The 56616-nt window shown below is 70.1% G+C and carries 55 protein-coding genes and 1 tRNA gene (2 of these 56 cut by a window edge); 30 read left to right on the top strand and 26 right to left on the bottom strand.

Going from position 1 to position 56616, the window contains the following annotated elements; genetic code table 11:
• Positions 1 to 983, bottom strand: partial view of a hypothetical protein gene (locus AB0I98_RS20365; RefSeq protein ID WP_362943571.1) — the 5' portion only. 292 nt of this gene lie to the left of the window's left edge; only the first 983 of its 1275 coding nucleotides appear in the window; the start codon lies at positions 981 to 983; the stop codon falls past the left edge of the window.
• 337 nt (positions 984 to 1320) lie between these two features.
• Here AB0I98_RS20365 and AB0I98_RS20360 point away from each other — a divergent pair, with 337 nt between their 5' ends.
• From AB0I98_RS20360 to AB0I98_RS20335, 6 genes are all read left to right on the top strand, one after another.
• Complete coding sequence (locus tag AB0I98_RS20360) at positions 1321 to 3678, top strand: SulP family inorganic anion transporter (protein ID WP_362943568.1); 2358 nt, start codon at positions 1321 to 1323, stop codon at positions 3676 to 3678.
• A 203-nt stretch (positions 3679 to 3881) separates the two neighbouring features.
• On the top strand, positions 3882 to 5837 hold the full coding sequence (gene acs / locus AB0I98_RS20355; RefSeq protein ID WP_362943565.1) for an acetate--CoA ligase: 1956 nt from the start codon (positions 3882 to 3884) through the stop codon (positions 5835 to 5837).
• A gap of 194 nt (positions 5838 to 6031) precedes the next feature.
• The gene (gene nhaA / locus AB0I98_RS20350; RefSeq protein ID WP_362943562.1) at positions 6032 to 7444 is read left to right on the top strand and encodes a Na+/H+ antiporter NhaA; all 1413 of its coding nucleotides are present in this window, start codon (positions 6032 to 6034) and stop codon (positions 7442 to 7444) included.
• 98 nt (positions 7445 to 7542) lie between these two features.
• Positions 7543 to 8031, top strand: coding sequence for a phage holin family protein (locus tag AB0I98_RS20345; protein WP_328359776.1), 489 nt, complete (start codon positions 7543 to 7545; stop codon positions 8029 to 8031).
• Entirely contained in the window at positions 8028 to 8957 is a 930-nt protein-coding gene (locus AB0I98_RS20340; RefSeq protein WP_362943559.1) for an alpha/beta hydrolase, read from the top strand. The genes AB0I98_RS20345 and AB0I98_RS20340 overlap by 4 nt, the downstream gene beginning before the upstream one ends.
• A gap of 129 nt (positions 8958 to 9086) precedes the next feature.
• On the top strand, positions 9087 to 9266 hold the full coding sequence (locus AB0I98_RS20335; protein WP_301982934.1) for a hypothetical protein: 180 nt from the start codon (positions 9087 to 9089) through the stop codon (positions 9264 to 9266).
• Between the two features lie 12 nt (positions 9267 to 9278).
• Here the strand turns inward: AB0I98_RS20335 and AB0I98_RS20330 are convergent, their stop codons facing one another.
• The 3 genes from AB0I98_RS20330 to nth form a co-directional block, all read right to left on the bottom strand.
• Complete coding sequence (locus tag AB0I98_RS20330) at positions 9279 to 10478, bottom strand: MarP family serine protease (protein WP_362943556.1); 1200 nt, start codon at positions 10476 to 10478, stop codon at positions 9279 to 9281.
• A 123-nt stretch (positions 10479 to 10601) separates the two neighbouring features.
• Positions 10602 to 11297 carry a CoA pyrophosphatase gene (locus tag AB0I98_RS20325; RefSeq protein ID WP_328359789.1) on the bottom strand — a complete coding sequence of 232 codons (696 nt, stop codon included), beginning with the start codon at positions 11295 to 11297 and terminating at the stop codon, positions 10602 to 10604.
• Between the two features lie 61 nt (positions 11298 to 11358).
• Entirely contained in the window at positions 11359 to 12255 is an 897-nt protein-coding gene (gene nth / locus AB0I98_RS20320; RefSeq protein WP_362943655.1) for an endonuclease III, read from the bottom strand.
• Positions 12256 to 12540: 285 nt separating this feature from the next.
• On the opposite strand from nth, the gene AB0I98_RS20315 reads away from it, so the two are divergent.
• Together AB0I98_RS20315 and AB0I98_RS20310 are read left to right on the top strand one after the other, a co-directional pair.
• Entirely contained in the window at positions 12541 to 13215 is a 675-nt protein-coding gene (locus AB0I98_RS20315) for a Crp/Fnr family transcriptional regulator (protein ID WP_155056914.1), read from the top strand.
• An 8-nt stretch (positions 13216 to 13223) separates the two neighbouring features.
• On the top strand, positions 13224 to 14039 hold the full coding sequence (locus AB0I98_RS20310; protein ID WP_362943553.1) for a nucleotidyltransferase domain-containing protein: 816 nt from the start codon (positions 13224 to 13226) through the stop codon (positions 14037 to 14039).
• Here AB0I98_RS20310 and AB0I98_RS20305 read toward each other — a convergent pair.
• The 4 genes from AB0I98_RS20305 to AB0I98_RS20290 form a co-directional block, all read right to left on the bottom strand.
• Positions 14036 to 14866: an MBL fold metallo-hydrolase gene (locus tag AB0I98_RS20305; RefSeq protein WP_362943550.1), complete on the bottom strand. Its 831-nt coding sequence runs from the start codon at positions 14864 to 14866 to the stop codon at positions 14036 to 14038. The two genes, AB0I98_RS20310 and AB0I98_RS20305, sit on opposite strands and share 4 nt — an antisense overlap.
• A 211-nt stretch (positions 14867 to 15077) precedes the next feature.
• A complete protein-coding gene (locus AB0I98_RS20300) occupies positions 15078 to 15944 on the bottom strand; it encodes an NUDIX hydrolase (RefSeq protein ID WP_362943547.1) in 867 nt (288 codons plus the stop codon).
• Between the two features lie 51 nt (positions 15945 to 15995).
• A complete protein-coding gene (locus AB0I98_RS20295) occupies positions 15996 to 16460 on the bottom strand; it encodes a RidA family protein (RefSeq protein WP_362943545.1) in 465 nt (154 codons plus the stop codon).
• Entirely contained in the window at positions 16457 to 16615 is a 159-nt protein-coding gene (locus AB0I98_RS20290; protein WP_003991873.1) for a DUF4177 domain-containing protein, read from the bottom strand. The genes AB0I98_RS20295 and AB0I98_RS20290 overlap by 4 nt, the downstream gene beginning before the upstream one ends.
• Before the next feature lie 95 nt (positions 16616 to 16710).
• On the opposite strand from AB0I98_RS20290, the gene AB0I98_RS20285 reads away from it, so the two are divergent.
• Together AB0I98_RS20285 and AB0I98_RS20280 are read left to right on the top strand one after the other, a co-directional pair.
• Positions 16711 to 17688, top strand: coding sequence for an ArsA-related P-loop ATPase (locus tag AB0I98_RS20285; RefSeq protein WP_362943542.1), 978 nt, complete (start codon positions 16711 to 16713; stop codon positions 17686 to 17688).
• A complete protein-coding gene (locus AB0I98_RS20280; protein WP_362943539.1) occupies positions 17685 to 19058 on the top strand; it encodes an ArsA family ATPase in 1374 nt (457 codons plus the stop codon). Before AB0I98_RS20285 ends, AB0I98_RS20280 begins: the two co-directional genes overlap by 4 nt.
• Before the next feature lie 23 nt (positions 19059 to 19081).
• Here AB0I98_RS20280 and wblA read toward each other — a convergent pair whose 3' ends face one another.
• The gene (wblA, locus tag AB0I98_RS20275) at positions 19082 to 19420 is read right to left on the bottom strand and encodes a transcriptional regulator WblA (protein WP_362943536.1); all 339 of its coding nucleotides are present in this window, start codon (positions 19418 to 19420) and stop codon (positions 19082 to 19084) included.
• Between the two features lie 531 nt (positions 19421 to 19951).
• On the opposite strand from wblA, the gene AB0I98_RS20270 reads away from it, so the two are divergent.
• Complete coding sequence (locus AB0I98_RS20270) at positions 19952 to 22243, top strand: transglycosylase domain-containing protein (protein WP_362943533.1); 2292 nt, start codon at positions 19952 to 19954, stop codon at positions 22241 to 22243.
• 139 nt (positions 22244 to 22382) lie between these two features.
• Here the strand turns inward: AB0I98_RS20270 and AB0I98_RS20265 are convergent, their stop codons facing one another.
• Positions 22383 to 22847 carry a GatB/YqeY domain-containing protein gene (locus AB0I98_RS20265; protein WP_362943529.1) on the bottom strand — a complete coding sequence of 155 codons (465 nt, stop codon included), beginning with the start codon at positions 22845 to 22847 and terminating at the stop codon, positions 22383 to 22385.
• 115 nt (positions 22848 to 22962) lie between these two features.
• On the opposite strand from AB0I98_RS20265, the gene AB0I98_RS20260 reads away from it, so the two are divergent.
• The 3 genes from AB0I98_RS20260 (at position 22963) to AB0I98_RS20250 (ending at position 24945) form a co-directional block, all read left to right on the top strand.
• A complete protein-coding gene (locus tag AB0I98_RS20260; protein WP_362943526.1) occupies positions 22963 to 23889 on the top strand; it encodes a metallophosphoesterase in 927 nt (308 codons plus the stop codon).
• 150 nt (positions 23890 to 24039) lie between these two features.
• Positions 24040 to 24837, top strand: coding sequence for a Pr6Pr family membrane protein (locus AB0I98_RS20255; RefSeq protein WP_362943524.1), 798 nt, complete (start codon positions 24040 to 24042; stop codon positions 24835 to 24837).
• Between the two features lie 34 nt (positions 24838 to 24871).
• A tRNA-Pro gene (locus AB0I98_RS20250) sits at positions 24872 to 24945 on the top strand.
• A 344-nt stretch (positions 24946 to 25289) separates the two neighbouring features.
• On the opposite strand, the gene AB0I98_RS20245 is transcribed toward AB0I98_RS20250, so the two are convergent.
• Both AB0I98_RS20245 and AB0I98_RS20240 read right to left on the bottom strand, forming a co-directional pair.
• Positions 25290 to 26537: an acyltransferase gene (locus AB0I98_RS20245; RefSeq protein WP_362943521.1), complete on the bottom strand. Its 1248-nt coding sequence runs from the start codon at positions 26535 to 26537 to the stop codon at positions 25290 to 25292.
• Positions 26538 to 26710: 173 nt separating this feature from the next.
• A complete protein-coding gene (locus tag AB0I98_RS20240; RefSeq protein WP_362943518.1) occupies positions 26711 to 27547 on the bottom strand; it encodes an SGNH/GDSL hydrolase family protein in 837 nt (278 codons plus the stop codon).
• Between the two features lie 134 nt (positions 27548 to 27681).
• Between AB0I98_RS20240 and AB0I98_RS20235 the strand changes: the two genes are divergently transcribed.
• From AB0I98_RS20235 to AB0I98_RS20225, 3 genes are read left to right on the top strand one after another with little or no spacing between them, the layout of a single operon-like run.
• Positions 27682 to 28383, top strand: a complete 702-nt coding sequence (locus AB0I98_RS20235) for a response regulator transcription factor (protein ID WP_362943515.1) — start codon at positions 27682 to 27684, stop codon at positions 28381 to 28383.
• Entirely contained in the window at positions 28383 to 29867 is a 1485-nt protein-coding gene (locus tag AB0I98_RS20230) for a HAMP domain-containing sensor histidine kinase (protein ID WP_362943513.1), read from the top strand. The genes AB0I98_RS20235 and AB0I98_RS20230 overlap by 1 nt, the downstream gene beginning before the upstream one ends.
• Positions 29864 to 30454: a hypothetical protein gene (locus tag AB0I98_RS20225; RefSeq protein ID WP_362943510.1), complete on the top strand. Its 591-nt coding sequence runs from the start codon at positions 29864 to 29866 to the stop codon at positions 30452 to 30454. Before AB0I98_RS20230 ends, AB0I98_RS20225 begins: the two co-directional genes overlap by 4 nt.
• 78 nt (positions 30455 to 30532) lie before the next feature.
• Here the strand turns inward: AB0I98_RS20225 and AB0I98_RS20220 are convergent, their stop codons facing one another.
• Together AB0I98_RS20220 and AB0I98_RS20215 are read right to left on the bottom strand one after the other, a co-directional pair.
• Positions 30533 to 30811, bottom strand: a complete 279-nt coding sequence (locus AB0I98_RS20220) for a hypothetical protein (RefSeq protein WP_362943507.1) — start codon at positions 30809 to 30811, stop codon at positions 30533 to 30535.
• Between the two features lie 279 nt (positions 30812 to 31090).
• Complete coding sequence (locus tag AB0I98_RS20215; protein ID WP_362943653.1) at positions 31091 to 31486, bottom strand: RidA family protein; 396 nt, start codon at positions 31484 to 31486, stop codon at positions 31091 to 31093.
• 170 nt (positions 31487 to 31656) lie between these two features.
• Here AB0I98_RS20215 and AB0I98_RS20210 point away from each other — a divergent pair, with 170 nt between their 5' ends.
• From AB0I98_RS20210 to AB0I98_RS20195, 4 genes are all read left to right on the top strand, one after another.
• Positions 31657 to 32631 (top strand): WYL domain-containing protein, encoded by a 975-nt coding sequence (locus tag AB0I98_RS20210; protein ID WP_362943504.1) that lies wholly within the window; start codon positions 31657 to 31659, stop codon positions 32629 to 32631.
• A 452-nt stretch (positions 32632 to 33083) separates the two neighbouring features.
• On the top strand, positions 33084 to 37046 hold the full coding sequence (locus AB0I98_RS20205; protein ID WP_362943501.1) for a WD40 repeat domain-containing protein: 3963 nt from the start codon (positions 33084 to 33086) through the stop codon (positions 37044 to 37046).
• Positions 37047 to 37184: 138 nt separating this feature from the next.
• Positions 37185 to 37808, top strand: a complete 624-nt coding sequence (locus AB0I98_RS20200) for a UTRA domain-containing protein (RefSeq protein WP_362943498.1) — start codon at positions 37185 to 37187, stop codon at positions 37806 to 37808.
• 8 nt (positions 37809 to 37816) lie between these two features.
• Positions 37817 to 38581 (top strand): glycosyltransferase, encoded by a 765-nt coding sequence (locus AB0I98_RS20195; RefSeq protein WP_362943495.1) that lies wholly within the window; start codon positions 37817 to 37819, stop codon positions 38579 to 38581.
• A 56-nt stretch (positions 38582 to 38637) separates the two neighbouring features.
• Here AB0I98_RS20195 and AB0I98_RS20190 read toward each other — a convergent pair whose 3' ends face one another.
• Both AB0I98_RS20190 and AB0I98_RS20185 read right to left on the bottom strand, forming a co-directional pair.
• Complete coding sequence (locus tag AB0I98_RS20190; protein WP_362943492.1) at positions 38638 to 39507, bottom strand: hypothetical protein; 870 nt, start codon at positions 39505 to 39507, stop codon at positions 38638 to 38640.
• A gap of 128 nt (positions 39508 to 39635) precedes the next feature.
• Positions 39636 to 40292, bottom strand: coding sequence for a TetR/AcrR family transcriptional regulator (locus tag AB0I98_RS20185; protein WP_362943489.1), 657 nt, complete (start codon positions 40290 to 40292; stop codon positions 39636 to 39638).
• 222 nt (positions 40293 to 40514) lie between these two features.
• Here AB0I98_RS20185 and AB0I98_RS20180 point away from each other — a divergent pair, with 222 nt between their 5' ends.
• The 4 genes from AB0I98_RS20180 to AB0I98_RS20165 all read left to right on the top strand — a co-directional run bounded on the left by AB0I98_RS20180 (position 40515) and on the right by AB0I98_RS20165 (position 44063).
• Entirely contained in the window at positions 40515 to 41648 is a 1134-nt protein-coding gene (locus AB0I98_RS20180; protein WP_362943486.1) for an amidohydrolase family protein, read from the top strand.
• A 7-nt stretch (positions 41649 to 41655) separates the two neighbouring features.
• Positions 41656 to 41856 (top strand): hypothetical protein, encoded by a 201-nt coding sequence (locus AB0I98_RS20175; RefSeq protein ID WP_210580684.1) that lies wholly within the window; start codon positions 41656 to 41658, stop codon positions 41854 to 41856.
• A 39-nt stretch (positions 41857 to 41895) separates the two neighbouring features.
• Positions 41896 to 43077, top strand: a complete 1182-nt coding sequence (locus AB0I98_RS20170) for an amidohydrolase family protein (RefSeq protein WP_362943483.1) — start codon at positions 41896 to 41898, stop codon at positions 43075 to 43077.
• Between the two features lie 62 nt (positions 43078 to 43139).
• Positions 43140 to 44063, top strand: coding sequence for an FkbM family methyltransferase (locus tag AB0I98_RS20165; RefSeq protein WP_362943480.1), 924 nt, complete (start codon positions 43140 to 43142; stop codon positions 44061 to 44063).
• Here AB0I98_RS20165 and AB0I98_RS20160 read toward each other — a convergent pair.
• Together AB0I98_RS20160 and AB0I98_RS20155 are read right to left on the bottom strand one after the other, a co-directional pair.
• Positions 44060 to 44248 (bottom strand): ferredoxin, encoded by a 189-nt coding sequence (locus AB0I98_RS20160; RefSeq protein WP_362943477.1) that lies wholly within the window; start codon positions 44246 to 44248, stop codon positions 44060 to 44062. The genes AB0I98_RS20165 and AB0I98_RS20160 overlap by 4 nt on opposite strands.
• A gap of 46 nt (positions 44249 to 44294) precedes the next feature.
• Entirely contained in the window at positions 44295 to 45497 is a 1203-nt protein-coding gene (locus AB0I98_RS20155; protein WP_362943474.1) for an amidohydrolase family protein, read from the bottom strand.
• 110 nt (positions 45498 to 45607) lie between these two features.
• Here AB0I98_RS20155 and AB0I98_RS20150 point away from each other — a divergent pair, with 110 nt between their 5' ends.
• Complete coding sequence (locus AB0I98_RS20150; protein ID WP_362943471.1) at positions 45608 to 46057, top strand: DoxX family protein; 450 nt, start codon at positions 45608 to 45610, stop codon at positions 46055 to 46057.
• Between the two features lie 23 nt (positions 46058 to 46080).
• On the opposite strand, the gene AB0I98_RS20145 is transcribed toward AB0I98_RS20150, so the two are convergent.
• The 3 genes from AB0I98_RS20145 to AB0I98_RS20135 form a co-directional block, all read right to left on the bottom strand.
• A complete protein-coding gene (locus tag AB0I98_RS20145) occupies positions 46081 to 46557 on the bottom strand; it encodes a DUF3592 domain-containing protein (protein ID WP_362943468.1) in 477 nt (158 codons plus the stop codon).
• Positions 46558 to 46614: 57 nt separating this feature from the next.
• Positions 46615 to 46761 carry a hypothetical protein gene (locus AB0I98_RS20140; protein ID WP_362943465.1) on the bottom strand — a complete coding sequence of 49 codons (147 nt, stop codon included), beginning with the start codon at positions 46759 to 46761 and terminating at the stop codon, positions 46615 to 46617.
• A gap of 73 nt (positions 46762 to 46834) precedes the next feature.
• Complete coding sequence (locus AB0I98_RS20135) at positions 46835 to 47464, bottom strand: dihydrofolate reductase family protein (RefSeq protein ID WP_362943462.1); 630 nt, start codon at positions 47462 to 47464, stop codon at positions 46835 to 46837.
• A gap of 152 nt (positions 47465 to 47616) precedes the next feature.
• Between AB0I98_RS20135 and AB0I98_RS20130 the strand changes: the two genes are divergently transcribed.
• Both AB0I98_RS20130 and AB0I98_RS20125 read left to right on the top strand, forming a co-directional pair.
• Positions 47617 to 48195: a TetR/AcrR family transcriptional regulator gene (locus AB0I98_RS20130; protein WP_362943459.1), complete on the top strand. Its 579-nt coding sequence runs from the start codon at positions 47617 to 47619 to the stop codon at positions 48193 to 48195.
• A 78-nt stretch (positions 48196 to 48273) separates the two neighbouring features.
• Positions 48274 to 49146: an alpha/beta fold hydrolase gene (locus AB0I98_RS20125; protein WP_362943456.1), complete on the top strand. Its 873-nt coding sequence runs from the start codon at positions 48274 to 48276 to the stop codon at positions 49144 to 49146.
• A gap of 4 nt (positions 49147 to 49150) precedes the next feature.
• Here the strand turns inward: AB0I98_RS20125 and AB0I98_RS20120 are convergent, their stop codons facing one another.
• Both AB0I98_RS20120 and AB0I98_RS20115 read right to left on the bottom strand, forming a co-directional pair.
• Positions 49151 to 49699, bottom strand: coding sequence for a YciI family protein (locus AB0I98_RS20120; protein ID WP_362943453.1), 549 nt, complete (start codon positions 49697 to 49699; stop codon positions 49151 to 49153).
• Between the two features lie 61 nt (positions 49700 to 49760).
• Positions 49761 to 50678, bottom strand: coding sequence for a hypothetical protein (locus AB0I98_RS20115; RefSeq protein ID WP_362943450.1), 918 nt, complete (start codon positions 50676 to 50678; stop codon positions 49761 to 49763).
• 81 nt (positions 50679 to 50759) lie between these two features.
• On the opposite strand from AB0I98_RS20115, the gene AB0I98_RS20110 reads away from it, so the two are divergent.
• Positions 50760 to 51557 (top strand): DUF2071 domain-containing protein, encoded by a 798-nt coding sequence (locus AB0I98_RS20110; protein WP_362943447.1) that lies wholly within the window; start codon positions 50760 to 50762, stop codon positions 51555 to 51557.
• Here the strand turns inward: AB0I98_RS20110 and AB0I98_RS20105 are convergent.
• The gene (locus AB0I98_RS20105; protein ID WP_362943444.1) at positions 51496 to 52200 is read right to left on the bottom strand and encodes a TIGR03943 family protein; all 705 of its coding nucleotides are present in this window, start codon (positions 52198 to 52200) and stop codon (positions 51496 to 51498) included. The two genes, AB0I98_RS20110 and AB0I98_RS20105, sit on opposite strands and share 62 nt — an antisense overlap.
• Positions 52197 to 53210, bottom strand: coding sequence for a permease (locus AB0I98_RS20100; RefSeq protein ID WP_362943441.1), 1014 nt, complete (start codon positions 53208 to 53210; stop codon positions 52197 to 52199). Before AB0I98_RS20100 ends, AB0I98_RS20105 begins: the two co-directional genes overlap by 4 nt.
• A 221-nt stretch (positions 53211 to 53431) precedes the next feature.
• On the opposite strand from AB0I98_RS20100, the gene AB0I98_RS20095 reads away from it, so the two are divergent.
• A complete protein-coding gene (locus tag AB0I98_RS20095; RefSeq protein WP_362943650.1) occupies positions 53432 to 55303 on the top strand; it encodes an NAD-binding protein in 1872 nt (623 codons plus the stop codon).
• Between the two features lie 138 nt (positions 55304 to 55441).
• Here AB0I98_RS20095 and AB0I98_RS20090 read toward each other — a convergent pair whose 3' ends face one another.
• Positions 55442 to 56616, bottom strand: partial view of a prolyl oligopeptidase family serine peptidase gene (locus tag AB0I98_RS20090; protein ID WP_362943438.1) — the 3' portion only. 643 nt of this gene lie beyond the right edge of the window; 1175 of the gene's 1818 nt are visible here — the last part of the coding sequence; the start codon falls outside the window, past its right edge; its stop codon occupies positions 55442 to 55444.

The raw sequence follows: 56616 nt of genomic DNA, 5'->3' as shown, positions 1-56616 counted from the left end.
TCGTAGGCCCGGTAGAAGCCCTTGAGCAGGCCGTCCCGCATCTGGTCGCCCCAGTAGTCGTACTTGTCCGGGTCGCCCTGGGTGGTGGTGCCGGATTGGTTGACCATGAAGTTGTAGTCCATGGTGAGCTGTTCGTAGGTGTGCCCGGGGAACGGCACGAGCTGCATCGACAGATCCCACAGGCCCAGCTTCTTCTTCGGCCAGACCTGGTCGTTGACGCCACTGGTGTCATAGCGGAAGCCCAGGTCGCGGGCCGCCTTCATGAAGTTCTCCTGGCCTTCCAGACAGGGCGTGCGGGCGCCGATGAGTTCCTTGTCGTAGTCGAAGGGCAGCGGGGCCGCCTTTCTCATGCCGGTGTTGGTCTTCCAGGACTTCACGAATCGTTTCGCCTGGGCGATCTCGTCCTTCCATTCCTCGACCGACCACTCGCCGACCCCGCCGCCGCTGCCGCAGAAATGGCCGTTGAAGTGGGTGCCGATCTCATTGCCCTCCAGCCATGCCAGGCGCAGCTGCTTGGCGGTGTCGGCGATGCCGCGGTCGTCGTTGAAGCCGATGTCGGAGCGGCCGGGCGCGTGCTGCGGCGGTCTGTAGAGGTCGCGCTTCCCCTCGGGCAGCATGTACACGCCGCTGAGGAAGTACGTCATCGTCGCGTCGTTCCTCTTGGCGACCTGGCGGAAGTGGGAGAACAACTTCTGGCTGTCCTCGCCGGCGCCGTCCCAGGAGAACACCACGAACTGCGGGGGCTTCTGACCGGGCTTCAGGCGTTCGGGTCTGGGCAGATGCGGCTGGGCTCCGGTGTACGAGGTGGAGCCGTCACCGATCAGACGGACCACGCTCTTGGGCGCCGCCGCCGGCTTCTGCGGGCCGGGGGCTCCTTGTTCTGGGCCCTGGGAACCGGTGTCCTCCGCCGTGCAACCGGCGAGGGACGCGGCACAGGCCGCGGCGGCCACGGCGCCGGCGGCGATCCTCTGGGTGGCGGCCATACTCCGCCCACCTTTCCTTCTCTCAGGCCAACGCTGATGAGTCGAACTCGGGTGATGTGCCGGAAAGGGCCGACAGTGGCGCCAAGGTCGCACGGGGCAGAGAAGGAATTAATACGACAAGCCGATAAAAAGCTCGCTTCACTCATGAGAGTTATGCATTAGCCCATTTGCTCGAAAAATCTATGCTCGCCCTTTACTCTCCATTACGATCCATTTACCGAGCGTTGATTCATCCCGCCGCTTGCACGCCGTGACCCACGGCCGCGACCCGACCCCCCGCCACCGAGCGGAGGACCACCAGATCCGCGACCGCGCTGCCCCGGAGGAGACGGGAACCATGTCAGCCTGCGTCCCCACCCGCCCATCCGATTCCCCCCGGCCCGAGCACGAGCCCCACAGCCCCCCGCCGTCCCGTCGCCGCTTCCGTATCGCGGGCGCCGATGTGTCGGCCTCGATCGCGGTCTTCCTGATCGCACTGCCCCTGTCCCTCGGCATCGCCCTCGCCACCGGCGCACCCCTCCAGGCCGGGCTGGTCGCCGCCGCCGTGGGCGGGCTCGTCGTCGGACGCCTCGGTGGCGCCCCGCTCCAGGTCAGCGGCCCAGCGGCCGGCCTGACGGTGGTCACCGCCGATCTCATCCAGCGCTACGGCTGGCGTGCGACCTGCGCCATCACCGTGCTCGCCGGTCTCGCCCAACTCGGCCTGGGCTTCCTGCGCGTGGCGCGCTCCGCGCTCGCCGTGAGCCCCGCCATCGTGCACGGCATGCTCGCCGGCATCGGCGCCACCATCGCCGTCGCCCAACTGCACATCGTCCTCGGCGGAACCCCGCACAGCTCGGTCGTCGACAACGTGCGCGAACTTCCCTCCCAGCTGGCCGACCCGCATCCCACCGCCCTGTCCATGAGCGCCCTGACCCTGGCCGTTCTGCTGGTCTGGCCGCGGATTCCGGGCCGGGCGGGCCGAGTCGTACGACTGCTGCCGGCGCCCCTCGCCGCGGTGGCGACGGCGACGGCGGTGGCCGCCCTGGCCGGGTTGCGGCTGCCCCGGGTCGACCTGCCCTCGTGGAGCAGTCACGCCCTGGCCGGGCTGCCGGAAGGCCCGGTGCTCGGGATCGTCGCCGCCGTCCTGACCATCACCCTGGTCGGCGGAGTGGAGTCGCTGCTGTCCGCGGTGGCCGTGGACAAGCTGGCCGCCGCCCGGACTCAGGCGCCGCCCGTGCCACGCGCCGACCTCGACCGGGAGCTGCGCGGCCAGGGCGCCGCCAATATCGTCTCGGGCGCGCTCGGCGGACTGCCGGTCACCGGGGTCGCGGTGCGCAGCGCGGCGAATGTCCAATCCGGTGCCGTGAGCCGGAACTCCACGATGCTGCACGGCGTTTTCGTAGTAGTCGCCGCGCTGCTGATGGTCCCGATCCTGGAGCTCATCCCGCTCGCCTCGCTCGCCGCCCTGGTGATGGCCGTCGGCATCCAGATGGTGTCCCTGCACCACATCCGCACGGTGACCCGCCACCGAGAAGTGCTGGTGTACGCCGTCACCACACTCGGCGTGGTGCTCCTCGGCGTCCTGGAGGGCGTGGCCCTGGGGATCGCCATGGCCGTCGCCGTCGCCCTGCACCGCCTCACCCGCACACGCATCACGCACGAAGACAAGGAAGGAGTCCATCACGTCCATGTACGAGGGCAGTTGACGTTCCTCGCGGTGCCGCGGCTCAGCCGCGCCCTGCATCTCGTGCCCCAAGGGGCCCATGTCGTCGTCGAGTTGGACGGCTCCTTCATGGACCATGCGGCGTACGAGTCACTGCAGGACTGGCAGAACGCGCACACCGCGCACGGCGGCACCGTCGAGGTGAGCGGCCGTCGCACCGGGGTCCGGATCGCCGAGCCCGTCGGCACCAGTAGCGGTGAGCAGGCCGGCTGCCGTTGCCGTCCCTGGACACCCTGGCGCAACCACCAGTGCGAACCCCCGCGGTCCGCGGCCACGCCCGGCGGGCAGCCGACCGGCCTCGCCGAAACGGTCGAGACCGGGCCCAGCGGCCATGAACTGGCCCGTGGCATCGACGCGTTCCACCGCAACACCGCGCCCCTGGTGCGGGGCGAGCTGGCCCGGCTGGCGCGCGAGGGACAGCAGCCGGTTCAGCTCTTCCTCACCTGCGCCGACTCACGGCTGGTCACGTCGATGATCACCTCCAGTGGTCCGGGCGATCTGTTCGTGGTGCGCAATGTGGGCAACCTCGTGCCGCCCCCCGGTCAGGAGAGCGGAGACGACTCGGTGGCGGCGGCGATCGAGTACGCGGTGGAGGTGCTGAAGGTGCGGTCCATCACGGTGTGCGGGCACTCCGGGTGCGGAGCCATGCAGGCGCTGCTCGACTCCGAGGCCGGTGACGTCCAGACGCCGCTCAAGCGGTGGCTGCGGCACGGGGTACCCAGCCTGGAGCGGATGGCCGACGACAGCCGCCCCTGGGCCCGGCTGGCCGGACGCCGGCCCGCCGACGCGGTCGAGCAGCTCTGCCTGACCAATGTGGTCCAGCAGTTGGAGCACCTGCGCGCCCACGAGTCGGTGAGCCGCGCCCTGCGCGAGGGCTCGCTGGAGTTGCACGGGATGTACTTCCACGTGGGCGAGGCGCAGGCGTACCTGCTCTCCGCGTCGGACGAGGGCGAGGTGTTCGGCTGGGTGGGGGCGGCGGACGTGTCGGCGTGACCAGCGATGTGAGAGGCGTTACACCATCTGAACTCGCCGGACCCGCCGTCCGTGGGAAGGGATGACCCCGGCCACCGGAAGTCCACTACGGAACCGGTGCCGACAGGTCTAAACCAATTTCCGGTCGACCCTTGTCATCCGGCCCCCCGGTCTGATGAGCTGTGGCCTGGGACACAACGGACACCCTGGGAAAGGGAGATGTCGTGAGCAACGAAAGCCTGGCCAACCTCTTGAAAGAGGAGCGACGCTTCGCGCCGCCCGCTGACCTGGCCGCGAACGCCAATGTCACGGCGGAGGCGTACGAACAGGCCAAGGCTGACCGGCTCGGCTTCTGGGCCACGCAGGCCCGGCGGCTGACCTGGGCCAAGGAGCCGACCGAGACACTGGACTGGTCGAACCCGCCGTTCGCCAAGTGGTTCAAGGACGGCGAGCTGAACGTCGCGTACAACTGCGTCGACCGGCATGTCGAGGCGGGACACGGCGACCGGGTCGCCATCCACTTCGAGGGAGAGCCCGGCGACAGCCGCGCCATCACCTACGCCGAGTTGAAGGACGAGGTCTCCAAGGCCGCGGGCGCCCTGCTGGAGCTGGGTGTGCGCAAGGGCGACCGGGTCGCCGTCTATATGCCGATGATCCCCGAGACCGCGATCGCGATGCTGGCGTGCGCCCGGATCGGCGCCGCGCACTCCGTGGTCTTCGGCGGCTTCTCGGCGGACGCGCTCGCGACCCGTATCCAGGACGCGGACGCCAAGGTCGTCATCACGTCCGACGGCGGCTACCGGCGCGGCAAGCCGTCCGCGCTGAAGCCGGCCGTCGACGAGGCGGTCACCAAGGCGGGCAACGTCGAGCATGTGCTCGTGGTCCGCCGTACGGGCCAGGAGGTCGCCTGGAACGACGAGTTGGACGTGTGGTGGCACGAGATCGTCGACCGGCAGTCCGCCGAGCACACACCGGAACCCTTCGAGGCCGAGCAGCCGCTGTTCATCCTCTACACGTCCGGTACGACGGGTAAGCCGAAGGGCATCCTGCACACCTCGGGCGGCTACCTCACGCAGGCCGCGTACACCCACCACGCCGTCTTCGACCTCAAGCCGGAGACGGACGTGTACTGGTGCACGGCCGACGTCGGCTGGGTCACCGGGCACTCGTACATCGTCTACGGGCCGCTGGCCAACGGCGCGACGCAGGTGATGTACGAGGGCACGCCGGACACCCCGCACCAGGGGCGGTTCTGGGAGATCGTGCAGAAGTACGGGGTGACGATCCTGTACACGGCGCCGACCGCGATCCGTACGTTCATGAAGTGGGGCGACGACATCCCCGCGAAGTTCGATCTCTCCTCCCTCCGTGTCCTCGGCTCGGTCGGTGAGCCCATCAACCCCGAGGCCTGGATCTGGTACCGCAAGCACATCGGGGCCGACCGGACGCCGATCGTGGACACCTGGTGGCAGACCGAGACCGGCGCGATGATGATCTCGCCGCTGCCGGGCGTCACGGAGACCAAGCCGGGTTCCGCTCAGGTCCCGCTGCCCGGTATCTCCGCGACCGTCGTCGACGACGAGGCGCGGGAGGTGCCCAACGGCGGCGGTGGCTATCTGGTGCTCACCGAGCCGTGGCCGTCGATGCTGCGCACCATCTGGGGTGACGACCAGAGGTTCCTCGACACGTACTGGTCGCGGTTCGAGGGCAAGTACTTCGCCGGTGACGGGGCCAAGAAGGACGACGACGGTGACATCTGGCTGCTCGGCCGGGTGGACGACGTCATGCTCGTGTCCGGGCACAACATCTCCACGACCGAGGTGGAGTCGGCGCTCGTCTCGCATCCGTCGGTCGCCGAGGCGGCCGTCGTCGGTGCGGCCGACGAGACGACCGGGCAGGCCATCGTCGCCTTCGTGATCCTCCGCGGCACGGCGTCGGAGACCGAGCACCTCGTCGCCGACCTGCAGGGCCACGTCAGCGCCGCCCTCGGCCCCATCGCCAAGCCGAAGCGGATCCTGCCGGTCGCGGAGCTGCCGAAGACCCGCTCCGGCAAGATCATGCGCCGCCTGCTGCGGGACGTGGCGGAGAACCGTCAGCTCGGCGATGTCACCACGCTGACCGACTCGACGGTCATGGACCTCATCCAGGCGAAGCTTCCGGCGGCGCCGAGCGAGGACTGAGCAAGCCCTCAAGGGGCACCCGGCGACAAGCGCGCCGGGTGCCCCTTTTGCGTTTAACGTGAAGATCCCCCGACGAGCCCGGCCGCATCTTAGGTAAGCTAAGCAAACCGTCAAGAACATAACAACGAATCAAGGTGCGCCGGGAAGTCTGGTCGGCATGTGTTCCGTCCTGCCCACCGACCGGAGGTCTCCTCGTGGCCGCGCCCGCCCGCAACAGGGAAAACGCCAGCACCCGCAAGGTTTTCGGACGTCTGTCCCTGCCCGAGCGAACCTTCGTGGCGGACGCGCTGCGCGCCGAGACGGTCGGCGGTGTGCTGCTGCTCCTCGCCGCGATCGCCGCGCTGATCTGGGCGAACATACCCGCGCTGCACGACAGCTACGAGAGCGTCAGCCACTACCACCTCGGACCCGAGGCGCTCGGCCTGAACCTGTCGATCGCGCACTGGGCGGCCGACGGACTGCTCGCGATCTTCTTCTTCGTCGCCGGTATCGAGCTCAAGCGTGAGCTGGTCGCCGGTGATCTGCGCGACCCCAAGGCCGCCGTGCTGCCCGTCGTCGCGGCCCTGTGCGGGATGGCCGTACCGGCGCTCGTCTACACCCTCACCAACGTCACCGGCGGCGGCTCGCTGGCGGGCTGGGCCGTGCCCACCGCCACCGACATCGCCTTCGCACTGGCGGTGCTCGCGGTCATCGGTACGTCCCTGCCGAGCGCCCTGCGCGCCTTCCTTCTGACCCTCGCCGTCGTCGACGACCTGTTCGCGATCCTGATCATCGCGGTCTTCTTCACCGACACCCTCGACTTCGCCGCGCTCGGCGGCGCCGTCGTCGGCCTGCTCGTCTTCTGGCTGCTGCTGCGCAAGGGCGTCCGCGGCTGGTACCTCTACGTCCCGCTCGCCCTCGTCATCTGGGGGCTGATGTACAACAGCGGCATCCACGCCACGATCGCGGGCGTCGCGATGGGCCTGATGCTGCGCTGCCACCGCCACGAAGGCGAGGACCACTCCCCCGGCGAGCGCATCGAGCACCTCGTACGGCCGCTGTCGGCAGGCCTCGCTGTGCCGCTGTTCGCGCTGTTCAGCGCCGGTGTCTCCCTTTCGGGGGGCGCCCTGGGCGACGTATTCGCCCAGCCGGAGACGCTCGGCGTGGTGCTGGGTCTGGTCGTCGGCAAGGCGGTCGGCATCTTCGGGGGTACGTGGCTGACGGCACGTTTCACCAGGGCGTCGCTCAGTGATGACCTCGCCTGGCCGGACGTGTTCGCGGTGGCCTCACTGGCCGGCATCGGGTTCACCGTCTCGCTGCTGATCGGCGAGCTCGCCTTCGACGGCGACACGGTACTGACCGGCGAGATCAAGGCCGCGGTGCTGCTGGGCTCGCTCATCTCGGCGGCTCTGGCGACCGTCCTGCTGAAGGTACGGAACGCCAAGTACCGCAAGATGTGCGAGGACGAGGAGCGCGACGACGACCTCGACGGCATCCCGGACATCTACGAGGAGGACGACCCGGCGTACCACCTGCGGATGGCCGGCATCTACGAGCGCAAGGCCGCCGAGCACCGCCGGATCGCCGAGCTGATGACCGCGGAGAACGGCTCCGGCATGCCGAAGTGACGACCGGGGCAGGCGACGGGGACGACGGTCCGGCATGATCTGACGGGACGGTACAAAATGACCGTCGAAAAGAAGTCAGGCAGGAGAGGGAGACCGCGATGAGCGCACCCGACGGCAGCCCGGTCGGTACCGAACGCAGCATCGGCCAGCTGTTCGCCTCGGCGACCACCGAGATGTCCGCGCTGGTGCACGACGAGATCGCGCTGGCCAAGGCGCAGCTCAAGCAGGACGTCAAGCGCGGGGCGATGAGCGGCGGCGCGTTCTCGGTGGCCGCCGGCGTGCTGGTGTTCTCCCTTCCGATGCTGAACTTCGCGCTCGCGTACGGCATCCGGACCTGGAGCGACTGGAATCTCGCGATCTGCTTCCTGCTGTCCTTCGCGGCGAACGTGCTGATCGCGCTCGTCCTGGCGCTGATCGGCGTCGTCTTCGCGAAGAAGGCCAAGAAGGGCAAGGGTCCGCAGAAGGTCGCGGCGTCCGTGAAGGAGACGGCGGTCGTCCTGCAGAAGGCCAAGCCGCACCCGCGTGCCGAACTGCCGCAGGACCGGGTCCCGGAGGCCATCGAAGCTGTGGCACGCTCGTCGTCATGACCGACCCTTCGGCGCAGCCCGCCTCTGTCGTACGGCCGGACGGTCCCTGGACACACCGGGAAGTGGCCGCCAATGGCGCGCGCTTCCACATCGCCGAGATGGGCGACGGGCCGCTGGTGCTGCTGCTGCACGGCTTCCCGCAGTTCTGGTGGACCTGGCGGCACCAGCTGGTCGACCTCGCCGACGCCGGGTTCCGGGCCGTCGCGATGGACCTGCGGGGCGTCGGCGGCAGCGACCGTACGCCCCGGGGTTACGACCCGGGCAACCTCGCCCTCGACGTCACGGGCGTCGTACGGTCGCTCGGCGAGCCGGACGCCGCGCTCGTCGGGCACGACCTGGGCGGCTATATCGCGTGGACGGCGGCCGTGATGCGCCCGAAGCTCGTACGGCGGCTCGCGGTCACCTCGATGCCCCATCCGCGGCGCTGGCGGGCCGCCATGCTCTCCGACGTCCGGCAGACGGCCGCGGGCTCGTACATCTGGGGGTTCCAGCGGCCCTGGATCCCGGAGCGGCAGCTCATCGCGGACGACGGGGCGCTGGTCGCCCGGCTGATGCGGGACTGGTCGGGGCCGAGCCTGCCGGACGACAAGGCGGTGGACACGTACCAGCGCGCCATGTGCATCCCGTCGACCGCGCACTGCTCGATCGAGCCGTACCGGTGGATGGTGCGGTCCCTCGCCCGCCTGGACGGCGTCCAGTTCAACCGGCGGATGAAGCGGCCCGTCCGGGTACCGACGCTCCATCTCCATGGCTCCCTGGACCCGGTGATGCGGACCCGCAGCGCGGCCGGCTCCGGAGAGTACGTCGAAGCCCCGTACCGCTGGCGCCTGTTCGACGGTCTCGGCCACTTCCCGCACGAGGAGGATCCGGTCGCCTTTTCGACCGAACTGATCAGCTGGCTGAAGGATCCCGAACCCGATCGGTGACCGTGTCGACGCGCGCCGTGTCGCCCGTTCGGAACAACCGTCCTACGAACAGCCAAATGCCTGGCGCATAGGCCAATTGGGGGGCGTGGGGGCGGTTATCGACCTTGGGGCAGGGGCACACGTCGGGGTATGGGCTGGACGCACGACTACAGTGACGCAGCACGCAATCGACGCTCGGGCAACGCCTTGAGCTCTCACCAGCGAGGCACCCCGCAGCTGCCGGGCACCGACCTCCGCGTGGGCATCCCGCACATCCTGCGCCGCCGGGCCCGCTGGGTCTCCGTACGGCTGCGTCATACGCGCGGCTGAGCTCCGTACGGCCTACAGAGCGCAGTCGTCGCTGTCCACCCGCTGGTTCGCGGTGCGCCCCTTGGCGATGTCCTCCTGGATCTCGTCCGCGGTGAGCGCGTACCCCGTCTCGGCGTCGTCGAGGGACTTGGCGAAGACCACGCCGTACACCTGGCCTTCAGGGGTGAGCAGCGGGCCGCCGGAGTTGCCCTGGCGGACGGTCGCGTACAGGGAGTAGACGTCGCGGCTGACGGTGCCGCGGTGGTAGATGTCCGCTCCGCTGGCCGTGATGCGCCCGCGGACGCGCGCGGACCGCACGTCGTACGCCCCGTTCTCCGGGAAGCCGGCGACGATCGCGCTGTCCCCGCTGCCGGCGTCCTCGGTGGTGAACTTGAGCGCCGGAGCGTCCAGATCGGGTACGTCGAGTACGGCGATGTCGCGCTCCCAGTCGTAGAGGACGACCGTCGCGTCGTACTTCCTGCCCTCGCCGCCTATCTGGATGGTGGGCTCGTCGACGCCGCCGACGACATGCGCGTTGGTCATGACGCGGCGGTCGGAGAAGACGAAGCCGGTGCCTTCGAGGACCTTGCTGCAACTCTCGGCGGTGCCCATGACCTTGACGATGGAGCGCTGGGCGCGGGCGGCGACGGCGCTGCCGGCGAGGGCCGGGTCCGGGGGCGCGACCTCCTTGATCGGCTCGTTCGAGAACGGGCTGAAGACCTGCGGGAAGCCGTTCTGCGCGAGGACCGAGGTGAAGTCCTTGAACCAGGTGTCGGCCTGGGTGGGCAGCGCCTCCGACACCCCCAGCAGCACCTTGGAGTTGCGGACCTCCTTGCCCAGCGTGGGCAGCGTGGTCTGCGCGAGGGCGGAGCCGATGAGCCAGGCGACCAGGAGCATCGCCACGACGTTGACGAGCGCGCCACCGGTCGCGTCCAGGGCGCGGGCCGGGGACCAGGTGATGTACCGGCGCAGCTTGTTGCCGAGGTGGGTGGTGAGCGCCTGGCCGACGGAGGCGCAGACGATGACGACGACGACCGCGACGACGGCGGCGGTGGTGCCGACCTCGGAATTGTCGGTCAGCGCGTCCCAGATGACGGGCAGCACATAGACCGCGACGAGACCGCCGCCCAGGAAGCCGATCACCGACAGGATGCCGACGACGAAGCCCTGGCGATAGCCGACGATCGCGAACCACACGGCGGCGACCAGCAACAGGATGTCCAGCACGTTCACCGCTTCTAGCCTCGCCTCATCACGTCGCGGTCCCCACGGTCGGCTTCGGGGGTCCACCCTGCCGCGCAGCGGCGATCGAACACAGCGTTCCCCCCGGGTAGACACAACACGGCGCCCACCTTGTCATGACCGCCAGTCGAGCGGGACCTGCTTCTCGCGGTCCCATGGTCGCTCCCAGCCCGCGTAGTGCAGCAGGCGGTCGATGATCCCTGCCGTGAAGCCCCACACCAGGGCAGATTCGACCAGAAATGCCGGACCTCGGTGACCGCTGGGGTGGACGGTGGTGGCGCGGTGGGCGGGATCCGTGAGATCCGCCACGGGAACGGTGAAGACGCGCGCGGTCTCGTTCGGATCGACCACCCCGACCGGGGTCGGCTCGCGCCACCAGCCCAGCACCGGGGTCACGACGAAGCTGCTGACCGGGATGTACAGCTTGGGCAGCACGCCGAAGAGCTGGACCCCGGCCGGATCGAGGCCGGTCTCCTCCTCGGCCTCGCGGAGAGCGGCCCGCAGCGGCCCGTCGGCCTTCGGGTCGCCGTCCTCGGGGTCGAGGGCACCGCCCGGGAAGGACGGCTGCCCGGCGTGCGAGCGCAGCGAACTGGCCCGCTCCATCAGCAGCAGCTCGGGACCGCGCTCGCCCTCACCGAACAGGATCAGTACGGCGGACTGGCGCCCCGCGCCGTTCTCCGGCGGCAGGAAGCGGCTCAGCTGGAGCGGCTGCACCGTCTCCACCGCGTGCACCACCGGATCGAGCCAGCCGGGCAGGCCCTCCTTGCTGAGCGCCACCGGGCCGCCCTGTGTATCGCTTGCGCGCGTCATCGCCACCCCCGTCGTCCTGCACTGCCCAACGCCGGACGGCACCGAGATCGTTCCTGAGGACTCATCCGGCCCCCAGCGGCGGCGCCGGCTTGCCGCCCGCGTCCAGATACGCCTGCGGAGGCTTCAGGCGCTGGCCCGGGAAGCCGCCCTTCTCGTACTTGAGCAGCTTCTTCGCCTTCTCCGGGTCCGTCTCGCCCTCGCCGTACGCCGGGCAGAGCGGGGCGATGGGGCAGGCGCCGCAGGCGGGCTTGCGGGCGTGGCAGATGCGGCGGCCGTGGAAGATCACGTGGTGCGAGAGCATCGTCCAGTCGCTCTTGGGGAACAGCGCGGCGACATCGGCCTCGATCTTGTCCGGCTCGGTCGCGTCGGTCCACCGCCAGCGCCGCACCAGCCGCTGGAAGTGCGTGTCCACGGTGAGGCCGGGGCGGCCGAAGGCGTTGCCGAGCACGACGAACGCGGTCTTGCGGCCCACGCCGGGGAGCTTGACGAGGTCTTCGAGCCGGCCGGGGACCTCGCCGCCGAAGTCCGCCACGAGGGCCTTCGACAGCCCCATCACCGACTTGGTCTTGGCCCGGAAGAAGCCGGTCGGGCGAAGGATCTCCTCGACCTCCTCCGGGTTGGCGGCCGCCAGGTCCTCGGGCGTCGGGTACTTGGCGAAGAGCGCCGGGGTGGTCTGGTTGACGCGGAGGTCGGTGGTCTGGGCGGACAGCACGGTGGCCACCAGCAGTTGGAAGGGGTTCTCGAAGTCCAGCTCGGGGTGGGCGTACGGGTAGACCTCGGCGAGCTCGCGGTTGATCCGGCGGGCCCGGCGGACGAGGGCGGTGCGGGACTCCTCCTTCGTAGGCTTCGAAACCTGCGGAGGCTTCGAAGCCGCCTTCTTCACCGCGGCCGTCTTTTTCACAGGCTTCTTCACAGGCTCCTTTGTCACTTTTGCCGCTTTCTTTCCGCCGGTGGGGATCTGTTCGCCCACAGCAGAATCCCGACGTGCAACCACCCGTCCAGCCCCCTTGGCCTGTGCTCTCACCGGCGATTTGGACACCCGGCCAGCCTAAAGCCCGGCACTGACATCCGCCCCGGACCCGGGAGATCGGCCCCCGATTGGACCCCTGCCGCGTACCTCGGCACACCTGTGCGGCATCCTTGTGACAGATCACACTGTTTGGACCGTCCGGCAAAATGGGGAGCACGGTCCCCTGGTACGTGGGGGAGTGATCCCCTGAGCAGGTCGACAAGGAGAGAACTCGTGGACGACGTTCTGCGGCGCAATCCGCTCTTCGCGGCGCTCGATGACGAGCAGTCCGCGGAGCTGCGCGCCTCCATGAGTGAGGTGACCCTCGCACGTGGCGACTCCCTGTTCCACGAGGGCGACCCGGGCGACCGGCTCTATGTCGTCACCGAGGGCAAGGTCAAGCTCCACCGCACCTCGCCCGACGGCCGCGAGAACATGCTGGCCGTCGTCGGCCCCGGCGAGCTCATCGGCGAACTGTCGCTCTTCGACCCGGGCCCGCGCACGGCGACCGCCACCGCGCTGACCGAGGTCAAGCTGCTGGGCCTGGGCCACGGCGACCTCCAGCCCTGGCTGAACGCCCGCCCCGAGGTGGCCACCGCGCTGCTGCGCGCCGTCGCCCGCCGGCTGCGCAAGACCAACGACCAGATGTCCGACCTGGTCTTCTCCGACGTCCCCGGCCGTGTCGCGCGCGCCCTGCTGGACCTCTCCCGCCGCTTCGGCGTGCAGTCCGAAGAGGGCATCCACGTCGTCCACGACCTCACGCAGGAGGAGCTGGCCCAGCTGGTCGGCGCCTCCCGCGAGACGGTCAACAAGGCGCTCGCCGACTTCGCCCAGCGCGGATGGCTCCGCCTCGAGGCACGCGCGGTGATCCTGCTGGACGTGGAGCGGCTCGCCAAGCGCTCGCGGTAGCCACCTCGTTGACGACGTTCAGGGGGCTCGACTCCCTCGGCTTCATCGAGCGTGAGGGCTCTCTCGGGCAGGTCCCGCCCGCCTTCCGTCCCGTCGTCGCCGCCACCCGGGACCGCGTGCTCGATCTCTTCGGGGCGCGGTTGGACAGCGCGTACCTCTACGGGTCGATTCCGCGGGGCACCGCGCGCGTGGGGCGCAGCGATCTGGATCTGCTCGCCGTGCTGCGCGAGGAGCCCGGTGCCGCGGACCGGGAGGGCGCGCGGACGCTGGGTGAGGCGGTCGACAAGGAGTTTCCGCAGGTCGACGGGGTCGGGATCCTGCTGGTCAGCCAGGCACAGGTACTGAGCGAGCCGGAGCGGTACGACCTGGGGTGGTTCGTCGCGTGCCTGTGCACGCCGCTGCTCGGCGAGGATCTCGCCGAGTACCTGCCGCGCTACCGGCCCGACTCGCTGCTCGCCCGCGAGACCAACGGCGACCTCGCCCTGCTCCTCCCCCGCTGGCGCGAACGGATCGCCGCGGCCGACTCCGCCGACGAGGCCCGGCGGCCCCTCGTACGCCTCATGTCCCGCCGCCTCGTCCGCACCGGCTTCACGCTCGTGATGCCGCGCTGGAACGGCTGGACGAGCGATCTGGCCGACATGGCCGAGGCGTTCGCCGCGTACTACCCCGCGCGCGGAGAGCAGATGCGGGCCGCCGCCGTCCTCGGGTACGAGCCCACCGGCGAGCGCGAAGTCCTGGTGTCGTACGTCGCCGACATCGGCCCATGGCTCGCCGAGGAGTACGCGCGCGTGCACGGCGTCAAAGCGCCCCGGCCCAACCCCTAGATGAGGCCGTGCTCCTCCAGATAGTCCAGCTGGGCCCGTACCGACAACTCCGCCGCGGGCCACAGGGACCGGTCCACGTCCGCGTACACATGGGCGACGACCTCCGACGGCGTGCGGTGGCCGTTCTCCACGGCCGTCTCGATCTGGGCGAGACGGTGGGCACGGTGGGCGAGATAGAACTCCACGGCGCCCTGGGCGTCCTCCAGGACCGGTCCATGGCCCGGCAGGACGGTGTGGACGCCGTCGTCGACGGTGAGGGACCTCAGCCGTCGCAGGGAGTCCAGATAGTCGCCCAGACGGCCGTCGGGGTGCGCCACGACCGTCGTACCGCGGCCCAGGATCGTGTCGCCGGTCACGACCGCCCGGTCGGCCGGCAGATGGAAGCACAGGGAGTCCGAGGTGTGCCCGGGCGTCGGTACGACCCTCAGCTCCAGGCCGCCGACCGTGACCACGTCCCCGGCCGCCAGCCCCTCGTCGCCCAGCCGCAGCGCCGGATCCAGGGCCCGCACGTTCGTACCGGTCAGCTCGGCGAAACGGGCGGCGCCTTCGGCGTGGTCGGGGTGACCGTGTGTCAGCAGGGTCAGCGCGACGCGCTTGCCGGCCTTCTCGGCGGTGTCGAGGACGGTGCGCAGGTGGCTCTCGTCCAGGGGGCCCGGGTCGATCACCACGGCCAGTTCGGAGTCGGGCTCCGACAGCACCCACGTGTTGGTGCCGTCCAGGGTCATCGCCGAGGCGTTGGGCGCAAGGACGTTGACGGCCCGTGGGGTGGCGGGGCCCGAGAGGACCCCGCCCCTGGGCTGGCCGGGGAGGGCGGCTGCGTCGGTCATGCGGAGGTTCCTCCCGTCAGGCTGGGCAGCACGTCAGGTCGCCGGTCGGAGGCCGGCGCAGCGTCCCGAAGCCTGCGGAGCAGTGCGAGGGGCGCACGAGGAATTGGGTCCCCGCCCCTCGGCTGGCCGGGGAGGGCGGCTGCGTCCGTCATACGAGGGGATCCTCCGGGGCGTACGGGGCGGCGGTCCGGTTCAGGGGAGGGGTCATGCTTCAGGCCCCGCCCGTGGGGATGTGCTTCGTGAACTCGTCGTGGCCCGGCCAGGACAGCACGATCTCGTCGTCCTCGAGGCGGGCCTTGGCCAGGACAGGGGTCATGTCACGGCCGGGGGCGGCAGCGAGCGCCGCGGCGGCCGTGGCGTACGGGGACAGCTGGCGCAGGGTCGCGATGGTGGGCGGCATCATCAGCAGCTCGCCCTTGTCGTACGACGCGGCGGCGTCGGCCGGTGCCGTCCACACCGTGCGGTCGGCCTCCGTGGAGACGTTCCGGGTGCGCTGGCCCTTAGGGAGGGCCGCCACGAAGAACCAGGTGTCATAGCGACGTGGTTCGAACTCCGGGGTGATCCAGCGGGTCCAGGCGCCCAGCAGATCCGACCGGAGGACCAGGCCACGGCGCTCCAGAAACTCCGCGAAGGACAGATCCCGGGCGACCAGGGCGGCACGGTCCGCCTCCCAGTCGTCGCCGGTGGTGTCACCGACGACGGAGTCGGGCGTGAGGCCCGCGAGAAGGACGCCTGCCTCCTCGTACGTCTCCCGTACCGCCGCGCAGACGATCGCCTGGGCCTCCGTCGTCTCGTCGACGCCGAGCCTGTCCGCCCACCACGCGCGCGTGGGGCCCGCCCAGCGGATGTGGTGGTCGTCGTCGCGCGGGTCGACACCACCGCCCGGATACGCGTACGCGCCTCCGGCGAAGGCCATGGAGGCGCGTCTGCGCAGCATGTGGACGGCGGGGCCGGCGTCGGTGTCCTTCAGGAGCATGACGGTGGCCGCACGCCTCGGGGTGACCGGGGTGAGGGTTCCTTCCGCGAGGGCGCGGATCAGGGCCGGCCACTCCTGGGGATACCACTGCCCGTTTGCCATGGGCGGAGGGTATCCCGGGGTGGGCTGATGTTCGAGATGGACCCGGCGCCGTTACGGCACCAGCTCCACCTGGACCTCGACCTCCACCGGCGCGTCCAGCGGCAACACCGCCACGCCCACCGCGCTGCGCGCGTGCACGCCCTTGTCACCCAGGACCGCGCCGAGGAGTTCGCTCGCGCCGTTGAGGACACCCGGCTGGCCGGTGAAGTCCGAGGCCGAGGCGACGAAGCCGACGACCTTCACCACGCGCGCGATGCGATCCAGGTCACCCACGACGGACTTGACCGCGGCGAGGGCGTTCAGCGCGCACGTGCGGGCGAGCTCCTTGGCCTCCTCGGGCGTGACCTCCGCACCCACCTTGCCGGTGACCGGAAGCTTGCCGTCCACCATCGGGAGCTGGCCGGCGGTGTAGACGTACACACCACTCTGGACAGCCGGCTGGTACGCGGCGAGCGGCGGGACGACCTCCGGCAGGGTCAGGCCGAGCTCGGCCAGCTTCGTCTCGACCGCGCTCACTGCTTCTCCCGCTTCAGGTAGGCCACCAGCTGCTCGGGGTTGTTCGGCCCGGGCACGACCTGGACGAGCTCCCAGCCGTCCTCGCCCCAGGTGTCCAGAATCTGCTTCGTGGCGTGGACGAGCAGTGGCACGGTTGCGTATTCCCACTTGGTCATGGGGCCGACTGTATCCGCTGCCGCGCGAGGCCTCGCGCGCACGTTGTCCACAGCCTCCGGCGTACTCCGCCGGCCGTTTGGTTAGGCTCGAATATGTGAGCAGGCTCCAGGTCGTCAGCGGCAAGGGCGGAACCGGTAAGACCACGGTGGCCGCCGCACTCGCGTTGGCCCTCGCCACCGAGGGGAAGCGCACGCTTCTCGTCGAGGTCGAGGGTCGGCAGGGCATCGCACAGCTCTTCGAGACGGAGGCGCTCCCTTACGAGGAGCGCAAGATCGCCGTCGCTCCCGGGGGCGGGGAGGTGTACGCACTCGCCATCGACCCCGAACTGGCCCTGCTGGACTACCTCCAGATGTTCTACAAGCTGGGCGGCGCGGGCCGGGCCCTGAAGAAGCTTGGCGCCATCGACTTCGCCACCACCATCGCCCCGGGCCTGAGGGACGTACTCCTGACCGGCAAGGCATGCGAGGCCGTGCGCAGGAAGGACAAGGCCGGACGGTTCGTGTACGACTACGTCGTCATGGACGCGCCGCCCACCGGGCGCATCACCCGCTTCCTGAACGTCAACGACGAGGTGGCCGGGCTCGCGAAGATCGGCCCGATACACAATCAGGCGCAGGCCGTGATGCGGGTGCTGAAGTCCAAGGAGACGGCCGTCCACCTGGTGACGCTGCTCGAGGAGATGCCCGTACAGGAGACCGTGGACGGGATCTCCGAGCTGCGGGGAGCGCGGCTGCCGGTGGGGCGGATCATGGTGAACATGGTGCGGCCCGAGGTGCTGGACGCGGCCGACCTGGATCTCGTACGAGCCGTGCCGCGGACCTCGGTCGCCAGGTCGCTGTCCGCGGCCGGACTCGGCGGCGCGCGGCGCGGCGGGAACGCCGAGAAACTGGTCGATCCGCTGCTGACGCAGGCCGAGGAGTACGCCGAGCGGTACACGCTGGAGCACGAACAGCGGGCCGTCCTGAGCGAGCTGGGCCTGCCGCTGCATGAACTGCCGCTGCTCGCCGAGGGCATGGACCTGGCGGGCCTGTACGAACTGGCCACGGAGTTGCGGGAACAGGGGATGTCATGAGTCCGGACCACTCGGCCCACACGCACGACACCGCCCGCCACCACCTCTCCCCCGCGCGCATGCTCGACGTCGATCCGCTGATCGACGATCCGAAGACCCGCATCGTGGTGTGCTGCGGCTCGGGCGGGGTCGGCAAGACGACCACGGCGGCGGCGCTGGGGCTACGTGCCGCCGAGCGCGGCCGGAAGGTGGTCGTCCTCACCATCGACCCGGCCCGCCGGCTCGCCCAGTCCATGGGCATCGACTCCCTCGACAACGTCCCGCGCCGGGTGAAGGGCGTGGACGGCGAGGGCGAGTTGCACGCCATGATGCTCGACATGAAGCGCACCTTCGACGAGATCGTCGAGGCGCACGCGGACCCCGAGCGGGCGGCCGCGATCCTGGGCAACCCCTTCTACCAGTCGCTCTCGGCGGGCTTCGCGGGCACGCAGGAGTACATGGCGATGGAGAAGCTGGGGCAGCTGCGGGCGAAGGACGAGTGGGACCTGATCGTCGTCGACACGCCCCCGTCCCGTTCGGCGCTGGACTTCCTGGACGCGCCCAAGCGGCTCGGTTCCTTCCTGGACGGGCGGTTGATCCGGCTGCTGACGGCGCCGGCGAAGCTGGGCGGCCGCGCCGGGATGAAGTTCCTGAACGTCGGCATGTCGATGATGACCGGCACGCTCGGCAAGCTGCTGGGCGGTCAGCTGCTGAAGGACGTACAGACGTTCGTGGCGGCGATGGACACGACCTTCGGCGGGTTCCGCACGCGCGCGGACGCGACGTACAAGCTGCTGCAGGCGCCCGGGACGGCGTTCCTGGTGGTCGCGGCGCCTGAGCGGGACGCGCTGCGGGAGGCCGCCTACTTCGTGGAGCGGCTGGCCGCGGAGGACATGCCGCTGGCGGGTCTGGTGCTCAACCGGGTCCACGGCAGCGGCGCCACCCGGCTGTCGGCCGAGCGGGCGCTCGCAGCCGCGGAGAATCTTGATCTCGTGGGTGACCCCGCCGCGGAAAATCTTGAAGAGCCCCGCATTGTCGATCAGGAGGGCGGGAAAGCTGGACTTCGTAACTCTCCCGACCCGTACGGCAGTTCAGAATCTCCCGCTCCCGCAACACCAGCGCCGGCCGAAGGCTCCCCCGCCGATACCGCCGACCAGGACCCGGAGCGCTCCGTCGACCAGCTCACCGCAAGCCTGTTGAGGCTGCACGCCGAGCGCATGCAGCTGCTCTCCCGCGAGCAGCGCACGCGTGATCGCTTCACCGCACTCCACCCGGAGGTGGCGATGGCCGAAGTGGCCGCGCTGCCCGGCGACGTACACGACCTCGCGGGGCTGCGGGACATCGGGAACCGGCTCGCGGCCAACCGGCCGGAGCTGCCGAGCAGTGACTGAGGGAACCCCCTGAAGGGGTGGCTTCAGCCCACCGCCGCGTAGTTCTCGTACACCTCGTCGTCGTCGAGGGGCAGAATGCCGGCCCCCCGCTCGTACTCCGTCCGCGCGGTCTCCAGCAGTCGGCGCCAGGAGGTCACGGTGGGCCGCCTGCGCAGCAGTGCGCGGCGCTCCCGCTCGGTCATTCCTCCCCACACGCCGAACTCGACGCGGTTGTCCAGCGCATCGGCCAGGCACTCGGTCCGCACCGGACATCCGGTGCACACCGCCTTGGCCCTGTTCTGCGCTGCTCCTTGAACGAACAGTTCGTCCGGATCGGTAGTGCGACAGGCCGCCTGCGCACTCCAGTCGGTTACCCAGCCCATACCGGCGCCGTCCTCTCCCGAATCGAGGCTCCCCCACGGCGGCAGCGGCATATTCACCGCCGCCAGTTGAGGACGTTACGGAAGGTGGGCACAGCGCAACACCCCCAGCGGGCCCAATCTTGAATGGCCCGAACGGACTATGGGTAAGCGGCAGATCACCCGGGGGAGTGAGGTGACGACATGCGTGATCATCCCGGCAAACCGGGACAGTTCTCCAGAGTCACAACGGACGCCGAGTGACACACAAGGCGGATTCGGGCACGCGCCTACAAAAAAGTTGGGCTACTTCCGGAACGATTCGGGGTCGCCGGACGTATTGATACGTGACCTCACTGCTGTGACAGTTGAGAGCAGCTTAGGCCAAGGCCTGTCGGCGTGTCCGGCGAATGAGAAGGTAGGCGGTCGGCGTTGCCATGCCGTGATCCGGACGGGCTCGGGACACTTGTGTGTACCCCTGTATGTGACGGGTTCGAACCTCTCGGGACCCACCGGTCCCTCGGATCGGACTCAAGTACGGATTAGGCTGCCCTCATGCGAAAGAAGCGCTCGGGTGGTGGGCTGTCGCCCACGCAGGAGGCCGCAAAGTTCCTCGGTGTCAGTGTGCTCGCGGGAGCTGTGCTGGCCGGCATCGCGCTGCCCGCGTTCGGCGCGCTGGGGCTGGCCGCGAAAGAATCGGTCGAGGGGTTCGACAAGATCCCGGCCAACCTCAAGCAGCCACCGCTGAGCCAGCGCACCACCATCCTCGACGCCAAGGGCGACCAGATCGCCACGGTCTACTCCCGTGACCGCACGGTGGTCGACCTCAAGCACATCTCGCCGTACATGCAGAAGGCGATCGTCGCGATCGAGGACTCGCGCTTCTACCAGCACGGCGCGATCGACCTTAAGGGCGTCCTGCGCGCGCTGAACCGGAACGCGCAGAGCGGCGGCGTCGCCGAGGGCGCGTCCACGCTCACCCAGCAGTATGTGAAGAACGTCTTCGTGGAGGAGGCCGGCGACGACCCGACGAAGGTCGCCCAGGCCACCCAGCAGACCCTCGGCCGCAAGATCAAGGAGCTGCAGTACGCGATCCAGGTCGAGGAGGAGCTCGGCAAGAAGAAGATCCTCGAGAACTACCTGAACATCACGTTCTTCGGCCAGCAGGCGTACGGCGTCGAGGCGGCCGCCCGGCGGTACTTCTCCAAGTCCGCCAAGGACCTCAACCTCCAGGAGTCGGCCCTCCTCGCCGGCATCGTCCAGTCCCCCAGCCGGTACGACCCCGTCAACGACGAGGCCGAGGCCACCAAGCGGCGCAACACCGTGCTGCAGCGCATGGCCGACGTCGGCGACGTCTCCCAGGCGGAGGCCGACAAGGCCAAGGAGGCACCGCTGGGGCTGAAGGTCAGCAAGCCGAAGAACGGGTGCATCACGGCGGTCAAGGGCGCCGGCTTCTTCTGCGACTACGTGCGCGAGGTGTTCCTGAGCGACAAGACCTTCGGCAAGACCAAGGAGGCCCGGGCGAAGGTCTGGAACCAGGGCGGTCTGACGATCCGTACGACGCTCGACCCGCAGGCCCAGGAGTCGGCCCAGCAGTCGATCAAGGATCACGTGTACAAGACCGACGAAGTGGCGACCGCCGCCACCATCGTCGAGCCGGGCACCGGCAAGATCCTGGCGATGGGCCAGTCGCGTCCGTACGGCTTCGGCAAGAACGAGACGCAGCTCAACCTCTCCGTGAACCGGGCGATGGGCGGCGGCGCGGGCTATCAGCCCGGTTCGACGTTCAAGCCGATCGTGGCGGCGGCCGCGCTGGAGGGCGGTATGCCGGCGAACAAGACGTATGCGGCGCCGTACGAGATGAACTACCCGAGCCCGATCCAACAGTGCGACGGCAAGGTCTACCGCAACGACGGGCCCGACCCGGTCAAGCTCACCAACGAGAACGAGACCGAGGTGGGCCCGTACTCCATGGAGGAAGCGACGGCGAAGTCCGTCAACACCTACTACGTGGAGATGATCGCCGACATCGGCACCTGCCCGGTGGTCGAGATGGCCAAGAAGATGGGCGTCCAGCGGGCGGACGGCGCGAAGATGGACCAGGGTCCGGCGATCGCCCTCGGCACCCAGGAGATGTCCCCGCTGACCATGGCCGCCGGTTACGCGACCTTCGCCTCGCGCGGGATGTACTGCACACCGGTCGCCATCGAGTCCATCAGCCAGCGGATCGGCGGAAAGACCAAGTCGCTCGACGTCCCGAAGTCGACCTGCTCGCGCGCCATGTCCGAGAACACGGCCGACACCATCAACACGCTGCTGCGAGGCGTGGTCGAGGACGGTACGGGTACCCAGGCCGGACTCGGCAGCCGGCCGAGCGCCGGTAAGACCGGTACGACGGACGAGCGTTACGCCGCCTGGTTCGTGGGCTACACGCCCAACATGGCCGGTGCCGTCTGGGTCGGCGACCCCGCGCACGACCGGCAGATGTCCGACATCACCATCGGCGGCGTCGATTACGACAAGGTGTTCGGTGGTGAGGTCCCCGGCCCCATCTGGCGGGACATGATGACCGGCGCGCTGGCGGACAAGGAAGCGCCCCCGTTCAACCTCGTCGACATCCCGGAGGCCGACACGGGCCGCGGCGACGGCGATGGCGACGGAGACGGCAATGGGAACGGCAACGACGACGGTGACAACGGCGACGAGAACGGCGGCCTCATCGGCGGTCTGATCGGTGGCGGCAACGGCGGCGCCGAACCGACGCCCTCCTTCTCCATCCCGGAGAACCTTTTCGAGGGGCAGGACGGCGGGAACAACGGGAACGGGAATGGGGGGAACTGGCCCTGACGGGGCCGGTAGTTCCGGTACGACGTGATGGGGGCGCCCCTTTTCGAAGAGGCGCCCCCATTGTCGTAAGGCCGCCGGGACAGCTGTCGCATGTCGCCGCAGGAGCGGCTGCTGTCAGCCCCGTCGCCCCGTCGCCCCGTCAGCCCGCGAGCAGCTTCTTGACCGCGGCGGCGACGCGGCCGCCCTCCGCCTGCCCGGCGACCTTCGGGTTCACGATCTTCATGACGGCGCCCATGGCGCGCGGCCCCTCGGCGCCCGCCGCCCTGGCCTCCTCGACGGCCTGCGCGACGATCTGCTCCAGCTCGGCGTCGCCGAGCTGCTTGGGCAGGTACGCGGCGAGCACCTCGCCCTCCGCCTTCTCCCGCTCGGCCTGCTCGGGGCGACCGCCCTGCGCGAAGGCGTCGGCGGCCTCGCGCCGCTTCTTCGCCTCACGGGTGATCACCTTCTGCACCTCGTCGTCGGAGAGCTCGCGCTTCTCCTTGCCCGCGACCTCCTCCTTGGTGATCGCGGAGAGCGTCAGCCGGAGCGTCGAGGAGCGGAGCTCGTCGCGCTCCTTGATCGCGGTGTTGAGGTCGTCCTGCAGCTTCGACTTGAGGTTGGTCATGCGTTTGATTGTCGCAGGTACGGGACGACCGACGCCCGTTGATTTAGCGGGAGGTCGGGCGCGGTCGGCCCAGGGCCCGGCGCAGGGAACGGCCGCGGTCTGACACGATGGTTGTATGCGCGCGCGATACGGAGTTCCCCTGGGAATCGCGGCGGCTGGTGCCGCCGGTCTGGTCTATGCGGCGGGTGTCGAGACCCGCTCCTTCCGTCTGAGGCGGGTGACCGTCCCGGTCCTGCCTGCCGGGATGCGGCCGCTGCGCATGCTCCAGGTCTCCGACATCCACATGGTGAGCGGCCAGCGCAAGAAGCAGCGCTGGCTGCGCTCGCTGGCCGGCCTGCGCCCCGACTTCGTCCTCAACACGGGCGACAACCTGTCCGACCCGGAGGGCGTCCCCGAGGTGCTGGACGCGCTGGGCCCGCTGATGGAGTTCCCGGGTGCGTACGTCTTCGGCTCCAACGACTACTACGGCCCCACCCTCCGCAACCCCGGCCGGTACTTGACCGAGAAGCTCCGGGGCAAGCACGGCCTCAACGGCAACCCGCCGGTCGTGGGCGCCGTCCACAACCCGTGGGAGGACATCCGGGACGGCTTCGACGCGGCGGGCTGGCTGAACCTGACGAACACGCGCGGCACGCTGAAGATCGAGGGCGCGTCGGTCGAGCTGACGGGAGTGGACGACCCGCACATCAAGCGGGACCGGTACGAGCGGGTGGCCGGCGGCCCCTCCGGCGACGCCGACTTCTCGATGGGCGTGGTGCACGCACCGTATCTGCGCGCGCTGGACGCGTTCACGGCGGACGGCTATCCCCTGATCCTCGCGGGCCACACACACGGCGGCCAGCTGTGCATCCCCTTCTACGGCGCCCTGGTCACCAACTGCGACCTGGACACGGAGCGCGTGAAGGGGCTGTCCACGCATCAGGCGGAGGGTCGTACGGCGTATCTGCATGTGTCGGCGGGGTGCGGGACCAGCAGGTATGCGCCGGTACGGTTCGCGTGCCCGCCGGAGGCGACGTTGTTGACGCTGGTGGGACGGGAGTAGGACGGAGCAGGAGTACAGGCGTAGGTCGGGAGCGGGACGGGAGCAGCAGGCGGGAGTAGGACGGGAGTAGCGACGGTGACGGCGATGACCGGGTAACCCACACGGCCCACCCGTATCGCCCGTTTTGTCCACGCTCCTTAGCGTGAGGGCATGACCGCCCCGATACCCAGGGACATCCCGGACCTGCCCGCGATTCCCGGAGTACCCGCGCTGCTGCCCTCGCCCGTCCCCGCCACGGCGGTGGTGCCTCCCGTACGGCGCCCGGTGGCCGCCGTGTTCCGGCTGCTGGTCGCCCTGATGGCGGCCGGAGCCGTGGCCATCGACCTGACCCTGGGCAGCCCCGTCCGGGTCCTGAGCTACTTCACGATCCAGAGCAACATCCTGCTGGCCCTGGTCCTCACCCTCGCGGCCCGCCGCTCCTGGACCGCCCGCCGCCCACTGCCGTCGGCTCTGACCGGCGCGACACTCCTCTACGTCGCGGTCACCGGCCTCGTCTACCACCTGCTGCTGGTGAATGCCGCGAGCCCGTTCTCGATGACCGGCGAGATGGCAGCGCCGACGGGCATACAGGCGATCACTAACCAAGTACTGCACACGGTCACGCCGATCGCGGCGGTCCTGGACTGGCTGCTGCTGACGGCACCCGGCCATCTGCACCTGCGCCAGACGGCGACGTGGCTCCTCTACCCGCTCGCCTACCTGGCGTTCTCCCTCACCCGGGGCGAACTGATCCTGTCCGGCACGCCAGCCCGCTACCTCTACCCCTTCCTCGACGTCGGCCACCACGGCTACAAGAGCGTCCTCGGCAACGCCCTCCTCCTCGGCCTCGCCATCTACGCCCTGGCCGTCCTCCTGACAGCACTCGACCACATCCGCCCGAACCCCCTCCGCCACCGCCCCCGCCACCGCACGAAAACCGGATTTCGTCTCCAGCCACCGGTGGGCTAAAGTAAACGACGTCGCCGCGACGAGCAGCGACGATCGGGGTGTAGCGCAGCTTGGCAGCGCGCTTCGTTCGGGACGAAGAGGTCGTGGGTTCAAATCCCGCCACCCCGACGCAGGTCAAAGGGCCAATCGCATGATCGCGATTGGCCCTTTGTCGTGCTCGGGGGGCCGAACAGGGGGCCAACGAAGTTGATCAGGCGATGGCGTTTGCCTTTTCGTCGTCCCGTTCCTGGTCACCATCGTCGATCTCGTACATCGCTTCGGTGCACTTCGTGATGACCGCCGGAGCTGTTGGCGGTAGACCGCTTCGATGGTGGCCTGACTGCTGTGACTGACCAGCAGCGCGATCGTCTCCAGCGGGACCCTCGGCGCTTGCGCCACACCAGCTCCGGTCTCCGCTCAGCAGCGGGAGGCTCCCCCCGCGGGCTCGTGCGCGGCGTGCTGGCCGGGCGGGGTTATCGGAGCTGAAGCGACTCGTCGGTCGAAGCGAGGCGGGTGACATCGACGGAACCGGCTCCGGGCTGCGGCTGGGGGATGAGGGCCCATAGGGCCGCCAGTGCGGCGATGGTGGCCAGGAGGGCGGTGGATCCGGTGCGGCCCTTCGCCCAGCGGGCCCGGTATCGGATCGGATCTTCCACCAGGACCTTGGAGAGCCAAGCGGCAGCGATGGAGACGGCGAGGATGACGGCCGTGCGGCTCCAGTCCGACATGCCGAGGCGTTCCTCGCTCAGCAGAAGGTAGACGGGCCAGTGCCACAGGTAGAGGCTGTAGGAGATCAGGCCGGACCAGCGCAGGGGAGGCGCGGCGAGGACGCGGCCGACCGAAGTCCGGGGCGCCTGGGCGAGGAAGGCGATGAGCAGGGCAGCGGCCAGCGCATGGAGGAAGAGCCCGCCTTGGAACAGGGAGGGAGCGTCCTGCCCGTTGGCCGTGGCCCAGTACGCCCCGATCCCGCATGCCAGGACCAGGCTCGCCCAGCCGGCCGCGCGTTCTCGAACGCGGGCCAGGAGGTGGGAGGCCGGTGCCGTGGCCATCAGCGAGCCGAGGAGGAGTGAGAAGGCACGGGTGTCAGTGCCTTCGTAGACGCGTGTGGTGTCGGTCGGGACAGTGAACACGATCATGAGGACCAGCGAGACGGCGGCTCCGGCCGCGGCCATGGCGGCGACGCGCTGGTGTGCGTGGCGGCCGCGGGCCGCAAGCCCGAGGAGCAGGGGCCAGATCAGGTAGAACTGCTCCTCGACGGCGATGCTCCACAGATGGCCGAAGACCCGTGTGTCGGCCGAGTTCCAGTATCCGACCTGGTCGGAGATGAAGTGCCAGTTGGCGAGGTTCGCCGCCACCCACGGTGCGTCGTCGAGAGCGTAGTGGAGCAGAGACGGCGGGCCGAACGCCCAGACAAGGATCAGGGTGCCCGCGATCGTGACGGCGAGCGCGGGAAGCAGGCGGCGTGCGCGCCGCCCCCAGAAGGCGACGAGGTCGATGCGGCCGCTGTGCCCCTGCGTCTCCTTCAGCAGAAGACCGGTGATCAGGAAGCCGGACAGCACGAAGAACAGGTCGACGCCGAGAAAGCCGCCGCTGAAGTGGCCGGCGTGGAAGAACAGCACACCCAGGACGGCCAGACCGCGCAAACCGTCCAGCGGTGCGATGTGCTTCGTGGCATACGGCTCCGGGGTGGTGGCGGTGCGAGCGTGGCGGTCGGTGCTCACAGGCGGAACCTGGGTGGGCATGGGTCTCCCTCGGGAGGGGCGAGGCGGGCCCGGCTACGAGCCCGGGACGGGGAAGGTGGAGGCAAACCGGGCTCCGGGCTCGGGCTGCCTCGCGGTCGGCGTACGGTCACGACGGGCGACGGCCCTCCCGGCCGTGGGCTACAGGCCGTTGGCTACTGGCAGCCGAGCCGGCTGTAGACCTTGTCGCCGGTCCATTCCCCGGTTGCCCACTTGTCCACTGCGGCCGGAGTGAAGCCGTACTGCTTGCCCAGCTCCTCGCCGAACCACTTGGCGAACGCGGCCGAGCCCTGCTGGCAGGAGTGGATGCCGTCCTTGCTGCGCTGTGCCTTGGCTGCCGCGCTGTCGGTGCCCCACAGGGCGGCGGCGTCGAGGAAGCGGACCATGTCCGGGTGCTTGTCCGCGACATCCTTGGCGGACTTCGGTGCGGTTTTGATCGCGGCTTCGTGCGGCTTGTAGAAGTCGTCTGCCTTGAAGGGAGGTGCGGACACGATGAGGAGTTCGGCGCCCGCGTCGTTCACCGTCTTGACCAGACGCTCGTAGGCGGTGCGCTGTTCGTCGGGGGTGCCCCAGTCGTAGGTGGAGATCTGGTAAGCGACGACGTCCGGTTTGAAGGACGCCAGCTCCTTCGGGAGCGTCTTCCAGGTTGAATCCGCGATCTCGCCGACGACACCGCCGCCCCCGGCGGCGGCCATCGACCTGAACTCCATGTGGCCGGCCTTCATCGCCGCGCCGAGGGCGGGGGCCTCGACCTCGCCGATGGAGTCGCCCATCCACAGCAGCTTGTCCGGCTTCGTGTCGCTCTTCCGGCTGCCGGACGCCTGTTGGTCGCCGGTTGCGGCGGTGTCGCGGCCGACGGCGGTGTCGGAGCCGTTGCCGGATCCTCCGCAGGCGGTGAGTCCGAGCACGGCCGCCGCGACGGCAAGGGTGAAGCCGGCAGTGCGACGGGCGGAGCGCTTGAGGCGCGGGGAGGCAGTGGTCTCGTTGTTCATGTCTCCAGCGGAACCCGCCCGAACGCCGCCCGGGCGGGCCGTCATCGTTTCATCATGGAACGCGGAACCGGGCGTCATACGCTTCGAACACCCTGGTAGAACAAGGCCGCCAGCCGGAGAAGAGCACACCATCCATGGCACGAGTCCTGCTCATCGAAGACGACCCCGCCGTACAGAAAGGCGTCACCCTCGCGCTGAAGCGCCGGGGCCATGAAGTGGAAGTCGTCGGCAGCGGCGAGACCGGACTGCTGGCCCTGGAACGCTGTCGACCCGACCTGGTGCTGCTCGACCTGATGCTGCCGCGGATGAGCGGCCTGGAAGTGTGCCGCCGGATCCGGGAGAGCAAACAGATTCCCATCATCATCCTCTCCGCACGCGGCGACGAGATCGACATGGTCGTCGGCCTGGAGGCGGGCGCCGACGACTACATCGTCAAACCGGCCGGCACGGAGATCATCGAGGCCCGGATGAAAGCCGTCCTGCGCCGGGTCGCGCCCGCCCAGGACACACAGGCGGCAGCGCACACGACGACAGGGGCGGAGCACCATGCGGATCTCACCGTGGACCGCACCACTTTGGTGGTGACCAAGCACGGCGTTGAACTGGCCCTCGCCCCCTCCGAACTCAAGCTGCTGCTGTTCCTCACCGCCTCCCCCGGCCAGGTCTACAGCCGCCAGCAGCTTCTGGAACAGGTCTGGGAGCACTCCTTCTACGGCGATGTCCGCCTCGTCGACGCCTGTGTGATGCGGCTGCGTGCCAAGATCGAGGACGATCCACGGAAGCCGGTGTACGTACAGACCGTTCGCGGCTTCGGCTACCGCTTCGGACCCCTCTGATGAACATCAGGCTCCGCGTCCCCAGGGGGCTGCGGGTACGGCTCGTCGTCGCCTTCCTCCTGGCCACGGCCTTCGGCGCTCTGCTCACCGCGGGCCTCACCTACCACCAGGCCCGCTCGTCCATCCTGGAGCGCAGCCAGAACACCGCCGTCGCCGATCTGCGCATCCAACTCGACTCCCTCGCCCCCGGCTTGACCTCCCCGCCCCGTGCCGAGGACCTGCGCGGCCTGACCGTCCAGCTCGACCGGGCCGGAGGCTCCCGGGCATGGCGCTCCTCCGTCTCGTACCAGGGCGGCGAGCCGGTGTCAGCCTCCTCCGACGCGCCGCCTGTGCCGAAAGCGCTCCGCGAAGCTGTCCAGGAGACGGGCCAGGCGGCGTACCAGCATGTCGAACGCGGCGGCCGTCCCTGGCTGGCCGTCGGCATGCCCGTTGCCTACGCCGACGACCCCGGACGGCCCAACGGCGGGCCCAACAGCGGAGGCAAGCTCTCCGGGCTGACCGTGTACGCCTCCTTCCAACTCGACGACGACCAGGCCGACATCGCCGCCCTGGTCACCGCGGCTCAGGCCGGGGCGATCCCCGCACTCGCCCTCGCCGTAGTCCCGGCCCTGTTCGCGGCCCGCAGCGTCCTGCGCCCCGTACGGCGCCTGCGCAGCGGCGCCGAACGCATCGCCTCCGGCGAATTCGGCACCCGCCTCGACCTCGCAGGCCACGACGAACTCGCCGATCTGACCCACTCCTTCAACACCATGGCCGAAGCCCTGGAGAGGGACGACGCGGAACTGCGCCGTATGGAAGCGGGCGCACGCCGCTTCGCCGCCGACGTCGCCCATGAACTGCGTACCCCCCTCGCGGCCATGACCGCCGTCACCGAGGTTCTCGACGAGGACGCCGCCTCTGGCGTGCTGCCCGCGGACACCGCCGACGCCGTCCAGCTGATCAGCGAGGAGACCCGCGCCCTCGCCCGCATGGTCGAGGACTTGATGGAGGTCTCCCGCTTCGACGCCAAGGCCGCCCCGCTGCGCGCGGAGGAGACGGACCTGCGCACCCTCGTGACCAAGACCCTCCAGTTGCGCGGCTGGGCCGACGACGAACGCGTCAGCGCCGACCTCCCGGCTCCGGTTCCGGTATGCGCCGACCCCCGCCGCGTCGACGTCATCCTGGCCAACCTCATAGGCAACGCACTGCGCCACGGCAGACCTCCGGTCACCGTCTCCGCTCGCGCCGAGAACGACCAGGCGACCGTCACCGTCACCGATCACGGACCCGGCATCCCCGACGACGTCCTCCCGCATGTCTTCGAACGCTTCTACAAGGCCGACACGGCACGCACCCGCTCGCAGGGCAGCGGCCTCGGCCTGGCCATCGCCCACGAGAACGCCCTCTTGCACGGCGGAACCCTGACCGCGACCAACACCCCAGGCGGCGGTGCCTCCTTCACCCTCACCCTCCCCTTCACCGCCACACCGCAGGAACAGCAATGACACGCCCCCCGACCCGGTCCCGGCGCTCCCCCCGCACTGCGGCAGCCGCCCTCAGCGCCCTGTCCGCCCTGCTCATCGCCACAGCCCCCGGCTGCGGAATCTCCTCCACCGGCCCCGTGCCGGCCGGCGCACCGGCCTCCGGCGTTCAGCAGCCCGGTACCGAAGCCCGCCTCGTACGCCTCTACTTCGCCGACTCCCACGGCATCCGCGCCGTCTCACGCCCAGTGGACCGGCCACTCGAACCGCAACAAGCCCTCGACCTCCTCCTGGAGGGCCCCACCTCCGCCGAACGCCAACGCGGCCTGATCAGTCAGGTACCGCCGATAGCGGGCCGACTCACCGCCACCACGGCCGACGGAGCCGTCGACGTCTTCGTCCCTGTAGGGGTCGCCACCGGCGACCTCGACGTCACAGCGGTCAGCCAGCTCGCCTGCACCGCCGCCCACGCCGAAGTACCCGGCGACAAACCCCCCACGCAGATCGACATCCGCATCCACGAGAACAACATTCGCTCCCAGAACCCCTGGACGGTCCGCTGCGGCCCCAATGGCAACGCGGCACCGGTGACCACCTCACAGGCCAGGTGAGGGCACCCCTGGGAGCGCCCTGACCTGCGCAAATACCGAGCAGGCAGGTGGGTCCTTGAGTGGTTTTGGGGCCGTACGTCAGCCGGTGGGTTCGATGCGGAGGACTGCGGCGGAGTCGAGGGTCTTTACGACCTTCAGGCTCATGGCGTCGTTGATGGTCGCGGCGGGGCCCTCGGCGCAGGTGAGGCCGACGCCGCCGGTGCCGTTCGATGACACGCTGCCGCCGCCGGAGCAGCCCGAGACGCTGTAGCCCGATCCCGTGAGCGGTGCGACCAGCTCGACCTCGCTGCCGTTGATCGCCTTCACCTCGATCGGCCCGAGGCCGTACGTTTCGGGCACGGTGATGACGTCTCCCACGGCGACCTCGATCTCGCACGTCCCGTCGGCGCAGGGCCCGGTCGGCGAGGGCGACGGCGTGGGCGTGGGCGTCTTCGTGGGATCGGACGCCTGTGTCCCGGAGCGGGATCCGCTGGGCCGGCTTTCGGCGGGGGATCCGTCCGAGGAATCCGAAGAATCAGAGGAACACGACGTGAGAGCGGCGAACACGGCAGCGGCAACGACGGCGGCTACGACGGTGGATGACGTTCTACGCATCATGGTTGCCATGGAACCCCGCCGCGCACGGGACCCCTCCCGTCACGCGACCGCGGTCCCCTCGAGCTCGACCAGCTGGCCGGGGATCACCAGCCGCGTCACCCCGAGCATCGTCGTGGTTGGTGCCACCCCGGCGGTGCCCAACCGCGTCGCCAGAACGCCGTAGTGCTGGAAGAGGAGATCGACGTCGGTCGTGTAGACGTTGAGCCGGATCAGGTGGGCCAGGGACATGCCGGCCTCGGCGAGGACGGCTTCCAGGTTGTCGATGGTCAGCGCCAACTGGGCCGCCATGTCGCCGTCATGCTGAGGCTTGCCGTCGGCGCTCATCGCGGTCTGCCCCGAGATGTACAGGGTCCGGGTGTGTCCGGAGACGACCTCGCCCTGGTTGAAGCCCAACTCCGTCGACCACGTCACCGGGTTAACCGCCGTTCGTTCCATTGACACGTCTGCCACGTCAGCTCCATTCGATTCATGGGGAGGTTCATGAGGAGGTTCATGGGGAGTACGTACGGCCATCGCGGCTCGGTAACCGCCGGCTTCGACCTCGTGCGACGAGCCTCGCAGCAAAACACGACATCCTCCGTCATGTATTTCGATAGAGTTTTCGTATGCGTGCCGACCGGCTGGTCTCGCTCGTACTGCTGCTGCGTCAGCGCGGTCGGCTGACCGCGGACACGCTGGCCCGGGAGCTGGAGGTGTCCACTCGCACCGTGCTGCGTGACATCGAGGCGCTGTCCGCGGCCGGCGTCCCGGTCTATGCCGAGCGCGGGCGGCACGGTGGTTTCGTGTTGTCGCCCGGTTTCCGGACCGAGCTCACCGGCCTGAACCATGACGAGACGCTTGCCCTGCTGGCCGCCGGATCGGGGCGCGGCGAGCAGGTGTTCGGTCTCGGCTCGGCGCTCGCTTCGGCCATGCGGAAGGTGGTCGACGCGCTGCCCGAGAGCCACCGGGCCACGGCGAGCGACGCGGCCCAGCGCATTCTCGTCGAGCCGGAAACCGATCTGCTCTCGCGTCGGCCGGTCACCGAGGAGGTGGTCGGCACCGTCATGGTCGAGGTCCGGCGCGCGGTGCTCGCCGGACACAAGCTGCGGATCCACTACGCGGCCACGGGCCAGGCACCGCGGTGGCGCACGGTGGACCCGATCGGCCTGGTCACCGTGCGCGACCGGGGTTACCTGCTGGCGAGGCGATCCGGAGCGGACCGTACCTACCGGCTGTCGCGGGTGTCGGCCGCCGAGGAGCTCCCCGAAGCGGCGGAGCGACCGAACCGGGTCGATCTGGACCGGATCTGGCGGGAACGCTCCGCGCGGTTTCTCTCTGACGGCGACCACATCACCGTGCTGGTACGGGTGGACCCGGCGCGGCGGGAGGAACTGCTGGACACCGTGCTGGCCGTCCGCGCGGAAGAACCCGACGCGGATGGCCGGTTGCGGCTGGAAGTCACCTTCCAGGATTCACGCCACGCCGAATGGGCGCTGTGGCAGCTCGGCACGGACGCGGAAGCCCTGTCCCCGCAGTCCTTGCGCGCCGCCCTGCGCGACCGCGCCGCCGCGATGGCCGCCCGCTACGGAGACTCCCGTTGAGTCGCGCGCTCTCTCGCCTTCGCAGCGTCGTGCGGAACCGGTCCCTCCCCACGTGGGGACCGGTTCCGTACGACGCGCGTGGCCTCGGTTCGCGCTGATACGGCGCGGACCGGGGCGGGGCAGGATCCGTGGTCGGCGATGAGCGGTCCGGATGGGACCGGTCTCCACGGATCTCTCAGGCCCTCTGGACGGGTCCGTCATCACCGTCCGGCGACTCCGGTGACTCCGGCGGAAGCTGGCCGAGAACGAACGGCGTCATAGGCTGCGTCTCCGAGCACTGGGCTGGTGGCCTGTCATAACGGCGTGCAGTCGGTTCGCTACTGCGTCGTGATCCTGCCACCTTCAGGCCCACAAGGAGGAGGTTCCGGTGTCCGGTCCAGCCCTTCCTCGCAGGTCAGCCGTATAAGGTGAGTTTTCCGGTCCGGATGTCCAGCGGCGAGGGAAGTAAAGGGGTGGAGGCCTTGAGTCCCGACTCAGGGGCGCGCACAGCCTTCGCGGAGCGCCTCGCGCTGCTGTACCGGGAGGCCGGCAACCCGCCCCTCAAGCGCGTGGCCGAGGCGGTCGTACAGCTGCAGCGGGTCGATGAGCGGGGGCGGCCCGTACGAGTGTCCGCGCAGCGGATCAGCGACTGGCGGCGGGCGAAGAACGTGCCGGCCCAGTTCGCCGCCCTCGCGGCGGTGCTGCACATCCTGATCCCGCAGGCGCGGCGCGCGCGGCCCACGCCGGTGTCGGCCGGCCTCTACGACCTGGCTCAGTGGCAGCGCATCTGGGAGCAGGCGGTGGCCGATCCCATCGGCGAGCGTGCCGCCGTGTCCGGGGAGGGGGAGGAAGGGGAGCGGTCCGCGGGCGACGCTCCGGCCGTCCCCGGTGGTGTGTGTCCGTACCGGGGGCTCGCCTCTTATCGGCAGCAGGACGCGCGGTGGTTCTTCGGCCGGGAGCGGAGCACCGACGCCCTCATGGCGCAGCTCCGCGCGGCGGAGAAGACCGGCGGCCTGGTCATGCTCGTGGGCGCCTCGGGTGCGGGCAAGTCCTCCCTGCTCAACGCCGGTCTGGTGCCCGCGCTGGAGCAGGATGCGCGGGAGGTGGTGCAGCTCGTGCCGGGCGCCCATCCGCTCGCCGAGCTGGCCGAACGGATCCCCGAGCTCGCGCCCCTGGTCGACACCCCGGACGTGGACACGGGCGCGGTGCGGGAAGCCGTCGCCGCATGGGCGCGGCCCTCCTCCCCCGCCCGCCCCGTCGTCATCGTCGACCAGTTCGAGGAGGCCTTCACCCTCTGCTCCGACGAGGCGGACCGGCGTACGTTCATCCAGCTCCTGCACGCCGCGTGCGCTCCCGCCTCCGACGGCCCCGCCCCGGTCCTCGTGGTCCTCGGCATACGCGCCGACTTCTACGAGCAGTGCCTCGCCCATCCCGAGCTGGCCGACGCGCTGCAGCACCGGCACATGGTGCTCGGACCGCTGACCACGGCCGAGTTGCGCGAGGCGGTGACCGGCCCCGCCAAGGCCGTGGGCCTGGAAATGGAACCCGGCCTCGCGGAACTGATCGTCCGTGAGGTGAGCGCCGACGGCCCGCGGGGGGCGCACGACGCCGGTGTGCTGCCGCTGCTCTCCCACGCCCTGCTCGCCACCTGGCAGCGCCGGAAGGCGGGCCGGCTGACGCTGGCCGGTTACCGGGCGGCGGGCGGAATCCAGGGCGCGGTGGCGGCGACCGCGGAGCGGGCCTGGTCCGGGCTCGACCCGGCGGCGCGTACGGCCGCGCGGCTGCTGCTGCTCAGGCTGGTCCGGCTGGGCGAGGACACCCAGGCCACGCGCCGGCGCGGGACGCGGAGGCAGCTCGCGGAGGAGTCCACGGACCCCGGCAAGACGGAGGAGTCGCTGGAGGCGCTGGTCAGGGCCCGGTTGGTGACGCTCGACGCGGAGAGCGTGGAGATCACCCATGAGGCGCTGCTGCACGCCTGGCCGCGGCTGCGTGACTGGATCGACGAGGGCCGCAGCGACCATCTGCTGCGGCAGCGGCTGGAGGAGGACAGCAGGTCCTGGGAGGGCTCGAACCGCGATACGGCGCTGCTGTACCGGGGTTCCCGGCTCGAGCAGGCCCACAACTGGGCCAAGTCCGCCGGGGACACCTTCCTGACCCGCAGCGCGGTGGAGTTCCTGGCGGCGTCGGTGCGCTTGCGCCGGCGCGTGGTCTGGATCAGCCGGGGTGCGGTCGCGGCGCTGGTGGTCCTGGCGGTCGTGGCCGTCGGTGCGGCGGTGGTCGCGATACAGCAGCGGGACGACGCGGTGTTCGCTCAGGTGCTCGCCGAGTCCGATCGCGTGCAGTCCACGGATCCGTCACTGTCCGCGCAGCTCGGCCTGGTGGCGCATCGGCTGCGGCCGGACGACGCGGACGCCAACAACCGGCTGATCTCGATCGTCAACGCCCCGCTGGCCACACCGCTGCTCGGCCACACCGGCGCCGTCTACCTCACCACGTTCAGCCCGGACGGCCGTCTGCTGGCCACCGCCAGCTACGACCGGACCGTACGCCTGTGGGACGTATCGGACCCGACGCGGCCCAAGGCCGTCGGCAAACCCCTGACCGGGCACACCAGTTGGGTGAGCAGCGCGGTCTTCAGCCCCGACGGGAAGACCCTGGCCAGCGCGGGGGACGACGGCACGCTCCGGCTGTGGGACGTGCGCGATCCGAGCCGTCCGCGGTCGCTCGGCGCACCGCTGACCGGGCACGACGGCACGATCTACCTGGTCGCCTTCAGCCCGGACGGGCACACGCTGGCCACCGCCGACGAGAAGCGGAACGTACGTCTATGGGATGTGCGCGACGTGCGGCGGCCGAGGACGCTCGGCACACTGACCGGCCACACCGCACCCGTGCGCTCGGTGGCGTTCAGCCCCGACGGGCACACCCTCGCGGCAGGCGGCGACGACAACACCGTCACGCTGTGGGACATGGCCGATCCGCGCCGTCCGGATCGGATCGGTACGCCGCTGACCGGCCACACCGACACCGTGCACTCGGTGGCCTTCAGCCCCGACGGCCGCACACTCGCCAGCGGCAGCTCGGACAACAGCATCCGGCTGTGGGACGTCACCGACCGCGGCCGCCCGACCTCGCTCGGCGCGCCGCTCACCGGGCACACCGGCCCCATCTGGTCCGTGGCCTTCAGCCCGGACGGAAGCATGCTCGCAGCGGGCAGCGCGGACAGCACGGCGAGTCTGTGGAACGTCCGCAATCCGGCCTACCCCTCGCAGGTCGGCATGCCGCTCTCGGGCAGCAGCGGGGAGATGTACGCCATCGGCTTCAGCCCCGACGGCCGCACCCTCGCCACCGGCACCGGCGACGGCAAGGCCCGGCTCTGGTCGATCCCGAGGTCGGACATGATCGGCCGGATCGGGGCGTTCCGCCGGGACGGGAAGATTCTCGCCACGGGCAGCGGCGACAGCAAGATCCGGCTGTGGAACGTGGCCAGTCCCGGCCGGCCCGTGGCGCTGGGCAAGCCGTTCACGACCGGGGAGCGGGACATCCGGCTGCTGGCGTTCTCGCCGGACGGCCGCACCCTCGCCATCCTCACCGGCGTCCGCAACACGGTGCAGCTGTGGAACATCACCGACCCCGCCCACCCCGTCGCGTACGGCAAGCCGGTCCTGCTGGACACGCGGTATTCGGGCCCCGACTCCCTCGCCTTCAGCCCCGACGGACGCACCCTCGCCAGCGCCTACGACGACCGCACCATCCAGCTGTGGAACGCCGCCGACCCGGCCCACCTCGTCCCGCTCGGCAAGCCGCTCACCGGGCACAAGGGGTACGTCAACGCCCTCGCGTTCAGCCCCGACGGCCGCACCCTCGCCAGCGGCAGCGCCGACCTCACGATCCGGCTGTGGAACGTCACCGACCTGCGCCACGCGACCCCGCTCGGCAAACCGCTCACCGGGCACCTCGGCCCCATCAACGCGCTCGCCTACACCCCAGACGGCCGCACGCTCGCCAGCGGCAGCGACGACAACACGGTCCGCCTGTGGAACGTCACCGACCCCGGCGGGGCGACCCCGCTGGGCCGTCCGCTCACCGGCCACACCGAGGCGCTGGTGTCGCTCACCTTCAGCCACGACGGCCGCACCCTGGCCAGCGGCGGCAACGACAACACGGTCCGGCTGTGGAACGTCGCCGACCCCGCCGACGCCGGCCCCATCGGCCAGTCGATGAGCCCCAACGCCAAGACCGGCAACTTCCTGTCGTTCAGCCCCGCGGGCCACATGCTCGGGGTGTCGAGCGGCTCCGACACCGTACGGCTGTGGAACCTGGACGTCGACCAGGCGATCAGCCGGATCTGCTCGGCCACTCACGGCGTTCTGACGCGGGAGCAATGGCAGGAGTACCTGCCTCGTCTGTCGTACGAGCCGCCGTGCCGTGAGTGATCCCGATCACAACGCGATGGTGTGGCTGAGCAGTCGCCTCCCACAGCACTCGCGGCCTTGTTAGCCTTGGCCATAGCCCGATCGCTGGTGCATCCCCCGTCGCCAGCGGTCGGGTCTTTTCGTGCTTAGGCTGAGGCTGTGCCGAAAGCGTACGAAGAGATCGAGGACGACCTCCGCCAGCCGCGCCCCCGCGCCGTCCGCGACAACGCGCGGCACCAGTGGGAGAAGGACCGCGCCCGCCGGCCGCTGCGGACGCGGGCCGGGACCGGCGCCACGGAGCACGAGACCGGCCTGCACCGTGAGGACCTCGTCTTCTACGCCAAGTACCGCACGATCGAGGCGCCGAAGGCCCTCGCGGACGCGTTCGGCGTCCCGGCGGGAACGCTGCTCCTGGAGAGGACGTACCGCACCCGCTGTGCGACCGCGACCGCCCCCTTCAGCCTGGTCACCTCCTACCTGGTCCACGACATGATCGCGGCCAACCCCGACGTCCTGGACGACAGCAAGGAACCCTGGCCCGGCGGCACCCAGCACCAGCTCTCCACGGTCGGCATCGAGGTGGACCGCATCGAGGAACGCTTCACCGCCCGTCCACCGACGCCGGAGGAGGCGCGAGAGCTGGAGCTGCCGCCCGGTACGGCGGTGATCCTGCTGCGCAAGACGTCGTACGACATCCAGGACCGCGTCGTCGACATCTCCTACGTCACGCTGCCCGGCGACCGCACGGAACTCGTCTTCACCACGCCCCTGGAAAGGTGGTGAGCGCTGCCGTGAGCCGGCGCGTCATCATCGTCACCGCCGTGCACGCACCCTCGGCCGCGTTCCTCGCGGACGCCCACAAGTCGCTGTGCGCACAGGAGTTGCCCGCCGGCTGGGAGTGGCACTGGGTGATCCAGGAGGACGGCACGACCGACGCCGTCGCCCCGTACGTCCCCGACGACGACCGCGTGACCTTCCGTCAGGGGCGCCCCGGCGGCCCCGGTGTCGCCCGCACGATCGCCCTCGCGCATGCCGACGGTGACTACGTGAAGATCCTCGACGCCGACGACCAGCTCACCCCCGGCGCACTCGCCCGCGACCTGGCGGCACTGGAGGCCGACCCCACGATCGGCTGGGCGACGTCGCGGGCGCTGGACCTGTTGCCGGATGGCTCGACCGTCGGCTTCCCCGGCGATCCCGGCGACGGCCCCGTAGAGCGCGGGACCGTACTGAACTTCTGGAAGGCGAACGACTTCCGCGCCCAGGTCCACCCGGCGACGCTGTGCGTACGCCGGGACCTGCTGCTGGCGCTCGGCGGCTGGATGGCCCTGCCCGCGTCCGAGGACACCGGACTGCTGCTCGCCCTCAACTCCGTGAGCCGTGGCTGGTTCTCGGCCGAGGTGGGGCTGCTGTACCGCAAGTGGGAGGGTCAGGTCACCGGGCAGGCGTCCCATGTCGATCCCGGCGAACGGGAGGCGCGGATGGCGGTGGTGGAGGCGCGGGCACGGGCGTTGGCGGGGATGCGGTGGAGCTATCCGGCCACGGCCACTGACTGAGTCGGCCGTTCCACGCCGGAGGCGCGGGCACAGGCCTTGGCGGAGTTGCGGTGCGGCTACTGACCCAGCCGTTCCACCTTCGCGGCGGCGCTCTCGGCCCGGCGCCTGGCCTCGCGGATACGGCGCTCGGTGCGTCGTAGATCCTCGTGCGCCTTGCGCTCGGCGGCCCGCGCCTCCTCGTACTCGCCCTCGGTGCGTTTCAGCTCGGCGGAGAGTTCGTTCATGTGCCGCTGGAGCTGCTCCGCCAGTTTCCGCGCCTGGTCTACGTCGCGGGTGGCAGCGGCGGCTTCCTTCTCGCGGGTGCGCAGTTCGGCGTCGGCGTCCTCGGCGTCCTTGCGAGCCCGGTCCAGGCGCTCGCGACGCTGCTCGTCGGCTCTGCTGGGCGGCGGCTTGGCGGGGGTGGTGCGTGACTTGGCGGCGGGGGCGACGTGCGGCTTGGCCGACGGGGAGGCCGCGGGGAAACCGACCGTGGCGGTGAGGGGTTTGGCGAGTCGGCCGGTGGCCCATTCGCGGGCGGCTTCCGGATCGGCGAGGACCGAGTGCAGGGTGCTTTCGATCTCGCGCTGCGCATCCTCGCTGATCGGGTGACCGGCGCTCGCGGCCAGCTGCCCGGCCTGCCGCGACAGGGCGCTGATCAGGCTCCGCTGCTGCCGGCTGAGGGCCCTCAACTGCGCCCCGTCCAGATCCTGGTGCGCCTGCCGCAGGGCCTCCCCCAGCTTGAGCAGCGGCTCGATCTGCTCGGGCTGCTCGCGTACGAGGAGATTGCTGGCCCACGCCGCCAGGCTCGGGCGGCGCAGCTTGCCGATCCGCTCGGCGAGGGCACGGTCCCCGGCGGTGCGGGCAGCCGCGACACGAACGGCACGGGCGGCGGTGAAGTCCTCCGGCCGCAGTCCGTACAGCTCGTCGGCGACAGCGTCCAGATCCATCAGGGGCCTCTCGACACCACGGGTCCGTCAGGGAGCCTCTTCAGCACCACAGGGCTCCGAATAATTTTCTCACTTCATGGCAATTCGGTCTCCATGAGTGGCCGCCTCCCCCGCCGCCCTCACTCACCTCACCCCCGCCGATCACCCACCGCCGCTTCCCTACGACCCGTTCCGCCGGAAGTGCCCCTCGTCGGAGCCCCAAGTGCCCGCAGCGCGAAGTCGATGACCTGCTCACTCGCTTCCTCGGCGCTCTGGGCGCTGGGGCGGAGGATCTGTTCGTCGAAGGCGCGTTGCAGCACCGCCGCGATCGCTCTCGCGTCCGCCCGTACGTCGGTGACCAGCGGAAAGTCGCCGCTGTCGCGTCCCTGCTCCACAATGAGGGCGAGGATGGCCTCCGCGCCCTCGGCCGCACGGTTCAGTTCGGCGTCGTAGCCGCGTGCCCGGCGCACCTCCTCCGAGGTCAGCACGAGCACGCGCTGCCGTCGGCGTTTCTCGGAGACCAGGCGCATCCGGGACTGCACATAGCGCCGTAGCGCGTCCTCGGGGTTCTTTGCCGACGCGATGGCCGTCTGCAGCTCCGCGGTGACGCGGTCGTGGTCGCGGCGGAACATCGCGAGCAGCAGATCGTCCTTGGAGTCGAAGTGCCGGTAGAAGGCACGGGTGCCCAGGCCGGTCTCCGCGAGGATGTCGCTCACCGAGACGGATGCCCCGCCCGTCGAGGCCAGGCAGCGATGCGCCGCCTCGATGATGCGCGCCCGCTCCGCGCGCTGGTCCTGCTCCGCCATCGCCCCACTCTCTGTCGAAGCCCTCTGCCTATCGAACCATCGAAACGGCGAAAATCGCGATCTCGTGCGCCACCAGTCTAGCGATGGATGCGCTTTCCGGTTCCACCCCGCACACCTATTGACAGGTCTTCCCAGCCGAGCCAACTATGAAAACGCCATTTTCACCTCGCATCACCTCACCGCCTCACCACCTCCAGGCGTGTCGATCGAAGGAGAACGACGATGGAGAAGATCTGGGCCAACTCGGCCGACTCACACTTCCTGGAGCCGGACGACCTATGGGTCAGCAACCTGCCCAAGCACTTGGCCGAGCTGATGCCGCGCTCGGAGAAGGACCCCGACGGCGCGTGGGAGACGGTCCACATCGACGGGATGTCGTTCCGCCGTGCGACGCCCCCGGTCAAGGTCCAGGAGTTCATGGAGGCCACGCATCGCGCGCCGGGCGCCCGGGACATCGGCCTGCGGATGAAGGACCTCGACAACGAGGGCGTCTGGGGTGAGCTGGTCTTCCCGTCGCTGGGCATGTGGTCCTCGTCGTTCCGTACGCCCGAGGCCCTGCGCGAGGCACTGCGCGTCAGCAACGACTGGGCCTGGGAGACCATCGCGCAGGCCACTCCCCGCCTGGTCCCGGCCGCGCAGGTGTCCACCCTGGACGTCGACGACGCCGTGCACGAGCTGGAGCGGGTCGCAGCCATGGGCTACCGCGCGGTCTTCCTGCCGACCGCCCCGCACCCCAAGCAGAAGGACTACAACCACGACGTGTGGGAGCCCTTCTGGGCGCTCGCCGAGGAGGCGAACGTCGTGCTCGCCTTCCACATCGGCACCGACCCGGTCGACCTGACCACCGGCGGCCAGATCGGCGTCGTCTTCCGCGGCCCCGGCGGCGCGGTGCTCAACTACACCGAGACGACCTACGGCGGCCAGCGCGCGGTGACCAAGATGGTCGCCTCCGGCGCCCTGGACCGGCACCCGGGCCTGAAGGTCCTGGTCGCCGAGGGCGGCGCGACCTGGGTGCCGTTCATCGCCGACCGGATCGAGGAGGGCTACCGGCAGCACCACCAGATGGTCCGCCCCAAGCTCAAGCGCTCACCCCGCGAGATCATCTACTCGCAGGTGTACGCGTCCTTCCAGCACGACGCCACCGCGGTGGCCGCCGCCTCCTCGATGGGCTACCGCAACGTCATGTGGGGCAGCGACTACCCGCACATGGAGGGCACCTTCGGCCACACCCAGGAGACCCTGCACGGTCTCTTCGACGGAGTGGACCCGGCCCTGCGCGAGCGCATCACGGTGGGCGCCTTCGCCGAACTCTTCCCCGAGGTGCCACCGCTGCCGGCCGGCGCGAACGCCACCTGAGGCCGCCATGTCCGACAACGTCATGTACGACTCGCCGACCGAGTTCCTGCACGAGGTCGCCAGCTCCGGCAACCGCTGTATGGCCCAGTCGGTGATCCCGCGGGACGACGGCAGCTACATCTGCGCCTGCTCCTGCGAGCGCTGGGAGGTCGTCGCCCCCAGCCGCGAAGAAGGGCTGCGGCTCGCCCGCCGGCACACCAACTCCTGATGTCCACCCCGTAACCCAACGCGCCGGGAGGCGATGGCGATGACCGATCAGCGCAAGCGGATCTTCGACTGCGACCAGCACATGTACGAGGAGCGGGACTCCTTCACCCGCTACCTCCCCAAGGAGTTCCTCGGCACGGCGGTCGCCCCGATCACCCTGCCGGACGGCCGTGAGGTGATCCTCGCCGGCGACCGGATCGTCGTATGCCTGGAGCCGGAGTTCGGCCAGGTCTACCGGCCCGGCTCGCTCAAGGAGATGCTCAAGGCGATGGCCTCGGGCAACCCCGAGGAGACCTACCAGTTCGAGCCGATGCACGAGGCGTACCAGAACCGCGACGCCCGGCTGAGGCTCATGGACGAGCAGGGCGTCGACCAGACGATCATGTATCCGGGCGGCTGGGCGCTGGTCGCCGAGGAGTACGTGAAATCGTCCGAGGCGCTGTACGCCAACGTCCACTCGTTCAACCGGTACATGAACGAGGTCTGGGGCTTCGACCACAAGGGCCGTATCTACGCCCCCGCCCTGCTGTCACTGCGTGACCTCGACAGCGCGGTCAAGGAGCTGGAGTACGTCCTGGAGCAGGGCGCCCGCTTCATCCTGCTGCCCACCGGACCGGTCTACGGCCGCTCGCCGGGCGACCCGTACTTCGACCCGTTCTGGAAACTGGTCAACGAGGCCAAGGCCAGCGTCTGCTACCACATCAGCGAGTTCTACTACAACTCGCAGGTGGCCCCCGCCTGGGGCTTCGAGCCGAACCCGATCCACTTCCGGATGTCGGCGTGGCAGTGGATGAACACGTACGGCCAGCGCCCGATCGAGGAGACGCTCTCCGCGCTCATCTTCGACAACCTCTTCGGCCGCTTCCCCGACATCAACATCCTGGTGTCGGAGTTCGGCGCGGAGTGGGTGCCGCACTTCGTCCGGCACATGGACAAGAGCCGGGGCATGGGCCGCAACGGTCCCTGGATCGGCGGGAAGCTCGACGAGCGCCCCAGCAAGATCTTCCGCAAGCACGTGCGCGTGGTGCCGTATCCGGAGGACGACATCCCGAGCCTGGTCGCACGGCTCGGCTACCACGAGTCGCTGGTCATGGGCTCGGACTACCCGCACGCGGAGGGCGTCGCGGCGCCGGCGGAATACTGGAAGCTGATGGAGGGGCTCGATGAGTCCGTCCAGGAAGACATCATGTACAACAATGCCCAGCAGTTGATCACACGTTGATCATCCCCTGATCGCTCGCTGACGCTTGCTGATCATGCCGAGAGCCGCACCGGAGGCGCGCGATGAGTACCGGCATCACCGAGGCCCTGATCACCCTGGGCCGCCGGTACGTGCGCGACGCCCCGGTGCAGCTCGGCAAGGCACCGCTGGCCGCGCGGTACCTCAACTCCCATCTCCGTGATCATCCGAGGCGGCGGGTCACTCAGACCCGGTTCGGCGCCCGGTTCGCGGTCGACACACAGGACCTCATCCAGCGCTACGTCTATCTGTTCGGCGTCTGGGAACCGCACATGACGGCCTGGCTCCGCGGCCGGCTGCGCCCCGGCGACACCTTCGTCGACGTCGGCGCGAACGTCGGCTACTTCGCGGTCCTCGGCTCCCGGCTCGTCGGCGACACGGGCCGGGTCGTGGCCGTGGAGGCGTCCCCCGCCTTCCACGACCGGATGCGGCAGCAGCTCACCCTCAACGGCTGCACCAACGTCCGCACGGTGAACGCCGCGGTCTCCGACGGCCCCAAGACACTCACCTTCGTCCTGGCCAGCTCCCGCAACATGGGCGCGAACTCCATCGTCCCGTACGACGGCCCGGCCGAGTCCACCTTCGAGGCCGAGGCCCAGCCGCTCGCCGAACTCCTCGACCCGGCCGACCTCGCCCGCGCCCGCGTGATCAAGATCGACGTCGAGGGAGCGGAGGGCAGCGTCGTACGAGGCCTCGCTCCCGTCCTCGACCGGCTCAGGGACGACGCGGAGATCGCCGTAGAGGTCACTCCGGAACGAATGGCCCAACTAGGCGATTCGGTCGAGGAGTTGCTGGAGACCATGCGCGCCCACGGCTTCCACACCTACCGCCTCCCCAACAGCTACAAGCCGGAAAGCTACCCCCACGCCCTGCGCGCCCCCTCCCCTCCGGTGCGGTGGCGGGGGCCGATCGTCGGCGAGACCGAGCTGGTGTTCTCACACGTGGATGCCGAGGAACTGTCCAGTTAATCGGCGATCGTGATGGCCTGCGACGGACACCCCTCAGCCGCCGCACGCACCTCCGGATCGTCGCCGGTGTCCTCACGGCCCGGTATGACCGCACCGAAGCCGCCCTCCGCGGTGAAGACGGACGGCACCCGGTAGACGCAATCGCCGGAGCCATAACAGCGGTTGGGGTCGACGGAGACCTTCATGTCCCTTCCCGTTCCCGCCCGACGACCCCGTGAATCGAGCCCGCCGCTACCGGTCGAAGGGCAGCTCCAGCATCCGGATGGCGTTGCCCCGCAGCAGCTTGTACGTCACCTCGTCGGAGAGACCGGCCACATGCTCGGCCGCCACCTTCTTCGTCTCCGGCCAGGTCGAGTCGACGTGCGGATAGTCCGTCTCGAAGGTCGCGTTGTCCACGCCGACGGTCTCGATGGCCTCGATGCCGTGCCGGTCACGGAAGAAGCAGCAGAAGATCTGCCGGTAGTAGTACGTCGACGGCGGCTCCGGAATCAGGTCCTTGACGCCGCCCCACGCCCGGTGCTCCTCCCACACGTCGTCCGCGCGCTCGAGGGCGTACGGGATCCAGCCCATCTGCCCTTCGCTGTACGCGAGTTTGAGCCGGGGGAACTTCACCAGCACACCGCTGAACAGGAAGTCCATCATCGACGCCATGGCGTTGTTGAAGCTGAGGGAGGCCTGGACGGCGGGAGGAGCGTCGGGAGACGCGGCCGGCATCTGCGAGGACGACCCGATGTGCATGTTGACCACCGTCCCGGTCTCCTCGCAGGCCGCGAAGAAGGGGTCCCAGTAGCCGGAGTGGATGGAGGGCAGCCCGAGATAGGTCGGGATCTCGCTGAAGGTGACGGCGCGGACGCCCCGGGCGGCATTGCGGTGGATCTCCGCGACGGCCAGCTCGATGTCCCACAGGGGGATCAGACACAGCGGGATCAGCCGGCCGCCGCTGTCCCCGCACCACTCCTCGACCATCCAGTCGTTGTAGGCGCGCACGCACGCGAGGCCGACCTCCTTGTCCTTGGCCTCGGCGAAGGTCTGCCCGCAGAAGCGGGGGAAGGTCGGGAAGCAGAGCGAGGCCTCGACATGGTTGAGGTCCATGTCCTCCAGCCGCGCCTTCGGATCCCAGCAGCCCCGCCGCATCTGCTCCCGTGTGATCCCGTCGAGCGTCATCTCGTCCCGGGAGAAGCCGACGGCCGCGATGATGCGCTTGTACGGGAACAGTTCGCCCTCGTACTCCCACCAGTCGGTGATCTGGCCGTCCGGATCCGTGGTGAACCGGTACTTCCCGCCGACGTAGGCGAGTTCGCCGATGCCGGCGGTGAAGGGCTGCGGCCCCTTGTCCCGGTACTTGGCGGGGAGCCACGTCTTGAAGAGGTGCGCCGGCTCGATCACGTGATCGTCCACGCTGATGACCTTGGGCAGATCCCTGGTATCGCTCACGCTGTACCCCTAATCTGACGATCCATCAGATTCAGAGGTTAGGGCAGCCTTCTCACGGCAGCAAGGGAATGGCGGCACGGGAACCGGCGCCCGACCCCGGGGAGGTCCACATGCAGAGCATCTGGCTGAGCGGCGCCGAATGGCTCGCCGTCCTCCGAGTCGGCCTCGGCCTGTGGTGGCTGGAGAGCTGGCGACACAAGGACAAGCGGGACTGGTTCGCGGGCGGCGGCATCAGGTGGGCGGCGGGCATCGCGAAGGAACACCGGTGGTCCTTCGTCCGGCTGGGCTTCGACCGCATCGTCGGACCCCGCCCGCGCCTCATGGCGTACGTCGTCGCGTACGCGGAACTCGCGCTCGGCCTCGGTCTCGTCGCGGGCTTCCTCACGCCGATCGCCCTGGTCGCCGGCCTGCTGCTCAACCTGATCTATCTCGTCCTGATGATCCACGACTGGGCCGAGCAGGGGCAGAACCTCATGATGGCGCTGATCTCACTGGTCACGCTGTTCGCGATGGGGTGGCAGTCGTGGTCGGTGGACGCGGCGCTGGGGCTCTTCGGGTAGGTCGTAGTCGTAAGGGACGGGGCCTAGGAACGCCTCCGCCCCACCATCGCGACGGCCGTCCCGATCCCCGCGATCACCAGCCCGATCCCACCGAAGATCAGCGGCAGCAGCCACAGCGAGGCGAACCCGTTGATCCGCGCGTCCTCGGGGGAATCGGCGCGGTACAGCACCTCGACCCGCTCACCCTCCTCGTACGAGGGCGGATTGGAACCCGTGGACTCCCGGAACGTCCTCGGCGTGCCGTCCGCCGACGTGAACTCGACCACGGGGTAGGCCGTGGGCTTGTCGTTCTGCCGCTGCTTGCGGGTCGTGCCGCTGTGGTCGTTCCGCCACTCCAGCGCCACCACCGTGCCCCGGGCACGCTCGGCATCCGCCAGGAACGAGACCGACACGCCCGCGAGGATCAACCCGACGACCAAGAACAGCGACCCGAAAGCGATCGCCCCGAACGCGATCCACCGGCGAGCACCCCGCCCCCGCACCTGAACCTGAACCTGCACACCGTTCCTCTCACCTGTCCGGAGAGGGACGTTATCGCAGGCCGTACGGTCGGTGCGCTACAGCAGGCGGATGCCGGTGAGAGGGACGTTCCATTCGTTTCTCTCGACGTGGCCATGGCCGTCCCGAGCCGCGGCCGGAACCGCGAGCAGCAGAATCAGCCCGGCGAGGGCAACGGCCAAGACGGTGGGGGCACGACGCTTCACGATTCCTCCTCGGCGATGACAGTGCCGACCACCCTGCTCCGAGCCTCCGGCCCCGCCCGCCCGGACACGCCGCTCAGCTTGTAGGTTCAGTCGCTCGGTCGGCCCCGTACGTCCCGTACTCCGGGAGTCCCGTCGATTCGAAGACGTGCACCGACAGGCCGCCCGGTGTCGTCCGGTGGCTGACGAGACGCAGCCCGGCCGGGGCGCCGCCGTCCGGGAACAGGCGTCGGCCCTGGCCCACCACGACCGGGGCGATCGCGAGCCGCAACGTGTCGACGAGACCGGCGGCCAGCAGCGACTGGGCCAGCCGCGCGCTGCCGTGGATCTGCAGTTCCCGTCCGGGCTGCCGCTTCACCTCGGCGACCTCGGCGGGGATGTCGCCGGACAGGATCGTGGTCGGGTTCCAGTCGGCCTTGGTCAGGCTGGGGGAGGCGACGTACTTCGGCAGGCCGTTCAGGATGCGGGCGGCCGGATGGTCGGTCATCTTCGGCCAGTCCCGCGCGAAGTTCTCGTAGGTACGGCGCCCGAACAGGAACGCGTCCGCCTCGCCGAGCCAGGCGGTGGCCAGCCGCTCGAACTCCTCGTCCAGATGCGGCACGAACCAGCCGCCCCGCGTGAACCCGTCACTCGGGTCCTCGTCCGGGGAGCCCGGCCCCTGCGAGACACCGTCGAGCGTCAGAAACTCCTGAACCACCAGCTTCATCGCACACCACTCTCTTCCCGGCAGGAGACAGGACCGTCCTCACTCCTTCTCCTTGGACACCGTGGCACACGGAAACTCATCGGCCCGCGAGCGCGCCCCGCCGGCCTCACCGCATTCTTGAGCGAGCGATCCAGATAAGTTACGGTGGGCGCATGGCAAGGACCCGGGAGTTCGACACCGAGGCGGCGGTGAGCCGTGCGATGGAGCTGTTCTGGGCGCACGGCTTCGAGGCGACGTCGGTGCGCGACCTGACGCAGCACCTCGGGATCGGGCAGGGGTCCTTGTATGCCGCGTTCGGCGGCAAGGACGGGCTGTACCGGGCCGCGCTCGAGCACTACAGGACCACGTTCGCGGCGGCGGCCCTGCGCAGCCTCGACGAGGGGACGGATGCCCGGTCGGCGATCCGTGCGCTGCTGGTCGAGCGGATCCGGATCGCTGTCGAACACGGCGGCAGGGGCTGCCTGTTGGTCAATGCCGCCACCGAGCGCCTGCCGGAGGACCAGCCGACCCGGCGCACCGTGCGGGATGTGCTGGGCGCCAACCAGGACGCGCTCACCGACCTGTTGCGCGCGGCGGCGGAGCGCGGCGAGATCTCGCCGCGGCACGACCCGCACACCCTCGCCGCCTTCCTCGTCACCTTCCTCAACGGCCTCCTGGTGGCCTCGAAGATCACCCCGGACGCCCGCGCCCTCGAACCCCTCGTGGAGGTCGCGCTGACCACACTCGACTGACTTTTCATGCCCTGAATCTGTATCGAACGATCCAGATAAGGCCTCCAGATAAGTGCTCCAGATAAGTGAGGTGAACGAATGATCCTCGACCACCACGACGAGCCCGTCCACACAGGCCGTGCCACCGTCAACGGCACGAGCCTCCACTACCGGACAGGCGGGTCCGGACCGGCAGTTGTGCTCCTGCACGGCGTGCCGAAGACCAGCTACCACTGGCGGCACCTCGTCCCGAAGCTGACGCCGCACCACACCGTCGTAGCGCCCGACCTCCGCGGCCTCGGCGACTCCGCACGTCCCGCCGACGGCTACGACTCCGCCACCATGAGCGACGACATCGCCGCGCTCATGAGCCATCTCGGGCACGACACCTACAGCGTCATCGGCGAGGACTGGGGAGCGGTGATCGGCTACCAACTCGCCGCCCGGCACCGCGATCACGTGGGCGCCCTGGTCTTCGCCGAGGCCCTGTTCCCCGGGTTCGGCTTCGAGGACCACACCGCACTCACGCACGACAACGTCGCGAGCGGCATGCACCTGTGGCACCTGGGCTTCTACTTCCAGCCGGACGTGCCCGAGATGCTCATCGCCGGACACGAACGCGAGCTGATCACCTACATGATCAAAAACGAGCGCAGCCACCCGGACACCGCCACCCCCGACGCGATCGACGAGTACGTCCGCTGCTACTCCATGCCCGGCGGCATCCGCGCGATGCTGTCGATCTACCGGGCGATGCTCGTCGACGCCGAGCAGAACCGGCAAGCTGCCCGGAAGAAGCTGGACATCCCCGTACTCGCCCTCGGCGGCTCGGCCTTCATCGGCGACCGCAACGAGTCCCAGATGCGGCAGTTCGCCCACGACGTCACCGGCCACGTCTTCAACGCCGGACACGACCTCGCCGAAGAGGTACCCGACGAGATGGCCAACGTCGTACTGCCCTTCCTGCGATGAGCGGTCATCGCCGCCCGCCGAACTCCCAGTCGTGCACCTCGATGGCGGCGTACCGTTCCCCCGTCAGGACGGCCCGGGCCGTGTCCGGATCCGGGGCCCTGAGCAGCACTGCCGTGCCCAGCCAGGCGGCGCCGTCGTCGGAGAGCAGTGGCCCGTACGCGATCAACTCGTCCCGCTCGGACGGTACGGCGACGTCGACGGCGGGCCCCGAGCCCAGGCCGAGCACCAGATACCGGTTGCCCTCGCTCGGGCCGCCGGGGAAGTCCCACATGGTGCGCCCCAGCAGGTTGCGCCACCGGCGCAGCAGCACGTCCCGGTACGCGCCGGCCTGATAGTTGGGCTCGTCGAAGGCGAACGCGCGGGCGGCGGCGGCATCCGGCAGGTCGACGATGTGCACGCTGCCGGTGGGCGTTTCGCCGTCGTCGGCGAAGGTCGGGCCGCGCGCGATCAGCTCCTTCGCGTACCGGTCCATGTACGACCAGTGCGCTTCCAGCAACTCGTGGCGCAGCGTGGCAGATCCGGGCCGGTCGCGGTGGTAGCAGAAGTACTCCATGCCCCAGACCCTCCCCAACGTACGGCAGCAACTCAACAGAGTTTCGCAGCGATCCGACGGCTCAGAAGCCCTGGTCGATCACCTTTTCCCGCATCAGCCCCTCCAACTCCTTGTCCGACAGCGGGTGGAGGGTGTCCAGGAGACGGCGCAGGCCGGGTTCGTCGAGGGACTTGCTGGAGACCTGGACCTCCGCGTCGCGGTGGCGGCGGGTGAGGGTGATGTCGCGGGTGCCGCCCGGGATGCCGTCGATCACGCGCATGTCGCCGTCCGTGTCCACCGTGCAGGTCGCGTCCTTCCCCAAGAACTCGGGGCATCGCGGTGTCGGCGTGAGCGGCCGGCGCACCGTGAGGGCCACATACCCGTCCTGCTGAACGGAGTGGTACTCAATGCTGAAGGAGGCAGGGCCGACCACGGCATGCGCTACTCGCATGCCGGGCGGCGTAGCGATCACGTACAGCAGCTCCGGATGCTCCCGGTACCGCGCCACCTCCGCCGCGTGCCGGCGCTGCTGCGCCTGCGCCGGGCCGACGAAGCCCCCATAGACCACACCGGCCGCCAGCGCGGCCACCGCCCCCAGCCGCACCCACCGGCCCGGCACGAAGAACGCCGCCACCACCGCGTACGGCACCCCCGTCAGCGCGACTCGCGTACCGGCGCTCCCCAGGTCGACGTCCCCACCGTAGGCGCTCACGCCCGCCAGGACGCCGAGCGTCCCGAGGACGAAGACCAGGACCGCCCAGCCGAGCCGCCGGGGTGCGGAGTCGCACAGCGGCACCACAGTCCGGGCCGGTATGCCCGCCGTGGCCAGCAAGCCCACCGTCAGCGGCACAGCCAACAAGAAGAGCAGCACAGTCGCACCGGCCCCACCGCTCCAGCCCGTCACCACCACCCCGAAGCCGAGCACCGGCACCGCGGCCGCCATCGTCGCCCAGACCAGGAGAAGATGCAGAGCCGTGAGCGTCCCTCTGCCACGCGTCATGCCCGAAGCGTGCCAGCCCGTCTCCCGGCGCACATGAGTACTCCTACTCAGCACGTCCGCCCCCCCTGAGATCCTTGCCCCGTGCCGAATCCCACCCCCGTCACCCCCGACGCCCCCGTCCCGATACCCGACCCCCTGCTCACCCAGCACTGGCTCGACCTCTGCTTCATCCACTGGGCCGCCGAACCGGACATGGTGGCACCGCTGTTGCCGACAGGCACCGTGCCCGACACTTACGACGGGATGACGTACGTCGGGCTGGTCGCGTTCCGGATGGACAAGGTGGGGTGGCTGCGGCTGCCGGGGGTGCCGTACTTCGGGTCGTTCCCGGAGACGAACGTACGGCTGTACTCGGTCGGCGCGGACGGGCGGCGCGGGGTGGTGTTCCGGTCGATGGACGCCTCGCGGCTGCTGCCGGTCGTGATGGGGCGCGTCGGCTTCCGGCTGCCGTATCTCTGGTCCCGGATGAGCGTGCGCACCGACACGGACACCGACACCGTCTCGTACGACAGCTTCCGCCGCTGGCCCGGGCCGCGCGGCGCCTACAGCCGTATCACCGTGCGGCCCGGTGAACGCATCGCGGAACCAACCGAGTTGGAGCACTTCCTCACCGCCCGCTGGGGCATGCATAACGAGTTCTCGGCGGGCGCCGCCTATCTCCCCAACGACCATCCGCGCTGGCCCCTGCACCGCGCCGAACTGATCAGCTGCGAGGAAACCCTGATCGCGGCGGCCGGGCTCCCTGCCCCGACCACCGCCACCGCCCCCGTCAGCGTCCTGTACTCCCCCGGTGTGCCCGTCCGGTTGGGCCAGCCCGTCAGGAGTTCCACGTCTCGTCGTACGGATCCCGCGGCTGAGCCACCGGCCGGGCCTCGCTGACCTCGATGAAGGGGATCGGGCCGTCGTTGACCGGGTCGTGGGTCCGGTGGTCGGTGTAGGTGCCGGTGACCTCCAGCCAGGTGTCCGGTTGCAGCACGGGCGGGATGCGCCCGGTCAGGCCGACCTTGACCGGCTGGGCGTCCGCCGCACAGCAGTTGAGAGTCATGCGGACGAGGTAGGGCGTGCCGTCGCGGTCCAGCGCGAGGAAGCCGGTGATCTTCAGCTGGCGGTCGCGGAGGGAGCGGCCGTCGTCGTAGACCGCGCGGCCCGCGTAGTCGGCGAGGGCGAGGCGTAGTGGACCGCTCTCCGGCAACTTGCTGAATCCGTACGGCTCTTGCAGGACCGTTCCCGTGCGTACGGCGCTGTATGAGCCGAGGGCGGGCGGCGCGACCAGGATCAGGGCGAGGACGGGGAGGGCGAGCAGCCAGGAGACGCGGGGTTCGGGATGTCCGCCGTGTGCGTCGGACCTGCGCCGCTCGTACCAGACCGTCGCCAGCGCCGCCGCGATCAGCACCACGCCGGACAGCAGCACCAGCGGGCGCAGTCCTGCCTTGACGTACCGCAGGTACAGGTCGGTCAGGCCCGCGTGCAGCAGGCTCGCACCGAGCAGGAAGAGTACGGCCGCCTGGGCCTGCCGGTTCACAGCAGCACCGCCCCGGTCAGCACCGACACGAGCACCGCCAGCACGAAGGTGGCGGGCGCGAAGCGCAGGGCGAAGTCACGGCCGAAGGTGCCCGCCTGCATCGCGAACAGCTTCAGGTCGACCATGGGACCGACGACCAGGAACGCCAGCCGGGCGGTCAGCGAGAACTGCGTCAGCGACGCCGCCACGAACGCGTCCGCCTCCGAGCAGATCGACAGCAGGACGGCGAGCGCGGCGAGGGCCAGCACGGCGATCACCGGGTTGTCGGCCGCCGTGCGCAGCCAGGTCTCCGGCACCACCGCCTTCAGCGTGGCGGCGGCCATCGCGCCGAGGACCAGGAAGCCCCCGGCATGCATCACGTCGTGCCGGACCGACCCCCAGAACGCCGCGCCCTTGCCCTGACCGTCGTACGACGAACGGGCCGGCGGGCGCAGCCAGTCGGCGCGGCCGAGCCGCAGCCACAACCAGCCCATCGCGCACGCCACCAGCAGGCTCGCGACGAAACGGGCGAGGACCATCTCGGGGTTGCCGGGGAAGGCCACGGCCGTCGCGGTCAGGACGATCGGGTTGATCGCCGGGGCGGAGAGCAGAAACGCCAGCGCCGCGGCCGGAGTCACCCCCCGGCGCACGAGTGCGCCCGCCACCGGCACCGACGCGCACTCGCACCCCGGCAGCACGGCCCCCGCCGCTCCGGCCACCGGCACGGCGAGCGCGGGGCGCTTCGGCAGGGCGCGGGCGAAGAACGACGGCGGCACGAACACCGCGATCGCCGCGGACAGCAGTACGCCGAGCACGAGAAACGGCAGGGCCTGTACGACGACGGCGACGAACACCGTCATCCAGCTCTGCATCACCGGCACGGCCAGCATGCGCCGGATGGGGCCCTGCGCGAGTACGGCTAGGACCAGCACCATGGTCAGGACGAGGGGGGAGGTGAGGTGCTTGCCCTGTGCCTGTGGTTCCTCCGGGTTTTCCACGGGCGTGGCCGGGGGTGGCTTGGTGATGGCCACGGGTGGGGTACCTCCGCGGTTCGTTGTGTGCGGGCCGGTGGGGGCTGGTCGCGCAGTTCCCCGCGCCCCTGACGGGGCGCTGGACTCCTCCCCTCTCATACGGACGAGCAGCGCCCGGTGTTCAACCAGTTGTTGGAACCACGCGTCTCCTTGAGGCAGTCTTTCCCCTCGTGGCGAGCAGCGTTCCGAATCAGGGTCAGCCGGGCGGTACGTCCGCGCACATGGTGGTGTGCGGCGACGACGGTCTCGCGCATCGGCTCGCCGCCGAGCTGCGTGGGGTGTACGGCGAGCAGGTCACCCTTGTCGTGCCGCCCTCGGTGACCACCGCGCGGCCGCCGGTGGTCGGGCGGGCGCGGGCGGCCTCGGTGGCGCTGCTGGACCGGTGGGTCAGCCGGGCCAATGGGGACCCCGCCGGCACCGGGCGGGTCGTGGAGGCGCCCGAGATCACCGAGGCCGTGCTGGCCGACGCCGGCGTGGACCGGGCCGCCGCGCTGGCGCTCGTGTATGACGACGACGAGACCAACATCCGCGCCGCCCTCACCGCCCGCCGGATCAACCCCCGGCTGCGGCTCGTCCTGCGGCTCTACAACCGGCGGCTGGGGCAGCACATCGAGGAACTCCTCGACCAGGCGGCCGCGCTGGCAACCGGGGTCGACGACATCGGCGCCGACGCGTCCACGACCGTGCTGTCCGACGCCGACACGGCCGCACCGGCGCTGGCCGCCACCGCGCTCGCCGGGACCAGCAAGGTCGTACAGACGGACGGACTGTTGCTGCGGGCGGTCGAGCGGCAGCCGTGGCGGGGCCGGATCCCCGATCCGGGGCTGGCCACGCTGGCCCTGCTGTCGCCCACGAACAGCGACTCGGAGAACGGCGACGAGCAGGAGCCGCAACTGCTGCCCGACGACGCGGCGGTCCGGGCCGCCACCGGGCGCGGGGCCGTGGTCCTGGAGCAGGTGTCGTACGCGGGTCCGTCGCTGCCGAGCGGCCGGGCTGTCGGTGTCTTACCGGCGTTCGCGTCGCTGTTCTCTCGGCGGCTGAGGTGGTCGCTGGCGGGCCTGGTCGGGTGTGTGCTGGCGCTCGCGGTCGCCCTGACGGTGGTCACTGGCGACCATCCGCTGTACGCGACGTACGAGACCCTCCTCGATCTCTTCGCCATCAACGAACCCGCCCTGCACCAGCCCCTCGGCCGCCAGATCCTTCAGCTCCTGTCCGGGCTGCTGGGGTTGCTGCTGCTGCCCGTCCTGCTGGCCGCCGTGCTGGAGGCGCTGGGCACCTTCCGCAGCGCCTCCGCCCTGCGCAAGCCGTCGCGCGGGCTCGGCGGGCACGTCGTCCTGCTCGGCCTCGGCAAGATCGGCACCCGCGTGCTGACCCGGCTGCACGAGCTGAACATCCCGGTGGTGTGCGTCGAGGCCGACCCGGAAGCGCGCGGCGTCGCGACCGCGCGGCGGCTGCGCGTGCCGGTGATCCTCGGGGACGTCACCCAGGAAGGCGTCCTGGAGTCCGCCAAGATCCACCGCGCCAACGCGCTCCTCGCGGTGACCAGCGCGGACACGACCAACCTGGAGGCCGCGCTGTACGCCCGTTCCGTACGGCCCGACCTGCGCGTCGTCCTTCGCCTGTACGACGACGACTTCGCGACCGCCGTCTACCGCACCCTGCGCGCCGCCCACCCCGGCGCCTCCACCCGCAGCCGCAGCGTGACGCATCTGGCCGCGCCCTCCTTCGCCGGCGCGATGATGGGCCGCCAGATCCTCGGCGCCATCCCGGTCGAGCGGCGCGTCCTGCTGTTCGCCGCCGTCGACGTGGCCGGCCATCCACGCCTGGAGGGCAAGACCGTCGCCGAGGCCTTCCGGCCGGGGTCCTGGCGAGTGCTGGCCCTGGACACGGCCACCCCCGACGAACGCCAGCCCGATCTCGCCCTCCCGCCATCACCGGACAACGACGACGGAGACGTACGGCCGTCAGGGCTCGTGTGGGACCTGCACGAGGGGTATCTGCTCAAGGCCGGGGACCGGGTGGTGCTGGCGGCGACTCGGAGGGGGCTGGCGGAGCTGTTGGGTCGGAGGCGGCGGGAGGCGGCGGGGACGTAGCGCTCCGCGGGAGGTGCGGTACTTACTCTGCGGGGCGGTGGGGGCTTGTCCCGCCCACGCGGCGGAGCCGCATATTGATACAGCCCCGCGCCCCTTCGGGACGCTGCAGAACCGCCCACCCCGCCGTCCCCTCTCCCGTCAGCCCCCCAAGTGCCGTCGGGCGAAGTCCAGTTCCAGGCGGACTTGTTTGATCCGTTCGTCTACTACCAGGGAGCCGTGGCCCGCGTCGTAGCGGTAGACCTCATGGACGGCGCCTCGGGTTTCGAGGCGTTTGACGTAGTTGTCGATCTGGCGGATGGGGCAGCGTGGGTCGTTGACGCCTGCGGAGATGTAGACGGGGGCCTTGACCTGGTCGACGTAGGTGATGGGGGAGGATGCCTCGAAGCGTTCGGGGACTTCCTCGGGGGTGCCGCCTAGGAGGGTGCGGTCCATGGCCTTCAGGGCTTCCATCTCGTCGTGGTAGGCCGTGACGTAGTCGGCGACCGGGACCGCGGCGAGGCCCATCGTCCAGGCCTCGGGCTGGGTGCCGAGGCCGAGGAGGGTGAGGTAGCCGCCCCAGGAGCCGCCGGTGAGGATCAGCCGGTCGGGGTCGGCGAGCCCGGAGGTGACCGCCCATTCACGGACCGCCGCGATGTCCTCCAGCTCGATCAGACCGATCCGGTGCTTGAGGGCGTCGGTCCAGGCGCGCCCGTAGCCGGTGGAGCCGCGGTAGTTGACCCGCACGACCGCGTACCCGTGGTCGACCCAGGCGGCCGGGCCGGCGGCGAAGGAGTCGCTGTCGTGCCAGGTCGGGCCGCCGTGGATGTCGAAGACGGTGGGGAAGGGGCCGGAAACACCCGCCGGCTTCTGGATCAGGGCGTGGATACGGCCCCCGGGCCCGTCCACCCAGACGTCCTCCACCGGCACCGATCCCGGGGACCGCATGCCGGGCGGGTCCAGGACGGCGCCGCCGGTCGTGGAGCGCACGGTGGACGGCTCGGCGGCCGACGACCACAGGAACTCCACGGTGCCGTCCGGGCGGGCGGTCGCGCCGGAGACGGAGCCCGCCGGGGTGGGGAGCTGCTGCAGCGCGCGGGAGGCGAGGTCGTAGCGGAACAGTTCGCTGCGGGCCTCGAAGCTGTGCACGATGAGCAGCGCGGAGCCGTCCGGATACCACTCGGCGCTCACGTCACCGGGCAGGTCGAGCGCCAGATCGGACTCGATGCCGCTCGCCACGTCCCACACCAGCGGCTCCCAGCGACCGCGCCGCTGATGCCCGATGAGCAGCCGCGTGTCCCCGTCGACCGGCGCGAAGCCCAGCACCTCCAGGCCCA

Source organism: Streptomyces sp. NPDC050211, assembly GCF_040656035.1.
Lineage (GTDB): Bacteria > Actinomycetota > Actinomycetes > Streptomycetales > Streptomycetaceae > Streptomyces.
This window is presented reverse-complemented; position numbering and strand designations above follow the sequence as displayed.

Coding starts and splice junctions, on each gene's coding strand:
- AB0I98_RS20280 (WP_362943539.1), top strand. CDS start 17,685: ATGAGTCCGGACCACTCGGCCCACACGCACGACACCGCCCGCCACCAC.
- AB0I98_RS20095 (WP_362943650.1), top strand. CDS start 53,432: ATGGTGGTGTGCGGCGACGACGGTCTCGCGCATCGGCTCGCCGCCGAG.
- AB0I98_RS20240 (WP_362943518.1), bottom strand. CDS start 27,547: ATGAACAACGAGACCACTGCCTCCCCGCGCCTCAAGCGCTCCGCCCGT.
- AB0I98_RS20190 (WP_362943492.1), bottom strand. CDS start 39,507: ATGGATCTGGACGCTGTCGCCGACGAGCTGTACGGACTGCGGCCGGAG.
- AB0I98_RS20125 (WP_362943456.1), top strand. CDS start 48,274: ATGATCCTCGACCACCACGACGAGCCCGTCCACACAGGCCGTGCCACC.
- AB0I98_RS20230 (WP_362943513.1), top strand. CDS start 28,383: ATGAACATCAGGCTCCGCGTCCCCAGGGGGCTGCGGGTACGGCTCGTC.
- AB0I98_RS20270 (WP_362943533.1), top strand. CDS start 19,952: ATGCGAAAGAAGCGCTCGGGTGGTGGGCTGTCGCCCACGCAGGAGGCC.
- AB0I98_RS20150 (WP_362943471.1), top strand. CDS start 45,608: ATGCAGAGCATCTGGCTGAGCGGCGCCGAATGGCTCGCCGTCCTCCGA.
- AB0I98_RS20210 (WP_362943504.1), top strand. CDS start 31,657: ATGCGTGCCGACCGGCTGGTCTCGCTCGTACTGCTGCTGCGTCAGCGC.
- AB0I98_RS20170 (WP_362943483.1), top strand. CDS start 41,896: ATGACCGATCAGCGCAAGCGGATCTTCGACTGCGACCAGCACATGTAC.
- AB0I98_RS20300 (WP_362943547.1), bottom strand. CDS start 15,944: ATGGCAAACGGGCAGTGGTATCCCCAGGAGTGGCCGGCCCTGATCCGC.
- AB0I98_RS20290 (WP_003991873.1), bottom strand. CDS start 16,615: ATGACCAAGTGGGAATACGCAACCGTGCCACTGCTCGTCCACGCCACG.
- AB0I98_RS20345 (WP_328359776.1), top strand. CDS start 7,543: ATGAGCGCACCCGACGGCAGCCCGGTCGGTACCGAACGCAGCATCGGC.
- AB0I98_RS20135 (WP_362943462.1), bottom strand. CDS start 47,464: ATGAAGCTGGTGGTTCAGGAGTTTCTGACGCTCGACGGTGTCTCGCAG.
- AB0I98_RS20185 (WP_362943489.1), bottom strand. CDS start 40,292: ATGGCGGAGCAGGACCAGCGCGCGGAGCGGGCGCGCATCATCGAGGCG.
- AB0I98_RS20180 (WP_362943486.1), top strand. CDS start 40,515: ATGGAGAAGATCTGGGCCAACTCGGCCGACTCACACTTCCTGGAGCCG.
- AB0I98_RS20360 (WP_362943568.1), top strand. CDS start 1,321: ATGTCAGCCTGCGTCCCCACCCGCCCATCCGATTCCCCCCGGCCCGAG.
- AB0I98_RS20165 (WP_362943480.1), top strand. CDS start 43,140: ATGAGTACCGGCATCACCGAGGCCCTGATCACCCTGGGCCGCCGGTAC.
- AB0I98_RS20130 (WP_362943459.1), top strand. CDS start 47,617: ATGGCAAGGACCCGGGAGTTCGACACCGAGGCGGCGGTGAGCCGTGCG.
- wblA (WP_362943536.1), bottom strand. CDS start 19,420: ATGGGCTGGGTAACCGACTGGAGTGCGCAGGCGGCCTGTCGCACTACC.
- AB0I98_RS20335 (WP_301982934.1), top strand. CDS start 9,087: ATGGGCTGGACGCACGACTACAGTGACGCAGCACGCAATCGACGCTCG.
- AB0I98_RS20340 (WP_362943559.1), top strand. CDS start 8,028: ATGACCGACCCTTCGGCGCAGCCCGCCTCTGTCGTACGGCCGGACGGT.
- AB0I98_RS20255 (WP_362943524.1), top strand. CDS start 24,040: ATGACCGCCCCGATACCCAGGGACATCCCGGACCTGCCCGCGATTCCC.
- AB0I98_RS20260 (WP_362943526.1), top strand. CDS start 22,963: ATGCGCGCGCGATACGGAGTTCCCCTGGGAATCGCGGCGGCTGGTGCC.
- AB0I98_RS20115 (WP_362943450.1), bottom strand. CDS start 50,678: ATGACGCGTGGCAGAGGGACGCTCACGGCTCTGCATCTTCTCCTGGTC.
- AB0I98_RS20265 (WP_362943529.1), bottom strand. CDS start 22,847: ATGACCAACCTCAAGTCGAAGCTGCAGGACGACCTCAACACCGCGATC.
- AB0I98_RS20235 (WP_362943515.1), top strand. CDS start 27,682: ATGGCACGAGTCCTGCTCATCGAAGACGACCCCGCCGTACAGAAAGGC.
- AB0I98_RS20325 (WP_328359789.1), bottom strand. CDS start 11,297: ATGACGCGCGCAAGCGATACACAGGGCGGCCCGGTGGCGCTCAGCAAG.
- AB0I98_RS20225 (WP_362943510.1), top strand. CDS start 29,864: ATGACACGCCCCCCGACCCGGTCCCGGCGCTCCCCCCGCACTGCGGCA.
- AB0I98_RS20305 (WP_362943550.1), bottom strand. CDS start 14,866: ATGACCGACGCAGCCGCCCTCCCCGGCCAGCCCAGGGGCGGGGTCCTC.
- AB0I98_RS20175 (WP_210580684.1), top strand. CDS start 41,656: ATGTCCGACAACGTCATGTACGACTCGCCGACCGAGTTCCTGCACGAG.
- AB0I98_RS20215 (WP_362943653.1), bottom strand. CDS start 31,486: ATGGAACGAACGGCGGTTAACCCGGTGACGTGGTCGACGGAGTTGGGC.
- AB0I98_RS20160 (WP_362943477.1), bottom strand. CDS start 44,248: ATGAAGGTCTCCGTCGACCCCAACCGCTGTTATGGCTCCGGCGATTGC.
- AB0I98_RS20120 (WP_362943453.1), bottom strand. CDS start 49,699: ATGGAGTACTTCTGCTACCACCGCGACCGGCCCGGATCTGCCACGCTG.